Annotated in this window: 46 protein-coding genes (2 of these 46 cut by a window edge); 23 read left to right on the top strand and 23 right to left on the bottom strand. The window is 45.7% G+C overall.

Translation table 11 applies throughout. The features are described from left to right. On the top strand, positions 1 to 410 hold the 3' portion of the coding sequence (locus tag LZG73_RS02285; protein WP_233845877.1) for a HAMP domain-containing sensor histidine kinase. 856 nt of this gene lie to the left of the window's left edge; 410 of the gene's 1,266 nt are visible here — the last part of the coding sequence; its start codon lies off the left edge, out of view; the stop codon is at positions 408 to 410. Positions 411 to 523: 113 nt separating this feature from the next. Here LZG73_RS02285 and LZG73_RS02280 read toward each other — a convergent pair whose 3' ends face one another. Next, entirely contained in the window at positions 524 to 1,756 is a 1,233-nt protein-coding gene (locus LZG73_RS02280) for a PQQ-dependent sugar dehydrogenase (RefSeq protein ID WP_233845876.1), read from the bottom strand. Between the two features lie 230 nt (positions 1,757 to 1,986). Between LZG73_RS02280 and LZG73_RS02275 the strand changes: the two genes are divergently transcribed. From LZG73_RS02275 to LZG73_RS02200, 16 genes are all read left to right on the top strand, one after another. Beyond that, positions 1,987 to 3,171, top strand: coding sequence for a sensor histidine kinase (locus tag LZG73_RS02275; protein WP_409014300.1), 1,185 nt, complete (start codon positions 1,987 to 1,989; stop codon positions 3,169 to 3,171). 10 nt (positions 3,172 to 3,181) lie between these two features. Then, positions 3,182 to 3,925, top strand: a complete 744-nt coding sequence (locus tag LZG73_RS02270) for a LytTR family DNA-binding domain-containing protein (protein ID WP_233845874.1) — start codon at positions 3,182 to 3,184, stop codon at positions 3,923 to 3,925. A 25-nt stretch (positions 3,926 to 3,950) separates the two neighbouring features. Beyond that, a complete protein-coding gene (locus LZG73_RS02265; RefSeq protein ID WP_233845873.1) occupies positions 3,951 to 4,466 on the top strand; it encodes a molybdopterin cofactor-binding domain-containing protein in 516 nt (171 codons plus the stop codon). Next, the gene (locus tag LZG73_RS02260; RefSeq protein ID WP_233845872.1) at positions 4,432 to 5,055 is read left to right on the top strand and encodes a molybdopterin cofactor-binding domain-containing protein; all 624 of its coding nucleotides are present in this window, start codon (positions 4,432 to 4,434) and stop codon (positions 5,053 to 5,055) included. Before LZG73_RS02265 ends, LZG73_RS02260 begins: the two co-directional genes overlap by 35 nt. A 438-nt stretch (positions 5,056 to 5,493) precedes the next feature. Next, entirely contained in the window at positions 5,494 to 6,564 is a 1,071-nt protein-coding gene (locus LZG73_RS02255) for a sterol desaturase family protein (protein WP_233845871.1), read from the top strand. A 128-nt stretch (positions 6,565 to 6,692) separates the two neighbouring features. Beyond that, complete coding sequence (locus LZG73_RS02250) at positions 6,693 to 9,752, top strand: TonB-dependent receptor (RefSeq protein WP_233845870.1); 3,060 nt, start codon at positions 6,693 to 6,695, stop codon at positions 9,750 to 9,752. Positions 9,753 to 9,799: 47 nt separating this feature from the next. Continuing rightward, entirely contained in the window at positions 9,800 to 11,368 is a 1,569-nt protein-coding gene (locus LZG73_RS02245; RefSeq protein WP_233845869.1) for a RagB/SusD family nutrient uptake outer membrane protein, read from the top strand. A 161-nt stretch (positions 11,369 to 11,529) separates the two neighbouring features. Next, positions 11,530 to 13,251: an ATP-binding protein gene (locus tag LZG73_RS02240; RefSeq protein ID WP_233845868.1), complete on the top strand. Its 1,722-nt coding sequence runs from the start codon at positions 11,530 to 11,532 to the stop codon at positions 13,249 to 13,251. Positions 13,252 to 13,347: 96 nt separating this feature from the next. Further along, entirely contained in the window at positions 13,348 to 13,977 is a 630-nt protein-coding gene (locus tag LZG73_RS02235) for a metallophosphoesterase (RefSeq protein WP_233845867.1), read from the top strand. A 121-nt stretch (positions 13,978 to 14,098) separates the two neighbouring features. Then, positions 14,099 to 14,680, top strand: coding sequence for a Crp/Fnr family transcriptional regulator (locus LZG73_RS02230; RefSeq protein ID WP_233845866.1), 582 nt, complete (start codon positions 14,099 to 14,101; stop codon positions 14,678 to 14,680). 115 nt (positions 14,681 to 14,795) lie between these two features. Continuing rightward, positions 14,796 to 15,671 carry an NmrA/HSCARG family protein gene (locus tag LZG73_RS02225; protein WP_233845865.1) on the top strand — a complete coding sequence of 292 codons (876 nt, stop codon included), beginning with the start codon at positions 14,796 to 14,798 and terminating at the stop codon, positions 15,669 to 15,671. A 103-nt stretch (positions 15,672 to 15,774) separates the two neighbouring features. Continuing rightward, positions 15,775 to 19,911, top strand: coding sequence for a two-component regulator propeller domain-containing protein (locus LZG73_RS02220; protein ID WP_233846470.1), 4,137 nt, complete (start codon positions 15,775 to 15,777; stop codon positions 19,909 to 19,911). Between the two features lie 303 nt (positions 19,912 to 20,214). Beyond that, positions 20,215 to 23,433 (top strand): TonB-dependent receptor, encoded by a 3,219-nt coding sequence (locus tag LZG73_RS02215; protein WP_233845864.1) that lies wholly within the window; start codon positions 20,215 to 20,217, stop codon positions 23,431 to 23,433. A gap of 35 nt (positions 23,434 to 23,468) precedes the next feature. Next, complete coding sequence (locus LZG73_RS02210) at positions 23,469 to 25,094, top strand: RagB/SusD family nutrient uptake outer membrane protein (RefSeq protein WP_233845863.1); 1,626 nt, start codon at positions 23,469 to 23,471, stop codon at positions 25,092 to 25,094. Between the two features lie 19 nt (positions 25,095 to 25,113). Continuing rightward, positions 25,114 to 26,280 (top strand): glycan-binding surface protein, encoded by a 1,167-nt coding sequence (locus LZG73_RS02205; protein WP_233845862.1) that lies wholly within the window; start codon positions 25,114 to 25,116, stop codon positions 26,278 to 26,280. Between the two features lie 307 nt (positions 26,281 to 26,587). Next, positions 26,588 to 28,879, top strand: coding sequence for a GEVED domain-containing protein (locus LZG73_RS02200; protein ID WP_233845861.1), 2,292 nt, complete (start codon positions 26,588 to 26,590; stop codon positions 28,877 to 28,879). Positions 28,880 to 28,949: 70 nt separating this feature from the next. On the opposite strand, the gene LZG73_RS02195 is transcribed toward LZG73_RS02200, so the two are convergent. The 15 genes from LZG73_RS02195 to LZG73_RS02125 all read right to left on the bottom strand — a co-directional run bounded on the left by LZG73_RS02195 (position 28,950) and on the right by LZG73_RS02125 (position 46,038). Then, positions 28,950 to 32,804 carry a GEVED domain-containing protein gene (locus LZG73_RS02195; protein WP_233845860.1) on the bottom strand — a complete coding sequence of 1,285 codons (3,855 nt, stop codon included), beginning with the start codon at positions 32,802 to 32,804 and terminating at the stop codon, positions 28,950 to 28,952. Positions 32,805 to 33,065: 261 nt separating this feature from the next. Then, positions 33,066 to 33,893, bottom strand: a complete 828-nt coding sequence (locus tag LZG73_RS02190; protein ID WP_233845859.1) for an SDR family oxidoreductase — start codon at positions 33,891 to 33,893, stop codon at positions 33,066 to 33,068. Between the two features lie 91 nt (positions 33,894 to 33,984). Next, on the bottom strand, positions 33,985 to 34,875 hold the full coding sequence (locus LZG73_RS02185) for an AraC family transcriptional regulator (RefSeq protein ID WP_233845858.1): 891 nt from the start codon (positions 34,873 to 34,875) through the stop codon (positions 33,985 to 33,987). Between the two features lie 138 nt (positions 34,876 to 35,013). Next, the gene (locus LZG73_RS02180; RefSeq protein WP_233845857.1) at positions 35,014 to 37,389 is read right to left on the bottom strand and encodes a protein kinase domain-containing protein; all 2,376 of its coding nucleotides are present in this window, start codon (positions 37,387 to 37,389) and stop codon (positions 35,014 to 35,016) included. A 19-nt stretch (positions 37,390 to 37,408) separates the two neighbouring features. Beyond that, complete coding sequence (locus LZG73_RS02175; RefSeq protein ID WP_233845856.1) at positions 37,409 to 38,569, bottom strand: hypothetical protein; 1,161 nt, start codon at positions 38,567 to 38,569, stop codon at positions 37,409 to 37,411. A 12-nt stretch (positions 38,570 to 38,581) separates the two neighbouring features. After that, the gene (locus LZG73_RS02170) at positions 38,582 to 38,995 is read right to left on the bottom strand and encodes a hypothetical protein (protein ID WP_233845855.1); all 414 of its coding nucleotides are present in this window, start codon (positions 38,993 to 38,995) and stop codon (positions 38,582 to 38,584) included. 632 nt (positions 38,996 to 39,627) lie between these two features. After that, complete coding sequence (locus LZG73_RS02165) at positions 39,628 to 40,821, bottom strand: amino acid ABC transporter substrate-binding protein (protein WP_233845854.1); 1,194 nt, start codon at positions 40,819 to 40,821, stop codon at positions 39,628 to 39,630. A gap of 34 nt (positions 40,822 to 40,855) precedes the next feature. Beyond that, positions 40,856 to 41,173 (bottom strand): MoaF-related domain-containing protein, encoded by a 318-nt coding sequence (locus LZG73_RS02160; RefSeq protein ID WP_233845853.1) that lies wholly within the window; start codon positions 41,171 to 41,173, stop codon positions 40,856 to 40,858. After that, entirely contained in the window at positions 41,163 to 41,555 is a 393-nt protein-coding gene (locus LZG73_RS02155) for a nuclear transport factor 2 family protein (RefSeq protein WP_233845852.1), read from the bottom strand. The genes LZG73_RS02160 and LZG73_RS02155 overlap by 11 nt, the downstream gene beginning before the upstream one ends. A 57-nt stretch (positions 41,556 to 41,612) precedes the next feature. Then, complete coding sequence (locus LZG73_RS02150) at positions 41,613 to 41,972, bottom strand: nuclear transport factor 2 family protein (protein ID WP_233845851.1); 360 nt, start codon at positions 41,970 to 41,972, stop codon at positions 41,613 to 41,615. Between the two features lie 72 nt (positions 41,973 to 42,044). After that, entirely contained in the window at positions 42,045 to 42,698 is a 654-nt protein-coding gene (locus LZG73_RS02145) for a hydrolase (RefSeq protein ID WP_233845850.1), read from the bottom strand. 187 nt (positions 42,699 to 42,885) lie between these two features. Beyond that, positions 42,886 to 43,665 carry an alpha/beta hydrolase gene (locus tag LZG73_RS02140; protein WP_233845849.1) on the bottom strand — a complete coding sequence of 260 codons (780 nt, stop codon included), beginning with the start codon at positions 43,663 to 43,665 and terminating at the stop codon, positions 42,886 to 42,888. 129 nt (positions 43,666 to 43,794) lie between these two features. Continuing rightward, complete coding sequence (locus LZG73_RS02135; RefSeq protein WP_233845848.1) at positions 43,795 to 44,379, bottom strand: Crp/Fnr family transcriptional regulator; 585 nt, start codon at positions 44,377 to 44,379, stop codon at positions 43,795 to 43,797. A gap of 157 nt (positions 44,380 to 44,536) precedes the next feature. Beyond that, positions 44,537 to 45,373 carry an SDR family oxidoreductase gene (locus LZG73_RS02130; RefSeq protein ID WP_233845847.1) on the bottom strand — a complete coding sequence of 279 codons (837 nt, stop codon included), beginning with the start codon at positions 45,371 to 45,373 and terminating at the stop codon, positions 44,537 to 44,539. Positions 45,374 to 45,459: 86 nt separating this feature from the next. Continuing rightward, entirely contained in the window at positions 45,460 to 46,038 is a 579-nt protein-coding gene (locus LZG73_RS02125) for a TetR/AcrR family transcriptional regulator (protein ID WP_233845846.1), read from the bottom strand. 235 nt (positions 46,039 to 46,273) lie between these two features. Here LZG73_RS02125 and LZG73_RS02120 point away from each other — a divergent pair, with 235 nt between their 5' ends. Together LZG73_RS02120 and LZG73_RS02115 are read left to right on the top strand one after the other, a co-directional pair. After that, complete coding sequence (locus LZG73_RS02120; protein WP_233845845.1) at positions 46,274 to 47,152, top strand: SDR family NAD(P)-dependent oxidoreductase; 879 nt, start codon at positions 46,274 to 46,276, stop codon at positions 47,150 to 47,152. A 51-nt stretch (positions 47,153 to 47,203) separates the two neighbouring features. Next, a complete protein-coding gene (locus LZG73_RS02115; protein ID WP_233845844.1) occupies positions 47,204 to 48,007 on the top strand; it encodes an AraC family transcriptional regulator in 804 nt (267 codons plus the stop codon). Positions 48,008 to 48,169: 162 nt separating this feature from the next. On the opposite strand, the gene LZG73_RS02110 is transcribed toward LZG73_RS02115, so the two are convergent. Continuing rightward, complete coding sequence (locus tag LZG73_RS02110; protein WP_233845843.1) at positions 48,170 to 48,913, bottom strand: SDR family oxidoreductase; 744 nt, start codon at positions 48,911 to 48,913, stop codon at positions 48,170 to 48,172. Between the two features lie 90 nt (positions 48,914 to 49,003). On the opposite strand from LZG73_RS02110, the gene LZG73_RS02105 reads away from it, so the two are divergent. Further along, positions 49,004 to 49,432, top strand: coding sequence for a helix-turn-helix domain-containing protein (locus LZG73_RS02105; RefSeq protein WP_233845842.1), 429 nt, complete (start codon positions 49,004 to 49,006; stop codon positions 49,430 to 49,432). Positions 49,433 to 49,548: 116 nt separating this feature from the next. On the opposite strand, the gene LZG73_RS02100 is transcribed toward LZG73_RS02105, so the two are convergent. Next, positions 49,549 to 50,421, bottom strand: a complete 873-nt coding sequence (locus tag LZG73_RS02100; protein WP_233845841.1) for a sialate O-acetylesterase — start codon at positions 50,419 to 50,421, stop codon at positions 49,549 to 49,551. A gap of 116 nt (positions 50,422 to 50,537) precedes the next feature. Between LZG73_RS02100 and LZG73_RS02095 the strand changes: the two genes are divergently transcribed. From LZG73_RS02095 to LZG73_RS02085, 3 genes are all read left to right on the top strand, one after another. Then, positions 50,538 to 50,882 (top strand): AraC family transcriptional regulator, encoded by a 345-nt coding sequence (locus LZG73_RS02095; protein WP_233845840.1) that lies wholly within the window; start codon positions 50,538 to 50,540, stop codon positions 50,880 to 50,882. Positions 50,883 to 50,916: 34 nt separating this feature from the next. Then, entirely contained in the window at positions 50,917 to 51,486 is a 570-nt protein-coding gene (locus tag LZG73_RS02090; protein ID WP_233845839.1) for a Crp/Fnr family transcriptional regulator, read from the top strand. Between the two features lie 78 nt (positions 51,487 to 51,564). After that, on the top strand, positions 51,565 to 52,431 hold the full coding sequence (locus tag LZG73_RS02085; protein WP_233845838.1) for an SDR family oxidoreductase: 867 nt from the start codon (positions 51,565 to 51,567) through the stop codon (positions 52,429 to 52,431). Between the two features lie 160 nt (positions 52,432 to 52,591). Here LZG73_RS02085 and LZG73_RS02080 read toward each other — a convergent pair whose 3' ends face one another. The 5 genes from LZG73_RS02080 to LZG73_RS02060 form a co-directional block, all read right to left on the bottom strand. Next, positions 52,592 to 53,071 carry a VOC family protein gene (locus LZG73_RS02080; RefSeq protein WP_233845837.1) on the bottom strand — a complete coding sequence of 160 codons (480 nt, stop codon included), beginning with the start codon at positions 53,069 to 53,071 and terminating at the stop codon, positions 52,592 to 52,594. A 40-nt stretch (positions 53,072 to 53,111) separates the two neighbouring features. Beyond that, positions 53,112 to 53,996 (bottom strand): pirin family protein, encoded by an 885-nt coding sequence (locus LZG73_RS02075; protein ID WP_233845836.1) that lies wholly within the window; start codon positions 53,994 to 53,996, stop codon positions 53,112 to 53,114. A gap of 63 nt (positions 53,997 to 54,059) precedes the next feature. Beyond that, positions 54,060 to 55,073, bottom strand: coding sequence for an LLM class flavin-dependent oxidoreductase (locus LZG73_RS02070; protein ID WP_233845835.1), 1,014 nt, complete (start codon positions 55,071 to 55,073; stop codon positions 54,060 to 54,062). Between the two features lie 62 nt (positions 55,074 to 55,135). Then, positions 55,136 to 56,050, bottom strand: coding sequence for a pirin family protein (locus LZG73_RS02065; protein WP_233845834.1), 915 nt, complete (start codon positions 56,048 to 56,050; stop codon positions 55,136 to 55,138). Between the two features lie 307 nt (positions 56,051 to 56,357). Next, positions 56,358 to 57,671, bottom strand: partial view of a peptidase M61 gene (locus LZG73_RS02060; protein ID WP_233845833.1) — the 3' portion only. 216 nt of this gene lie beyond the right edge of the window; the window shows 1,314 of its 1,530 coding nt (coding positions 217-1,530); the start codon falls outside the window, past its right edge — the gene reads right to left on this strand; the stop codon is at positions 56,358 to 56,360.

Raw genomic sequence — 57,671 nt, 5'->3', positions numbered from 1 at the left:
TCAAGGTGCAGCGAATTCTCATCAACCTGATTCAAAATGCATTGAAATACACCAGATCAGGCAGCATTTATGTCACCTGGGCGCAAGAAAACCCGCTTCGCTGGACATTAAGCGTTCAGGATACAGGTGCAGGATTTACGCCCGGCAGCCCAAGCGCTTTGCTCGCAGCACAGTTAAAGCCCCCCATTCACACCACCACGAGCCACCAGCAGGCAAAGCTCATGCAGGAACCCCCAGCCCCGCAACCCACGGCCAAAACATATTTTAAAGAAAGCGAAGGACTTGGATTATTTATCGTCAAAAAACTTTGTGAACAAATGAAAGCTTCGATGGATATTGAAAGCGAACGGGGCAAAGGAACATTGGTTAGGATTCGTTTCTTGACAAAACAGGAGCCAAATAAGATGTGAAACCGGCGCGCGTAAATTGCGAGGCGTGAATTCTCAATTGGGCACTAAAAAAACTTGGGACCAGGCACACATTGCCTGATCCCAAGTTAGCTACGAAGTCTATGTCAAATCTATCATTTCTTGTAAATCCGATACAGCCTTCCCTGGTCGGTGACTGCGTATAAGGCGCCGTCTTTGCCTTGGGTAACGTCGCGGAAGCGCTGGCCTTCCTTGGCTAGCAGGCGCTCTTCGCCAACGACTTTATTGTCTTCAATCACAAGTCTGGCAATGTGCATGCTGCTGAGACCGCCGATAAAAAGGTTGTTTTTCCATTCAGGGATGCTGTCGCTGCTGTAAAATGTGATGCCGCTTGGCGAAACCACTGGATCCCAATAGTAAACGGGTTGCTCCATTCCGGCTTTCTGCTGAATAGAATCGCCGATTTTTCTGCCGTCATATTCAATGCCGTAAGTAATGGTTGGCCAGCCGTAATTTTTGCCAGCTTCAATGCGGTTAAGCTCATCGCCGCCTCTCGGGCCAAACTCAACTTCCCACAAATCATTTGTAACCGGGTGAAAAGCAAGTCCCTGCACATTGCGGTGACCATAAGAATACAATTCAGGTTTTGCGCCATCTTTCCCTTCAAATGGATTCCCAGCAACCGGCTTGCCTTCTTTCGTAATCCGGATCACTTTGCCAAGACTCGAATTCAGGTGTTGGGCCTGCGGCCGTGTAACCGTGTCCGAGCGTTCGCCCGTGCTGATAACCAGGTCAGCATTTTTGTCAAAAAGAATGCGTCCGCCGTAATGCAATGTGCCGTTATAAGCAGGAGTTGCGCGATAAATGACTTTTGCACCTTCAATTTTCTTTTCGTCTGCCGAAAGTTTTCCTTTTGCCACAGCGGTCAGGTTGCCAGCCGGAAGGTGTTCCGAAAACACCCAGTAAACCATCCTGTTTTTCTCAAATTCAGGATCAACGCGGACGCCGAGCAAGCCTCCCTGCCCCTCTGAATTTACAGCAGGAATGCCCGTTATCGGCGCGCTTACAACACCTGCAGTGGTGGCAATGCGCATGGTTCCAGCTTTTTCGGTGATGATCAGGCGGCCATCCGGAAGTGAAGTGATGCCCCACGGGTTTTTCAGGTCGCTAAACAACACTTTGCCTTCATATGGAGTCGTGGATTTGACACTTCCGATTCTGGTTTGTCCCTCAAATGAAGGCTTGTAAGCCGTGTTGGCCTTTTGCGTTTCAACAGGCGCCGAAGTGCTGTCAGTCTTAGCAGCCTCCGAACTTTCTGATTTTTTATTTTGGCAGGATGCGAAAGTCAAAGTAGCCCCGGCCAGCATTAGCAAAACACTTTTGGTCATTGTTTTTTTGGTTAATGGTTTAATGTCAAACTTGGTGCCCGCAATTTAAGCATATAGTAAGGTTACACTTCATTTTTAATCAAGCAAAATAATTAGCACACGGGTTGCCGTCTTTTCACTTCGTCAAGTTTTTAGGACCGCTTATATTTTATTGGTAAAAAATAGGGTGAATTTTTCCTAAATTTAATTGCCGCCCTTCTTACGGAAAGCGCTATAAATCAAGGCTAAACGTGACCAAGTTGAAAACGATATCTTCCAATTTTGACTGGTTTTTTAAATTCAGGATTTACCACATTCCATTTTGGTTTGTGTATCATTATCTATGGTGGACTTTTGCAATCGGCAGTCCATGGGATGCAGCACACAATATTCTTTCCTCCGCTTACTCGATCAAATATTGCTTTTACGTCGTCTTACAGGCTGCCGGGGTTTATTTCAACCTGTATTTTCTCATTCCCAGGTTTTTGGAAAAAGGGCGTTATGCGCTTTATATTGGATTTTTAATGTTCACCATTGTTGCAACCGCCGTACTGATCGTGCCGGGTTATTATGTGAGCGCCTGGCTTTCGGTCAAAACGTTTTATGAGCTCTACGAGATTGAGCCAGCCAGATATGAGCATTTTTTTCGGGCCAATACATTTCCCTCCACTGTTACCAGCATGATGCTCGCCATGAGCGTGAAGCTGACCAAAAACTGGGTCCAGTCCAGGCGGCGGGAGCAGGCGCTGGAAACCGAAAAGCATGCATTGGAAAAGGAAAAACTGGAAACCGAGCTAAAATTTTTGAAATCACAATTCAACCCGCATTTTTTGTTCAACACAATCAATTCAATTTTTGTCCTCATTGATAAAGATCCAAACCTAGCATCCGAGTCGCTGGCGAAATTCTCCGACATTCTACGTTATCAATTGTATGAATGCAACGAGCACCAGATTCCACTGCGGCAGGAAATGGGTTATCTTGAAAATTTTATTGAGCTTCAAAAACTGCGTCAGGACCACGGAAATGTGAAAATCAAAACGGAAACTGAACTGACGCAGACGGGCGATCTGGGCATAGCGCCATTTATTTTGACCCCATTTGTAGAAAACGCATTCAAGCACGTCTCGCGCGACAGGCTGGAATCCAATTGGATCCATATCCATGTCACATTGAACGGATTGGAGCTTTGTGCCAACATTGCAAACAGCACTTCTGCGTCCGCTAATTCTTCCTCCGAATTCATCCGCCACAGCGGGATAGGCCTGAAAAACGTGCGCCGCAGGCTGGATTTGCTTTATCCAGACAAATATGCATTGGACATTGCGCGGAATGAAACCAGCTTTCAGGTGATGCTCAAACTCACATTGACAGAAAGAAAAACGATGGAAATGGCTGCGCTGGATGAACATGCAGCGCAAGCCCTAATCAACTAAATGCAAGATTATGATTAAATGCGCCATTATCGACGACGAACCGCTGGCCAGAGAAGGCATTGCCAATCACATCGGGCAAATCGATTTTATGGAACTGGTCGGCACCGGCAGCAACCCTGTGGACCTGACCCGCATTTTGAGCAAACACAACATTGACCTGCTTTTCCTCGACATTGAAATGCCGGTCATCAATGGCATTGAGTTCCTGAAAATGGCCAAAACACCTTATATGGTCATTATTACAACAGCATATCCCAGTTACGCGCTCGAAGGTTTTCAACTCGATGTGCTCGATTATCTGGTCAAACCCATCACATTCTCACGCTTTTTCAAAGCAGCCACCAAATCCAGAGAATATTACGAACTGCGTGCAGGAATTTTGGCCAAAACCGCAAGTGCAGAGCCGGGTTATTTCTTTATTAAATGCGATTACAAATACGAGAAAATACATTTCAGCGACATTTTGTATGTTCAGGCCATGCAGAATTATGTCATTATCCAAACATTGAAAGGCAAGTTCATCACGCTTTTGTATTTGAAAAACATTGAAGAAAAGCTTGATAACAACGCTTTTATCCGCGTTCACAAATCCTACATCGTCTCCGTTTCCAAAATAGAATCCATCGAGAACAATGACATCGCCATCGGCAGTTTTCGCATTCCGATCAGCCGCAATTACCAGGCAGAGGTTTTGGAAAAAGTGGTAAACAACCGGCTTTGGAAAAAGGACACTTCCGGCAAAGGAGTGATCTAGCGTTTCCAGCATAACATTCAGCGCCATGGAAAATGAACAAGATTTTTCAAGAAGGGCCTTTTTGCAGCAGGTCGGCCTGTCCGGGATTGCGCTCACAATCGGTTGCTGCTGGCCTGCGTTAGCCAAAGATTCGGGCAATGTCGTGCGGCTTAATGATGTTGAAAACACGGGCACCGAGCTCCTGGCATGGATTTCCATTGACGCCGCAGGAAAAGTCACCATCTACAATCACCGCTCCGAAATGGGGCAGGGGACCTGGCAGGCGATCCTGCAGATCATCGCTGAGGAGCTGGAAGTGAGCATGGACCATGTAATAATCCCCTCTGCCGCTGCCAATCCCAAAAAATACGGCCCGCAACCACAGGAAGGCAGTTTTTCTATTCGTGGCTGGTATGAAGAATTGTTGCGCATGGGCGCCTCCGCAAGAGAAATGCTCGTCGCCGCCGCTGCTCTCCAATGGAATGTCGCAGCAACGGAATGCCGCGCAGAGAACGGACAGGTTATCCATGTCAAAACAGGAAAAAAGCTCGGTTACTTATGAAGGTGTGGCCATTGTTGCGGATTCGCTATGGTCTGCAATGAAGGCAAGAAAGTTGCTGCAAGTGACCTGGGACGATGAGGGTTTTGAGCACCTGAGTTCGGAGCAGATTTATGCAAGAATGCAGGAAGATCTTACGAAACCTTTGCCATCGGACGTCTTTGAAACAGCTTTAAAAAACACATCCAGCCAGATAGAAGCCATTTACGAGCTGCCATATCAGTCGCACAGCTGCATGGAACCGCTTAATTGCATTGCAGATGTGAAAGTGGATCGTGTTGAAATCTGGGGGCCGATCCAGGAGGCGAACTGGATACAAGCGGACCTGAGCGAGTGGCTGAAAATCCCCATCGAGCATGTGAAAGTTAACATGACATTTCTTGGCGGCGGTTTTGGACGGAAAGCTTTTCCCGATTATCCTATGGAAGCTGCACTCATTGTAACGCAATATTTGATCTCACCGGCAAGCGCATCCGCAAATTGCCCTTTCAGCTGGACCGGTTTTGAGGTAAACTGCCGGAGACATCAGTTGCATTTTTTTGAGTTAAAAAAACACATTTCTAGAAAAATTTTGTTTCGGCTTGCTTCATAATAAATAATAGATTTACTTTGTCTATAAGATAAGTAGACTTATGTTTGATCCACCCGAACATTCGTCGTCCAAGTTCAGTTTGATTTTCGCTCTAAATTTAAAATTTGTCAGCTATGGCATTACGGTGGTACTATTCACGAGGTTCTTCTTCCAATTCGACAACAGCTCGGTTGTGTTGTTGCTGTTGATTCCATAAGGCTGATGCGTGGCTGCATTGCGCCGAATCCTATCTTTCCCGAATTCCAATCAAGATATTTCTATTGAAGTTTCTATTAATAACCATGCATTGCTATGACGTTTTCTGATGTGGTTCTATTGGCAAAAAAAATTGCTGTCGGCATTCTCCTGACGGTGGTTCCATTTGCATTGATCGCCGGAGGAATCTGGCTAGCCCAAAGTCTTCTCAAATAATCCGTAACTCTACTTAACCATTGTATTATGAAAATTGAACAAAATGTTGCGCAGCGGATATGGCGCGATGCTTTTCTCAGTATTCTGCTGTATCTGGCGCCCATTGCGCTGATGTTCGCGACTTTTTATTTTACTGATCATAAACCCTGGGCCATCAGCAATGGTCTGCCTTTCAAAGCGCCCGGTTTTATTGAAGCGATTTTTAATAATCTGAGCTCGTGGGGCTTGCCGGTAATTATTCTGGCGATCGGCGTCATCGAATTCATTGCCGGACTTTACGAAACCAAATGGACAAAAAACGAGCGTATACTCGACATTGCTTGTTTTGTCATTCCCAAAATCATCATTCCGCCTGTTGTAGCTTATTACAGCTTGCAATTTTTGCCTCAATGGCTACCTGGTCTAAAAGATAGCTTCGCATGGATTCCGTTCTGGTGGGCATTTGCCATCATTGCTGTTGCAGACGACCTGACGCAATATTGGTATCACCGCCTGCATCACCAGGTGCCCTGGTTATGGCGCTTTCACCGCACGCACCACAGCGCTCCGTATATGGGCATGGCGATGGCCGGCAGACAAAATTTCATTTACACCGTCTTCTTTTCACAAACTTACCTGACCGTCGCACTTACCTATATGGGCTTGGGTTATGCAGCATTGTTTGTTAAAGTTGTCAAATCGCTGATCGTTACAGGAGCACATTCAAGCATTCCCTGGGACAAGCCATTTTACCAAATCCGAGTGCTTAACCCGATTGCCTGGGTTCTGGAAAGGTTCATTTCTACGCCTGCAACCCATTATGCGCACCATGCGGACACAACCGATGATGGTGTAGGGCATTACAAAGGCAATTTTGGAAACATGTTTTTCCTTTGGGATATCATTTTCGGAACTGGCATCATCACACGCAGATATCCAACTTCTTTCGGTATCAAGCATTATAAGGAAGAGGAATGGTATGCACAGTTGCTCTGGCCGATTTTCAAATCCAAAAAGGAGGGAAGCGAACTTGCCGCCGACGGACCCATGGTAGGAGACGAAGTTCCGGTGCATCCGCTCACCACAGAGCCTCTGCTCGAAGCCAAGGCGGCCAGCTAAATTTCAAAGCTAAAAGATCTGGTTTTTACCGTGCGTATACAGTCAAATGTATGCGCCACTGGAGAGCTATGCCATTTAAGGAACTAAAATTCAACCCAATATTTATTAACAATTTTACACCCCAGAAAATGATTATTAAAAATTTACGCCTCGTTTTTTTACTTGGCGCCCTGGTCTTCACTTCAACTTTTGTACAAGCGCAAGAGTTGATTAGCGGAGTTGTGAAGGATGAAACCGGACAGGGATTGCCTGGCGCCACCATTAATGAAAAAGGAACATCACGGGCTGTCACAACAGACCTGGACGGCAAGTTCAGCATTGCACCAGCAAAAGAATTCCCGTTCACATTGCAGATCAATATGACCGGTTACCAGACTCAGGAAATCGAGATTTATGAGCTGACGGCCGAAGCAGTGGAAATTTCCCTGAAAACAGCGAACCTGCTCGACGAACTGGTGGTGATCGGTTATGGTGAACAAAAACGTAAAGACATTACCGGCTCGGTGGCCTCGGTTCCTATCGAGATCAAAAGCCAGCCAGTGGCTTCGGTTGAACGCCTTCTTCAGGGTTCGGTGGCCGGTGCGGTGGTAACGCAGACTTCCGGTCAGCCGGGTGGTGGCGTCAGCGTGCAGATCCGCGGTAACAACTCCATCACAGCAGGAAGTGATCCATTGTACGTAATCGACGGTTTCCCGATCAACAACGACTACTCACTCGCCGATGCGGGCGTGACGGAAGGTTCGAAAATCAACCCATTGTCGACGCTGAATACGGCCGACATTGAAAACATTGATGTATTAAAAGATGCATCCGCTACGGCGATCTATGGTTCACGGGGCGCAAATGGTGTGGTTATTATTACAACTAAAACCGGCTCTAAAAACAAGTCTTCCATCAACTACGACGCATTTTACGGAACGCAAGAGGTTATCCGGACGCTTCCGCTTCTGAATGGAGCGCAATGGTGGGCATTGCGGAAAGACGCTGCCGCCAACTCTGGCAAAACGGCCTCAATTCCGAATGTTACGGGCTATTCACTGGATACAACCGGCGCAGGAACCGACTGGCAGGATGCAGCTTTCAGAAAAGCGTCCATGCAAAGCCATAACCTATCAATCCTTTCCGGATCAGATAAAACAAAGCTTGCAGTTTCGGGTAACTATTTCAAGCAAAACGGGATCTTGCAAAACACAGATTTTAGAAGGTTGTCAGCGCGGGTTAATGTAGACCACCAGTATAACGACCGCTTCCGCATCCTCGCCAGCTTGAATGCCAGTAATATTAAAGCCAATGTAGCGCCTTCTGCAATCGTTGGAAACTTGCTTCAAACGCCCCCTGCATTGCCTATTTATCAGGATAACGGTTCATTCGTAATCAACAGCCCATTCGAATCGGCGCTGCAAAACCCGATCAACTCGCTTTACAATCAGCTTAACGAAACAATCACAAACCGTTTTCTCGGAAACGTTGCGGGTGAATATACCATCGCGGACGGTTTGAAAGCGAAAGTGCTCATCGGAGCAGACGTTGTAGGCAACAAGCAGAACCGATATCTGCCTAGCACGACCGCAGAAGGACAGGCGCTTAGCGGTAATGCAATCGTCGGCACGGTTTCGACAACCAACTGGCTGAATGAAAACACATTGAGCTACGATAAAGAATTTAATGAAAAGAACCGTGTAAATGCAGTTGTAGGATTTACAGCGCAAACGTCGAAATCCAAAAGCGCGATTGCCGAAGCTGCGGGATTTGCTACGGATGCCTTTTCTTATAACAACCTTTCCACGGGGATCACCAGCATTGCACCCCGCTCAGCGGCCAGTGAATGGTCACTTGCATCCTATCTGGGTCGTATCAACTATGCCTATGACGATCGCTATCTGGTGACTTTCACCCTTCGTGCCGACGGTTCGTCGCGTTTCGGAGAGGGTAACAAATGGGGTTATTTTCCATCCGCAGCATTCGGCTGGAATGTGAGCAGTGAAAAATTCCTGCAGCAATTCAAAAAAATCAGCTTGCTGAAACTGCGTGTAAGCGCCGGAACAACGGGTAACCAGAGCATTCCGCCTTATCAGTCGCTTTCACAGCTGGCTTATTTCCGTTATAACTTCTCAAACACAACTGTTTCCGGTTATGCACCTAATACAGTTCCAAACCCGAACCTTGGCTGGGAAAAAACATTCCAGGTGGATGCAGGATTTGATCTCGGTCTTTTCAAAAACCGTCTGAGCATTATTTTCGATTATTACCATAAAAAAACCAGCGATCTGCTGCTTACCAGAACGGTTGCAGGTTCCTCGGGTCTTTCGGATTTTTACAATGGACAAGCCTCCACCATCTATCAGAACATCGGTGAGGTGAGCAATCAGGGAATCGAGCTTTATGTCAATTCGCAGAACACAACCGGCGCTTTTAAATGGAACACGATTTTTATTTTTGCAAAAAATACAAACAAGATCCTGAGCCTTGGTGACGGAGTCAACCAGATCATCCCAAACATCAGTAACCCGTCCATCGCGAGAGTGGGCTACCCGCTGGGATCATTCATCGTTTACCAGGCCGACGGCGTCATTCAGCAGGGCGATTCTCCTTTGACACCCCAGCAGAACAAAAGCCCGGGTGGACAGAAATACAAGGATTTGAACGGTGATGGTGTGATTACCCAAACCGGCGACCGCATTGTAATTGCCAACCAGCCAGGATTTACAGGCGGGATCACCAACACATTTGGCTACAAAGGATTTGATCTGACCGTGTTTTTCCAGGCTTCGATCGGTGGAAAACTGTATAACCAGAACCGCGCAAACCTTGAACTCGGAACAGGATATGTGAACGCGTCGACGGTAATGCTTGACCGCTGGACGCCAACTAACACAGATACTGACGTGAAAGCAGCATTCCAGGACCCGGCAATCACTAATTCCGACCGGTTTATCGAGGATGCAACTTACTATCGTCTTAAAAACCTGTCACTTGGCTACAATCTGCCTAAATCATTGCTGTCGAAAGTCAACATTGAAAATCTGAGGATTTATGTTTCCGCACAAAATGCGGTTACCTGGACCAAATACACGGGATATGATCCGGAAGTGAGCTTAAATGGTCAGTCGCTGATCAATAAGGGTGTTGACTCTGGGGTTTATCCGAACAACAAATCGTATCAGGTTGGATTGTCACTTTCATTCTAAGCGCAGTCAGGAACTGCCATCCAAAATAGCATTATCAAAACAGAACAATGAGAAATTCGAAATATATCCTGCTCGCAATGTTGGCCCTGGGCTTCACTTCCTGCGAGGAATTCCTGAAAGAAGAGCCTGAATCGTTCCTTTCAGAAGATCAGTATTACAAAACGCAAGCTGATGCGGTCAATGCAGTAAATGCAGTTTACTTTTTCCTGAACTCAGGTGGAAGCAACATTCAGACACCCTATAACACGCTGTTTAACACGGGGATGAACATGGCCGGCGACGACGAGGATCCAGGTCCGGGTGCTACGAATGCCGACGTGCGGTCGCTTTCGGTGCTGGCGCATTCGTCCAGTAACCTGCGGATTTACGAGATATGGCAACAGCATTATGCCGCAATCAAAAAGGCGAATGTTGCTTTGGAAAAAGTGCCTACGATCGAATTTGACGCCGCATTAAAGACAAGGCTGATCGGAGAGACCAAGTTTTTACGTGCGCTTTATTATTTCAATCTGGTGCGCTTGTATGGTGATGTACCATTGATTACCGAATACAACAAGTCCGTGGAGGCGGCAAGTTACGAGGTGGCCAAATCCCCTTCAACCGAAGTTTACGCATTGATCGAGAAAGACCTTACCGAAGCTGCTGCCGCACTTCCTGCGACATATACTTCGCCAAATGTTGGACGCGCAACTGCCGGGGCTGCAAAATCCCTGCTTGCAAAGGTTTATTTGACAAAAGCTTCGCAGCCACTGAACATTGTGGCGCACTATAAGGATGCCGTGGCCAAAGCGGAGGAAGCATTATCACCTGCTGATGGCGGAACTGGAACGTACAACTATGACCTTGTAACCAATTACGCCGAAGTGTTTTTGCCTGCATTCAAAAATAATAAGGAACACATCTTTTCTGCACAGTTCAAGTCGAACTCGCTAAACCAGGGAAATGCCGAATATCCTCGTGCGATCTTATCAGGCGTGCCCGGGTTGACTGGAAACTATGCGCATATGGTGCGGTTTTACACGGTGGGTACGGATAAGTTTTTCAGTATTTACAAACTTTTCAAACCTGGTGATAAGCGACGTGACGTCACATTTGTGAGAAGTTTTACAAGCCCTGCAAACGGTAAAAAATACGGGCTTGCAATCACCAATACAACCATTGCAGGCGATTCTACGCCATTCTGGAACAAATGGCTTGATCCGGCTTCTTCCGCTGTAACCAATCAGGCTGCAACGAATGTGCCGATTATCCGGTATGCTGAGCTGCTGCTCATCCATGCCGAGGCTGAAAACGAGGCAAACGGACCTACGGCGAAGGCTTACAAATCCTTAAACCGCGTTAGAACGCGTGCTGGTCTGCCAAATCTAACTGCCGGTCTGACCAAAGACCAGTTCCGCGATTCGGTTTACCTGGATCGTCGCCTCGAACTGACCTATGAATATCAGCGCTGGTTTGACCTGATCCGTCAAAAAGATGCATCAGGAAAATCAACCTTCGTGGCCAATGAACAGAGAGTTGGGAAAAACAATGCCGCCGAGAAGCACAGACTTTATCCGATCCCGCAATCGGAAATAGATAACAATAAGTTGCTTGTTCAAAACCCAGGTTGGCAATAAGAGGTTAAGAACGAATATTGCGCATGCCCCTGATAGCCAAAGCTGTCAGGGTTTTTTTTTGGCAAAATCAAAAGAGAATGAGCATTTTGTGTGGACAAAGCGCATATCTTCCGACATTGGCCTTCTCATTTTGCGCTGACCAGCAAGCAACCCTTGATTTAATGAAAATAAAGACAAAACTGAGACTCGGGCTCGGGCTCCTGTTTTTGATGATCCTGACATTGGCACTCATAGCGGCCAGGCACGTCTACATCCTGAAAGAAGACACAAAAAACATTCTTGCCGATAATTACAACACACTGGATTATGCACAACAAATGCTCCTCGCAGTCGACGGACTCAATGTCGATTCGGCAGCCAGGAAGATATTTGAGCAAAATTTAATTAAACAAAAAGGCAATGTTACGGAGAAAGGGGAAGCACAGGCGACGCAGCGTGTGGCAGATCATTATGAACTATTAAAAGCCGATCCGCAAGACAGCAAACTGCCTGGAATGATCCGCAAAGATCTCGCCGATTTGACGCAAATCAACATGCGGGCCATTCAAAATAAGAGCGATGTGGCAGTGAATTCGGTTCGGTCGGCCATCATTGGCATTGCGCTAACAGGCACTTTTTGCATTCTCATTGCACTGACATTGCTCGTAAATCTTCCCTCGAACATTGGCAATCCCATTCGCGAGCTGACCGAGAGCATTAAGGGAATTGCTGCGAAAAATTATTCGCAACGCCTTCACTTTTCGGGAAAAAATGAATTTGGCGAATTGGCGAGCTCTTTCAACACCATGGCAGAAAAGCTGGAAGAATACGACAGCAGCAATCTTTCCAAAATTCTGATGGAGAAAAAACGGACCGAGGCACTGATCAACAACATGCATGAACCGGTCATTGGATTGGATGAAAACAAACACATTCTTTTTGCGAATGACGAGGCTGTCCGCATTACGGGGATGGCGCTCAGCGACATTCTAGGCAAATCGGCAGTTGAACTCGCGGTGCATAACGACCTGATTCGCGCTTTGATTCGGGAAGAGCAAGGCATTAGTCCGTTTACGTCGCCTGCACTGAAAATTTACGCCAATGATAAGGAAAGCTATTTTGAAAAAGAGGTTGTCGATATCACCATTGTCCCGACCGGCGAGCGGGTTAAGAAATACATTGGTCAGGTTATTTTGTTGAAAAATATCACTCCGTTTAAAGAGCTTGATTTTGCGAAAACTAATTTTATTGCAACCGTTTCCCACGAGCTGAAAACGCCGATATCCTCCATTAAGATGAGTCTGCAACTCCTGGAAAATCAACGGATTGGTGCCTTGAATCCGGAGCAGCAACAACTTATGGAAGGCATTAGGGAAGACAGTGACCGCCTGCTCAAAATTACCGGAGAGCTGCTGAACATGTCGCAAGTCGAAACCGGAAACATTCAATTGAACATTCAGCCAAGCAGTCCGTATGCCATTTTACAATACGCGCTCGACGCCGTAAAGCTTCCTTTGGAGCAAAAAGGCATTGACCTGACTGTGCAAAACGATCACGATTTGCCCGACGTGAAGGCGGATCTGGAAAAAACGGCCTGGGTGCTGATCAACTTTTTAACAAATGCAATCCGCTATTCGCAGCAGGAAGGCAAAATGTTCATCGCGCTTCAAAACAATGATTATGGCGTCAAATTTTCCGTGCGCGACGAAGGAAAAGGCATTGACAGCCGATATCGCAGCAAGATTTTTGACCGTTATTTTCAAGTGCCCGGCAGTGCCAAAACGGGCACCGGACTTGGGCTGGCCATCAGCAAAGAATTCATCGAAGCGCAAGGTGGCGCAATAGGCGTTACTAGCGAGATCGGGATGGGGAGCAACTTTTATTTTGAACTTACGAGGGCTTAACCGTAGTTTTCAATTGCGGCATATTTATTGAGAGCCGCTTTCGTTAAATTTTACAATTAGAGGCGGAATGCATTTATGCCGCCGAACATTCAACATATGATAGCGTTTAAAAAATTACCTTTTGACGTCAGCCAGGTTTTTCTGACGTCGGACACACATTTTGGACATAAAAATATCTGCGCCGGCGACACAACCTGGGGAAGTCCGCACAACGAAGCTTGCAGGAATTTTACAAATACGGATGCCATGAACGCCGCCATTGTGAACGGAATCAATGCAATGGTGGGGGAAAAAGATCTGCTGATCCACTGCGGCGACTGGTCTTTTGGCGGCAAAGAAAATATCTGGAATTTCAGACAGCGGCTAAACTGCAAAAATGTAATCCTGATGCAGGGAAATCACGATCACAACATTGGAAAAGAGCACGTTAGGGGCGGTTTGTTCACGGAATTTGTTCAAATCGGGTTTTATCAGGTTGAGTCATTGAAGTTTGTCTGCTGCCATTATCCAATTGCGATCTGGCACCAATCGCACCACAACGTCCCGCTGTTTTACGGCCACGTTCACGGATCTTTCACTAATCCAGGCAAGTCACTGGACGTCGGCATCGACAACATTTTCAAAACCACCCAAGTCTACGAGCCCATCGCACTAAAAACCGCATGGAACATATGCCAGAACAAACCAGCATTCCTCGAATCCCATCACGATGAATTTACGAATTAGGGGGATTTTGTAATTGCTGGATTGTAGTTTGCCATCAAAACTCCGTAAATTTCCTTCTTAACTGCCATTAAAATCGGAAGCAAACCTTACTATCCCTATTTCGTTTCAAAGCCCCTATTCAATGCACGAAGCGCTTTTTACATATATTCATCAACATGCGACATTGCCGCTTACGGCGGAGCATAAGGCGTTGATTGAAGCTACTTTTCAGCCTAAGCGATTACGGAAAAAGCAGTATTTTTTGCAGGAAGGCGATATTGGAAAACAGGCTGGCTTTATTGTAAAGGGAGCAATGCGGCAATACAGTGTCGACGACAAAGGCGTGGAGCATATTGTGAACCTGTTTATTGAAAATTGGTGGGCAAGCGACCGAGAAAGTGCAACCATGCACACGCCCTCGAGATACAACATTGACGCATGGGAAGACACCGATCTGCTCGTCGTCACAAGGGCAGAAATGCTGGAACTGATGGAAAAAATCCCGGCGTTTGGGCAAACAACCCGAGTAATGGATGAAAGAAATTTCATTGCTTCGCAACGCAGACTGAATTCTACGATCAGCAACGCAGCGGAAAAACGTTACGAGGAATTTGCTGAAAATCACCCGCAATTCATCGAACGATTTCCGCAGCATTTGATCGCATCATTTTTGGGAATAACCAAGGAAACACTTAGCAGAATCAGAAAACAGGCTATGCGATAAAGCTTTTGGAACAGGAAACCGTTGATATTTATCAACGGTTATTTTTATGATTAATCAACAATTTCAGCGCAGCGGTCACCGGATATTTGTGCATTAAATTTTTACAAAAGATCATATGAACAAGACGATAGTAGTGATTGGAGCCACAGGCTCGCAAGGTAAGGGTGTTGTAAATGCCCTGATAAATGAAGGTTCATTCCATGTTAGGGCTGTGACGCGCGATCCCGCAAAGTATGTTGGCGATGCGCATGAAGCAGTTTTTGCTGATTTAGGGAATCCCGAATCGTTGAAGGAAGCATTCAAAGACGCGTATGGCGTTTTTGTGGTGACGAACTTTTGGGAAGGCGCGGATGAACTTGCACAAGGCAAAAATGCCATTGAAGCCGCCAAAGCGGCAGGCGTAAAACATTTTGTTTGGTCCACGCTGCCGGACGTTGAAGTGATAAGCGGTGCAGACTATGAAGTTCCCCATTTTACTGGCAAGGCCAAAGTGGACGAGCTGGTAAAAAGCGCAGGATTCGAATATGTAACATTTGTGCAGCCACCATTCTATTATCAAAATCTGACCGGGATGATTGCTCCTCAGCCAATGCAAGATGGCTCGACAGGATGGGCATTGCCTATTGACCCGGATAAAAAAGTGATTCACATGTCAGATATCAATGACTTTGGCAAAATCGTGGCAGGGGCATTTCTGCATCCGGAAAAAGCTGGACATGGTGATTATCTTGCGCTGGCAACTGAATTGAACAGTTTTAATGACATCATTGAGGCATTCAAAGCGAATGGCAAAGCGCTCACTTTCACGCAGGTGCCAGCTGATTTGTTTGCCACATTCTTTGAAGGAGCAGACGAACTGGCTGAAATGTTCGGCTATTTTGAAACTTACACTTATATGGGCCCGGACGCGGCATCCCGGATTGCACTGGCCAACGAAATTGCGACGGACAAATTTGTCCCGCTTAAAGAATGGTTGGGCAACAACAGCTAGGTTTTTTGTCAATTGCCGATTGTGGGGAAGGTGTTCGGTCGCGCATGAATTTTGCTTTAAAACAATTTGTACAAATTGAGGCAAAAGTTCGTTTTTTTGTGTGATGCGAAGTTTCTTTTGGTGTTTTTGTTTGATTGTAGCCGGTGTGCTGGGATGGGTAGAGAAGGGCGCGGCTCAATCGAACGAATATCAGTTTGCCCGATATAACACAGAACGCGGGCTGTCCCACAATCAGGTCAATTGTTTTCTCAAAGACAGCCGGGGTTTTGTCTGGATAGGCACGGCGAACGGCCTTAACAGGTTTGATGGCTATTCGTTTCGGGTTTTCAAGCACATTCAGGGCGATTCGACCACGATTTCTGACCGACGCATTAACGCAATCTTCGAAGATCCGCAAGGTTTTATCTGGATCAATACACAGATCGGTTTCGACATTTACGACCCTGTCACTGAGCGCATTGACCACAATGCCGACGCAGCTGCCAAGCGATTAGGATTGCCCGATGCCAATTTCAGCCGCATTATCAAAACCCGCTCCGGCGATTACTGGATTAACCACAACCGACTCGGTTTGCTCAAATTTCTTACCCGTTCTAAAAAACTGGTCAAGGTCAAATTCAGCCCGTCCGAAGATTCCTCCGCTCCCGCGAAACGCCTGATTTCTGATTTTGATGAAGACGCTCAGGGGAATCTCTGGGTGGTTTGTGACGACGGTTTCCTGGCCCGACTGAATGCACACACGCACAATGTTGACATTCAGAGTGAAATGTTGCAAAACCGCAACGTGGGCAACTTATCCAACCACAAAGTGTTCGTGGATGACGACGGGGAGCCTTGGGTTTACATTGTCAAAGCAGCATTAGGCGCTTATTATTTCGATTTTAAAAACAACACTTTACGCGTAGCCAACACCGCAGGGCCCGATTTCAGGCTGAGTAACAACACGGTAAGTTCCATGGTGGCTGGCCCGGATGGGCGCATCTGGCTCGGCACAGACCACGGCGGAATCAATGTGCTCGACAAAAAACGCATGTCAGTCACCACATTGCTTTACAACCCCGGCGACCCGCGGACAATCAGCCAAAACAGCATTCAGGCGTTGTATAAAGACCAGACCGGCATGATATGGGCCGGAACATTCAAGACGGGATTTTGTAGTTATCATAAAAATATCTTCAAATTTTCACTCATTCAACACACTCCCGGAAATCCCCAAAGCCTCCCCTTCGACGACGTAAATATGTTTGTCGAAGATCAAAAAGGCAACCTCTGGCTGGGCATGAATGGTGGCGGATTGATTTACTTCGACCGCAGGAACAATACTTTCCGGCAATACAAAAATATTTCGGGTGACCCCGCCAGTCTGAGTAATAACGTGATTGTCAGCTTGTGTCTGGATAAAAGTAATGTGCTGTGGATCGGCACTTATTTCGGTGGGCTCAACAGTTTTGACGGTAAAAAATTCACACGCTATCTCCACGATCCTGCCGATTCAACGAGTCTGATCGATGACCGGGTTTGGGAGATTTTTGAAGATTCGCAAAAGCGCCTGTGGGTGGGAACGCTTGCCGATGGGCTCGATTTATTTGACCGAAACAAAAAGACATTCCGGCATTACCAGCGGCTGGCGCCAAACTCTGTCAGCTCCGACTATATTTCGGCAATGCTGGAAGATAAGCAAGGCAACTTATGGATTGGAACGGCAAACGGAATTGATGTTTTGATGCGCCAAACGGGCCGTTTTGTGCATTACGCATACAAACCCGCTGACGCGAGAAGTTTAAGCAGTGACGCGGTTACTTCGCTCGCGCAGGACAGTTTTGGCAACATCTGGATCGGCACTTCCGAAGGATTGAACCGTTATGATGCGGTCACCAACACATTCATCGCTTATGGCATGCGCCACGGCCTGCCCGATAATGCAGTCTTGTCGATAGCGATTGACGGCATGCAAAATTTATGGCTCGGCACGCCGAAAGGACTTGTCAATATGCGGGTTACCAAACAAAGCAGGGGCATTCCGACAGCATTCCAAATCCGGACTTATAATGAAGTCGACGGGTTACAGGGCAGGGGATTTAATGAAAATGCCGCTTTGAGGCTTCATTCAGGTGAAATGGCTTTCGGCGGCGCCAATGGTTTTTCCATTTTTGACCCAGAACAGATTACAGACGAGCGCACGGCGACGAAAGTAATGCTCACTGATTTCCAGATTTTTAACAAAAGTGTGCATCCCGGCGAACTGTTTGATGGAGATCCGGTCCTTCAACAATCGGTGTCTTTTATTAATCGCATTGTATTGAAACACAGCCAAAACGTATTCACAATTGAGTTCGCGGCGCTGAATTTTCTTCATCCGGAGAAGAACCATTATTTGTACACATTGGAAGGTTTCAACGAACAATGGTTTGAAGCCGACAACACGCGTAAAGTCACTTACACCAACCTCGATCCGGGCACTTACGTTTTTAAAGTGATGATGAAAGAGGGTGGCGCGTCAACAGAGCGGAGTTTGCGCGTGGTAATCCTTCCGCCATTTTGGCGCACGCCCTGGGCTTATTTCCTGTATTTTCTATTTGTGGCAAGTGCATTGCTGACTGCGCGTTGGATCTTGATCGAGCGGGAGCGCATGAATTTTAAATTGGAACAGGAGCGTCATTATGCCCAACAATTGCATGAGCTGGACATGATGAAAATCAGGTTTTTTACCAATGTAAGCCACGAATTCCGCACGCCGCTGACGCTAATGCTCACGCCTTTGGAAAATTTGCTGAAAAGCATTCGTTCGGATCACGCCGTGCACAGGCAGCTAACCCTCGTGCACCGGAATGCGCAGCGACTGTTTAATCTGGTGACCCAAATGCTGGATTTCAAAAAGCTTGAAGTGGAGGAAACGCAGTTTCGGCCGGAGCGCGGAGACATTATACATTTCCTTCGTCAGATCGCGCAGACCTTTTCGGAACTTTCTGAGCACAAGCACATTCGTTATAGATTTGAAAGTGAGATTACATCCCGCTATGCTGATTTTGACCAGGATAAATTGTCCAAAGTCATGTATAACCTGCTTTCCAATGCATTCAAATTTACACCAGAAAATGGGCAGGTGACGGTTCGTTCGCACATTTTAAATCAGGATGACAATGCATTTTTAGAGATCAGTGTGGCCGATTCGGGGATCGGCATTCCGCCTGAGGCCCAGGCGAAAGTGTTCGACAGATTTTACCAGCATCCTATGCCCGACCACATTGTGAATCAGGGAAGCGGAATCGGGCTCTCCATCGCCTCGGAGTTTGTGAGAATGCATGGCGGGACCATTGAGCTGGAAAGCGCCCTGGGTAAAGGAAGCACGTTCACCGTCACAATGCCGCTGCAAGAGAGCGCCTTGCGGATCAATGCATTGCCTCTGCCCGAAATGTCGCCAGCAGCGGAACCGGACATTGAAATAGATCTTCCGGCAGAGAAACCGGCTAAAAACAAGCCGCTTGTGCTATTTGTGGAAGACAATGATGAATTCAGGGCTTATCTCAAAGAAGTTTTTCAAAAGGAATATGAGATTCTCGAAGCGCCTAACGGGAAAATTGGGCTTGAAAAGACGCTGGAACACATTCCAGACCTGATTGTGAGTGACGTCATGATGCCTGAAATGGACGGGATCGAGCTCTGCCGCACGATCAAAACGGATCGCCGCATTTCGCACATTCCGGTGGTCTTACTCACAGCGCGGGCGGAGGAAGGGCAGCAATTGCAAGGTTACCAAACGGGTGCCGATGCTTATGTGACCAAGCCTTTCCGGCTCGACATTTTACAGGTGAGGATCGCCAACCTGATCCGCCAGCGGGAGCAGTTGCAGCAGCAATTTCAGCAGCATGTGGAAATCCGTCCGACCGAAGTCGCGGTGCGTTCGCTTGACGAGCAATTTGTGAACAGCGCTGTAAAAGTGGTGGAGGCTAACCTGCCCAATGCCGAGTTCACCGTTGAGGAATTGAGCGATGCAATGTCCATGAGCCGCGTTTATCTTTACAAAAAAATCCTTTCGTTAACGGGCAAGACGCCCATTGAATTCATCCGGATTATCCGTATCCGGCGCGGCGCAGGACTGCTTGAAAAGAGCCAGCTGACCATCTCTGAAATCGCTTATCAGATCGGTTTCAACAACCCAAAATACTTCGCCAAACTTTTCAAAGAGGAGTATAAAATGCTTCCCACAGAATATCGCAGGCAGCACGTTGCCCAGGAATAGTGCAAAAGATCGTTCTGATACTGACATATATCGAGGATCTTTCTGGATGCAAATTCGTCACTGAATTTTCGTCCACCGGTTTCTCAAAATGCACTTATGGAGGAAAAAATTGCGCGATAATCTGTCCGTGTTTACAAATGACACCCTAATTGTAAACATTTGACACCCTTCCTGCATGTTTTTTAAAGGCACATTTGTCCAACTATTCATTCGATTTATGCCAAAATCTTATGCTTCACAGTGGAGTATTGGAAAAGTATAAGTCGGAAGTAACCAAATAGTCACTTTATAAAAACAAAAAACATGCAACAAAATTTGTACAAAACTAGGCGGATCAGTCGCAGCTTGCAGTTCCTCGCCGGGTTGCTACGACCGCTTCTTTTGACACTGGGGATGATGGGTGCCGCGACTGGCGCCTTTGCGCAGGGCGATGCCAAAAAAACAGTGACAGGAACAGTCGTTTCTGCGGATCGTGATGAAGCAATTCCAGGCGCGAGCGTGGTTGTGAAAGGGACGTCCAACGGAACGACGACCAACGCAAGAGGAGAGTTTTCGATTGACGCAGCTGCGGGTAACACGCTTGTTATTTCTTTCATCGGATCGGTCACGCAGGAGGTTCCGGTTGGAAACAAAACTAAAATTGACATCAGATTACAGGAAAGCATTGCCGCGCTGGATGAGGTTGTGGTGGTGGGTTACGGCGAAATGAAGAAAACAGACGTTTCGAGCTCGCAGGTGACGGTTTCAGGTAAAGATTTGAGCAAAACAATCAATACATCGCTGGAACAGGGCTTGCAAGGACGCGCGGCTAACGTCATGGTGCAGCAAAATTCTGGTCAGCCGGGAGCAGCACCTTCGGTTTTAATTCGCGGTCTGAGCTCATTGACGGGCACAACGCAACCATTATATGTGATCGATGGTGTGCAGATTAAGCCGGACAATATGAAAGATGATCCGAACAACCGTCCAACGGGCTTTTCGAACATTCTTTCGAGCATTAACCCTGACGATATTGAAACGATCAACGTTTTGCAAGGACCCTCTGCAACAGCCATTTATGGTGCGGTGGGAGCGAACGGCGTAGTGATGATCACGACCAAGCGCGGTAAGGCGGGCGAGGCGAAAATCACATTCAACTCATTGGTAACCGTTCAATCGGAGCCAAAGCACATTGATGTGATGAATCTGCGTGAATACGCGCAATTCCGGAACGAGGCAGCGGCTGTCGGCAGCACAGCTACGGAACCGCAATTTGCAGACCCGTCGGTGTTAGGAAACGGAACAGACTGGCAAGGCGCACTTTTCCGTCCGACGACATTGCAGAAATATTCTGTAGGTTTGAGCGGCGGAACCGATAAATCGACTTATTATCTTTCCGGTGAATATTTTAACCAAAAAGGGATCGTTGAAGGCTCTGGTTTCAAGCGCTATAATGGTCGTTTGAACCTGGAAAATCAGACGCGGAACTGGCTGAAAATTGGTGCCAATCTGAGTGTCGGAATAACTGAGGAAAAGGTTAATACGAACAATGGCGGCATTATTCAGCTTGCATTGGATCAAAACCCAAGTGTGCCTGTAACCAATCCGGACGGCAGCTGGGGCGGACCTGTTTCCACGCAGTTCCAGTTTACAAACCCGGTGATGATCTCCAAGATCTACAACGATTACAACCGCCGTACTTCCATTCTTGGAAGCATTTTCGCGGATGTTAAATTAGCCAAAAACCTTACGTGGCACACCGAAACAAACGGAAGCGCAGAGTTTTTGAAATATTACTCATTCCACCCGGCTTATACAATCGGTGGTTATGTGGTTTCACAGGATGCGGCAACTTCTACGCGTTCGGTTAACACCAACAACTGGTGGAGTTTGCACAGCCGTTTGACTTATGATTTGAAAGTGGGCAGACATGCAGCCAACATTATGGCTGGCCACGAAGCGCAGGCTTTCACATATGAATCGGTTACAGCAACACGTAAGAAGTTCATTACCAATACAATTGAAGAGCTTTCGGGTGGTGATGCTTCTGTAATTTCCAATGTGAGCAATAACAGCGGCAAAGGATCAGGCTCTCGCGAGTCGTATTTTGCACGTGTAAATTACAGTTTTAATGAGCGCTATTTTGTGCAAGGAGCTTACCGGATGGACGGATCTTCGGCATTCCGTCAGGGACGCCGCTGGGGCAACTTCCCGGCTGTTTCGTTGGCATGGCGCGTTTCGGAAGAGCCTTTCCTGAAAAGTGTCAGCGCAGTTAACGACCTGAAACTGAGATTCGAAATTGGACGCTCCGGTAACCAGGGAAGCGGGGGCAATGCGATTTACTCAACATTGCAAACCGTTCCAACAGGCTGGGGAACAGGCTTTTTGGCCTCTAACTTTGCTAACGAATTCCTAACCTGGGAAAAGGATGATGTGATCAACGGAGGTTTGGATCTGCACATGTTCAGCAACCGTGTGGAGCTGATTGTGGATGCTTACATTAAAAACATCACAAGCTTGATCACAGTTAACTCATATCCATTTACTTATGGTGGTGATATTGCTTACTCACCAGGTTATTTGAGCTGGCCGGCTGTGAATGCGGGTTCAATGAAAAACCGCGGAATTGGTCTTACACTGAACACGGTGAACATTGATAAAGGCGGGTTTTATTGGAAAACGGGTGTTAACCTTTCATTCGACCGCAATAAAGTGACTTCGCTGTTAAACCCGATCACACCGATCTGGAATGCAACTTCGGTTGGTTTCAAAACGGAGGTGGGACAACCTGCGAGTATGCTAACGGGATACGTTGCGGAAGGACTTTACCAAGATGCAAACGACATTAAAAACCACGCGATCCAAACTTCAAACGGCGAGCTGACGATCAATCCGCAAACAGGCAGCTGGGTGGGTGATACGAAATTCAAAGACCTGAATGGAGATGGTGTGATCGATGCAGAGGACCGCACGGTAATTGGCAATCCATGGCCGAAGTTTACATTGGGTTTCAATAACAACATGACCTATAAAAACTTTGAGCTGAACGCATTCCTGACCGGAAGTTTCAAAAATGACATTCTGAACTATCCACGTTACCGCGCTGAAGTGCCGGGCAACGGCGGTGTGTTTGGTAACCAGTGGAAATCGGTGGCCAATTACGCTCGTCCTAGCAGTTACGCAGTTGGCGATGCAGAAAGCGTGACATTAACCAATCCAGGCCACGTGATCCCGCGTATCGCACCGGGTGACCCGAATGGCAACAACCGGATGAGCACAAACTTCATTGAGGACGGCAGCTATGTGCGTATGAAGAACATTACGCTGAGTTATAATTTCCCAAAATCAATGTTGAAAGACGTTTTCATCCGCGGATTGAAAGCTTCTGTCGGTGCGCAAAACCTGTTTACGATTACCAAATACAAAGGTTATGACCCGGAAATTGGTATGGTGAGCTATGGCGGAACTGTGATGGCAGGCATTGACACTGGCCGTTATCCGTCGGTTCGCATGTATACTTTCGGCATCCTGGCTGATTTTTAATCGATTCCAATTCAATTTCAAAAGACATTTTTTATATGCAATTCAAAATCAAACTCCTGGCAGCTATCGGCGCATTGACGCTTATGCAGGGTTGCAAAGAGGAATTCCTCGACCGCCCGCCTTTGGACGCACTTACCTCGGGTAATTTTTACAAAACAGACGCAGAAATCCTTGCCGGAACTGCACCACTTTATAACATTGTATGGTTCGATTTCAATGACAAGGCAAATATGTCTTTTCAGGAAGCACGCGCCGGAAACTTGAATTCCAATGACCGCACGGCTTACGTGAAGCACGCGATTCCGTCAACGGATGTAAGCACGCTTTTGCCGGGTTACAAATCTTTTTACAAGATCATTGCGCAAAGCAACAATGCTTACAAAGCGATTAAGGAAGCAACTGGAAGCACAGCTTCTGCCGCTGTAAAAGCGCAGGGATTGGGCGAATGTCGCTTCATGCGCGGAACGGCTTATTATTATCTGGTGACCAACTGGGGAGCGGTGCCGATTGTGTATGATAACGTTGCGCAGCTTAACCTATCACCAGTTCGTAACCGCATTGAAGATGTATGGAAATTGCTTATTCAGGATTATCGTTTTGCAGCTGAAAACCTGCCATTAACTGCTGAGCAAGGCCGTTTGACCAAATATTCTGCGGAAGGCATGCTGGCGAGAATGTATTTGATGCGCGCCGGTTTGAACCAGAATGGAACGCGTAACCAGTCTGACCTGGACAGTGCCAAATATTACGCAGCAGACGTGATCAACAACAGCGGTCGTTCATTGGCGCCTACTTATGCAGAGCTGTTTGAAAGTGCAAACAACAATTCATCTAAAAACAACTCGGAAAGCCTTTTCTCGCTGCAATGGATGCCGGTTAGCAGTCCTTGGGGCGTTAACAACTCTTTCCAGGCATATTTTGCTTACGATGCAAACATTACCACAACCGGCGATGGCTGGGGTGCGGCACAGGGTCTTTCAGCGGATTTGGTAAAATATTTCGTTGAAAATCCGGCGGATTCGCTTCGCAGAAAATCAATCGCAATGTTCGACAGCGATGTTTATCCAAACATTCAGAAAGCAACCGGTGGATTGAAATACAACAGACCAGCGGCGCTTTCAGCGATCAAAAAATACATTGTGGGTTCACCGGCAGACAATGGTGGCTTGGGTGGATTCATGGCTGCAAACATCAATTCCTACATGTTGCGCCTTGCGGAAGTTTACCTGATCTACGCAGATGCGATTTTGGGAAATGCAGCGACAACGTCCGACCCGAAAGCATTGGAATACTTTAATGCAGTGCGTAAAAGGGCTGGTTTGCCAAGCAAAACTTCGCTGACTTTTGAAGATATTTTCAAGGAGAGAAGAATTGAAACGGTATTTGAAGGCAACTCGTGGAATGAAGTGGTGCGCTGGTATTATTTCAATCCGGCCAAGGCAATTGCTTACACAGCGGCTCAACGCAGGGAAAATTACACGATGACATACGTTGCAGGCTCTACAAAGCCGAAAAAATACACGGTGACGTATTCTCCGGCTGAATATTATCCGTTGTCGGCAAACACGCTTTACCTGCCATTTCCTGAGGGAGAACTCGTAAATGCGCCGTCGTTAAAAGATGAGCCAGTTCCTTTCGATTTCAGCAAACTAGTTGACTAACCCTAATTAACGATCAGCAATGAATTTCAAATATGTATTTAAAACAGCACTTGGCGTGTGCATGGCGGCAGGAATGCTGTTATCGTTCCAGAGCTGTAATGATGACGATGTCGACGGTGCGCCGTCAATCACCAATGTCCGTTTGCTTGATCCAACGGCGGCGGACAGTTCACTGAATGCTGCCGAGCCAGGCAGTTTGATCGTGATCCAGGGACAAAACTTGGGGAGTGTGATGAAAGTGTATTTCAATGATTTTGAAGCGACTTTCAATGCGGCACTGGGAAGCAATTCCAATGTGATCGTGACCATTCCAGCAGAGGCTCCGACCAAGGCCGTGAATGCGGGTGTTTCGAACAAGATCAAAGTGCAGACCAAAGGCGGTGAGGCGACTTACGATTTTGTTTTGTCACCGCCAACGCCGGTGCTGGCAGGTTTGTATTCCGAGTTTGTAAAACCAGGCGGCAACCTTGTCATTAACGGCGATTATTTTTACAACATTAAATCTGTAAAAGTTGGCGCAACAAATGTGCCGATTGTCAGCAGTTCTGTAAAACAAATCACGGTTAAAATGCCTGCAACTGCTGTTTCGGACATTGTTACAGTGGAGGGAGAATTTGGAACGGTGAAAACGGGCTATAAGGTTAACAGTTCGGAAGGGAATATGATCAATTTCGATGTGCCTGCAACCACTTGGGGGTCAGATGTTTGCTACGGATCGGCTGCGATCATTCCAGGCACTGACGCCGGCGCGATTTCGGGTAAATATTCAAGGATCAAGCAAACCAAATTGCCTGCAACCGGTTATTCTGACGCGTGGGTTTTCGCAACATGCAGTTTCGACTTCAAGTTAGCCGCAGGACCAGCAACGGAAAGACAGTTTAAATTCGAGCATAACATTGCTGAGCCATGGAAGGCGGGTAAATACGACATTACCATCTCAGCAGGCGGCGCGGACTTCACTTACGCATTCCAGCCATGGAATTCAACAGAATACACCGCAACCGGTTACCAGACCAGTGGCTGGAGAACAGCCGTAATTGAACTTTCAGAATTTAAAAACGCCGCAGGCGCAAGCATTGCGGATGTGTCCAAAATCACTGATCTAAAAGTGTCCTTCGGCACGCCGGACGTCGCGATTGCCTCATTTAATGGCAGCGTTGACAATTTCCGGATTGTGAAAAAGTAAGATCAGACTCTCTCATGTCGCCAGGGTGCTCAGCATTTATTTGCTGGGCGCCCTGTTTTGTTTGGAGGGTTTGGGTAAAAGCCTCTTAACTCTAAGGTTACGGCCATTTCGTTATTTCGAAGGCACTGAAATGAAAAAGCCCGAGTGCTGCATAGCAATTATTTGCTATATCACGCCAGGTTTTGAGGCGGTAAATTTGCGTAGCAGCGACGAGGATGGCATTGCAAAAAATCCGCAAGGCAGGCTGAGATCACGCTGTTTCTTCAAGGCAAATTCCATTCACATTTCCAACCTTTTTTTACTCAATATGAAAACTCTATACTTTGATGGTCGTGTATTATTAATGGTCACAAAACTGATTTTGTTATTGGTTTTGGTCAACATTATTTCCGTTTCTCTCGCTCAGCAACGAATTCCTGGCAGGACAACAAATGAGAATGCCAGGGTGAATGCTGATTTTGGAACAATCATTGTTTCCAAAAAAACACAGCCAGAGATCGCTCCGGGTGTCAACTTTACTTTTTTTACGGAAATTCCGTCCGTCCCGTCATTTGTATTGAATGATGATCCGGCGTTCATTTCCATGCAGGATGTGGGCATGGGCGAGAATAATACAGTGTGGGCAGTTGCTGCTCGGGAATCCGGAGCAGGAAATGGGAACATTTATTACCGACCGAGCGGTTCATCAGCGTGGGTGCAGGTGGATGGCACTGGCACCAGAATCGATGTCACCCTGAATGGCAGATCGGTGCTGGTTAATGACCAGGGTGCTCTTTTTAACTGGAACAGCACTTTAAACACCTTTCAATTGGTGTCGGCCACAATAAACGCTGTGGACGTTGGCGTTTCCGCTGGTACAATCCAAAACGCATATGTGTTGGTGAGAAATTTCGGATGCCATACTTTGGCCCGCAGTACAGGAGGCGGATTTTTTACCGAGTATCCAAATGTTTGTGGCACTCGTCTGGACGTAGCTCCCGATGGCTCCGTATATGTGCTTAGCGAACTTGCCGGAGAGGTTTACCACGTAACATTTTCCGGGAATGTCGCGACGATTGCTCAAACATTTCCGTCCTTGTCATTCAGGGACATTACGGTCGCAGCTGACGGTAGGGTATGGGCTGTCAATTCAACAACGAGCTATTATCTGGAAAACGGCGCATGGGTTGCTGACCTAAACAGCAGTGGCATCGGATTCGGAAGCAATCCATCGGGTTTATCGGCAGGGGCCGACGGCGATACGCCCATTCTGACACTGAATGCCGAAGACGACGTGCCCACCAGTGGTCGCGGACAAATTATTCAACGCCGGGAAAACGGAAGCTGGATGAACAGCCACAAGGTCCGTCAGTCGGGCAATGCCAACAGTATTGTTTTGAATGTTGCGCCGGGCACTTACAGGGTGGAAGAAAATCCTACACAGCCAGCGTGGAAACTGGTTGGCATCAACACATTTGGCGGTTCGGTGGTAACAAACCTTGATAACCGCAATGCAACCATTACGGTGGGGGCAGGGCAAACCGTGCATGTTGAGTTTGTCAATGCAGGATATGATTATGGCGATGCAGCTGCTTCCTATGGAACCAAAGCAGCAGACAATGGTGCGGCTCATCAGGTAAACCCCGATCTTACACTGGGAACAACAATCGATATCGATGCCGATGGCGACACCGGTTCGGCTGCAAGGGGTGATGATAACACAGGCACGGATGATGAGGACGGAATTTCTTCATTCCCAATCGTTTCCGCAGCGGGTAGCGGCATATTTACAAATTACACAGTCAAAGTTTCGGCCCGTAATACGACAGCACTGACTGCCAATCTGTGCGGGTGGATTGATTGGAATAATAACGGCACGTTTGAATCAGGAGAAGGAGTTTGTACAACATTAGCCTCTGGCGGGACAGAAGCAACATTGGTGTGGCCGGTTGTAGCAATGAGCGGATTTGAGAAAAAGGTAGGGACTTTTGTAAGAGTCCGGCTCACGACGGATGTTTTAACAACAGGCGGAATGACGGGCCTGGCCACCAACGGAGAGGTTGAAGATTATTTTTTACCATTTGCAGATGCCCTGCCGGTCACATTGATTTCGTTCGACGCATCTTCCCGAGAACAGCATATAGCGCTTAAATGGGCAACAGCCGAAGAAACAAACGCAGACCGCTTCGAAATTGAGCATAGTATTAATGGCAAAAATTGGAATTTAGTTGGAACGGTGGTTGCAAAAGGTGAAAGCAGCGTTCAGGCAAACTATACATTCGAGCACAGGGCTCCTGTGAAAGGCCGGAATTTTTATCGCCTAAGAATGATTGATCTTGACAAAACCTTTTCCCTGAGCAAAATCATCAGTGTTACTTTTGACGAAACTTCGACGCTTAACGCTTATCCCAACCCGGCGAGCGGTCGGATCATGATCAGCAATGATGAACTGGTGAAAGAAGTTACATTACATGCCGTATCTGGTGCAAAAGTATTTGAAAGTAAGGAAGACTTTCACGACGGAATTGATGTTTCGAAGCTTAATCAAGGCATGTACATCGTGTCAATCATTCATTTGGATGGCACGGTCAGCACACAAAAGGTGCTTATTGCCAGATAATAATATCGCTAGCATTATATTAAAAATGAGCAAAGCGGTTGAATGGAGATTCAACCGCTTTGCTCAAATGCTACTCTTTTACGACTTTCCTGGTTTCGGAAATGATTCCGTTGCCAAACTTCAAAATGTTTAAACCGGGAGACAGCTTGTCTATCGTGATGATATTAGACCCGGGCTGTAAAACCTTGCTCTTATTTGATAGTAATCTTCCTGTTAAATCATAATGTGATATCTTCCAAGTGCCTTTCTGCAATGCATTAATCTCAATGTAAACCTTACCAGTGCCTGGGTTGGGATAAAAACTGCCGACCATGGATTTTTCTGTATCGCCTCCAATTGCAATTATTTTGGAATAGCTGTATTTCGTGTCCAGATCTATCATTTTGAGGCGGTAATATGCTTTTGCAGCAGGCGAATTGGGATCAAGGAAATTGTAAACTTGCAGGTCATTCGATGCCAGCTCGCCTATTTTCTCAAATGTTTTTGCATTCATGCTCCTTTGGATCTCGAAATGACTGAAATTAACTTCCGAGCTGGTTCTCCAAGTCAGCACATTGCTTTTCTCTACGGCTTTACCTGAGAAAGAAATCAATGTAACGGGTAAAGGCTGTTCAACTGATTTCGCTATAAATCCACTGAACCCGGACACAGGGAATGTCACTTCCCAAATGGAATTGATTGAACTCCAAACAAAAGTATAATCTCCTGAATTCCAGGAATTTCCTGTGCTTGGAATATATGCCGGCTGTCCGGAGTAATTCAAGCCTGTGGGACTGGTTCCTGCATATTTAACAATCTGGAAGTTGGCAATGCCTGAGTCATCATTCGGGTCGGTGGGTAAAAGGCCAGCACTTATTGTGGCATTATAGGCGTCAAAATCTGCTTGTGAAAAATACAGGGTTATCGTGCCGGTTGCTGTGCTTGCATTGGTTGCCGGTGTAATTTCATAATGTCGCGGCACATACTTGAAAGGCGGGGTCGTTTCAAGCCAGCTTTTAACAGTGGCATCGGTAAAGCCGTGTGTGGGAACTACTTTGGCTACATATTCACAGCCATTGGTAACCAAAGGCGTTGCGGCCACATTTTGTGTATTGGTTGTTGCGGCTGTGGGGAGAGAGACGTTACCGCTACAAGCCGGAACAATAATGTTCACAAAGTAATCTTCCGTTTCACCCAGGCGATAGGCTCCGCATGCAGAGTTGAGCACATCGCCGTTACCGGATATGACTCTCATGCGCGTTAAGCCGGGTAAGGCACTTTCGGGAATAGAAATGAAACCCGTTAGCGTATAGCTTGGTGCGAAGTTATCTGATGAGGAGTAGACTCTTTCCTGTGGCGCATCGAAAGTTCCATTGTGGTTGAAATCTATCCAAACCGATGTTGAACTGACAAAGAATGCGCTGCAAGAACCCATTTGAACAGAGATTGGAATTGTGTTTCCTGCTGTCAGGTTAGAAGCCGCTACCAGGCTGGTATAATCTGAATACCGGCTGAGTACGGAGCCTGGTCCGCCTGTTTGACCACAAGTTGAGGAGTTATTTAATTCGCCGATCGTTACATTGGTTATGTCCGCAGAATTTGCATCGTCTGAAATTGAAGTACAGGGACAATACAGGTAAGCACCTTGCACAGCCACCGGCGTCGAGACGGTTGTGCTTTGGCCGGTCGAACAGGTTACCTCGCAATAAAAATTGTCAGGACCTGTGATCGTCGCAGTATATGTTTCATTGGTAGCGCCCGCAATAGGACCATCATTATTATACCATTGATAGGTGTTATTAGTAGTGATTATAGAGGGACTGAGCGAAAAAGTAAAACTGATCTCGGGACAAACCGGGTTTTGCGTAGCTATTGTATTCAGTTGCAGCGGGCTGTCGCTGCAAGCAGGAGGTGATACAATGTTGATCAGATAATCTTCGGTTTCTCCCGCACCATAATTTTGGCAGGCAGAATTTAACGGATTCTGGCCAGTGTTCATAACGATCCGCATACGGGTAACCCCTAACGATGCGGTGGTTGGGATCTTAAATGAACCGCTCAAAGTTAATTCTTGAAAACCTTGTTCCTGAGTTATAAATTCACCCGGATCTTCAAAGCTGCCATTTCGGTTATAATCTATCCAAATAGCAGTGTAGAAATAAGAGCCAGTTCCGCCGGAGGTTATTGAAAATGGAATTGTGGCTAATTGATTAAACACAGGCGCATCCACGACGGTTGTAAAGTCGCCATAACTACCCGCCACAGAGCCGGGTCCGCCGGTTTGAGAAGCGCTGGTTGCATTGTTTAACGTTCCTGCTGTTACATTAGAGATATTTGCTCCTGCGGCATTTTCGGCGGCAGAATTGCAATAGCATGTCAAAACTGAAACCGGAATTGATCTTGTTGTTTTTGATCCATTGGAACAGGTTACATCACAATAAAAGTTATCCGGGCTTGTAATGGTTGCCGTATATGTTTCGTCTGTTGCACCCGCAATCGGTCCGGCGTCGTTGTACCATTGATACGTGTTACCCGTAGTAATAATGGCAGGACTAAGTGAAAAGGTAAACCTGGCTTCCGGGCAAACGGGAAGTTGTGTGGCGATTGTTTTGGTTTGTATCGGGTTGCCGCTGCATGCAGGAACTTCCCCAATGTTTACTAAATAATCTTCGGTTTCACCTTCATTATAGTTCTCACAAGCAGAGCCTACCGGATTTTGACCGGCATTTGTTACGACTCTCATTCCTGTAACGCCCGTTGCAGCGCTTAAAGGAATCGTGAAAGAACCGGTAACTGTATGGTTGCCGGAATTTGGCTGCGATGTTTGATATACTCTTTCCCCTGGGCTTTCGAAAATGCCGTTCTGATTGTAATCAATCCAGATGGAAGTGGCGGCGTTACCGCTGTTTTCCGCAACTTGAATCGAAAATGGTATCGTCGCCTGCTGATTAAAGACAGGAGCCGCCACCAGCGTGGTGTAGTTGGAATATCTGTTTAAAATGGATCCAGGACCGCCGGTTTGAGACAGATCAGAGGAGTTGTTTAGGGTTCCTGCTGTTACATTGAAAATGTCCGGACCAGTAGTATTGGCCGCAACAGAAGGGCAATAGCATTCATAAAAGGATTTTACACTAACAGCAATCGGCATTGATTGACCCGTTTGGCCACTTTGGCTGCATGCAACCCTGCAATAAAAGTTGTCTGAGGTTGTAATGGTTGCCGTGTAGATAGGATTGGTAGCACCTGCAATAGGACCTGCATTATTGAACCATTGGTAAGTAAACCCAACAGCGTCAGCACTATTCAATGCGGAAGATGATGAAAATGACAGATCAATGGTTCCATTGACGCAAATCGCTGTTTGACTTGCTAAGGTATTTCCCGGTGCAGGTGCACCATTGCAATTCGGTGGTGATACAATATTTATTGTATAGTCTTCTGTCTCACCACCATTATAACTTCCGCAAGGATCTACAAATCCAACTGCTGCGGTAATAACCCGCATTCGGGTCGGACCCAACAATGCACTTCCCGGAATAGTGATTGTACCCGTTACGGTGTGATTAGGTTCGAAAACTGACCCCGAGCGATACGCAAGTTCACCATCACCGAAATTACCATCATGGTTAAAGTCGATCCAAATTGAACTTGTGACTGATTGATAGCCAGTGCAATAAGCGACGCCGATCGAAAAAGGAACAGTTTTGAATTGCATGAGATCCGGGGCAGCAAGTTCGGTGTAATTCGAATAACTGCCCGGCAAAGAACCAGCGCCAGCCGTTTGATTACAAGATGATGAATTGTTTAATGTGCCGATCGTCACATTTACGATATCCTGGGCACCGCCACCCGTGGAGGCGCAATAAGTTTGTGCGTTAGTGACGCCGCCACTGGCAAGACACAAGAGGATGAATAGAAATGTTGAGTAGAATTTTATGTTTTTCATACGAACGTAGTTAAGGGATTTTTGAGATTTGTCTTATCAGGCGAGTCCTTACAGCAGTCAATTGGCTTTTGCTTCCAAGAAGTATTTCTGGACTATGGGCTGTAAGTTGTGATACAAAAAACAGAAAACGATACAGATTGCACAATAGCAAATAATTGCTATCTCGGTGTGTTCTAAATAGCTGTTTGTGACGAATGTAAATGCAAAAAGAGGCTGTCTCTTTCGAAACAGCCCCTCTCCCGGCGATTCATGTTTTACAAATCAATCCTGCATTTCACTTGCCATTGCAGTCGCTTTTTGATTATCAAGCGCTTCCAGGCGGCTGACGAGCGCAGCCCGCATATCCCGGTATGCGTCGCCGCCCAATGCCAGTCTCAGCGGCGCAGGTGATGTTTCGACACATTCGATTATGGACTGAACAGTTCTGTCTACGTCATTTTTGATGGGGAATGTGCCGGATTGCATTGCCCTTCGTATGTCGCCCGCCGGCGTTTTATCATAAGCTTCCATGACGGGTGCGGTGGCCAGGGCGGCACCAAATGCCGTATGATGCGCGCCGGGTTCAACAATCGTTACTCCGATATTTAAAGGTGCCACTTCTTTGGCCAATGTATCACAAAAGCCTTCCATTGCCCATTTGGTGAGATGATAATAGCTGAAATTGGGATAGGTTGTCTGGCCGCCGGCTGATGAAAGTTGAAGGATACGGCCACCGCGTTGTTCACGCAGAAAAGGAAGTGCGGCCCGAATTACCTGAACTGAGCCAAGAATGTTTGTATCGATCTGCTGCCGGATCTGCTCATCGCTTGCCTCTTCGGCAGCACAAAAAAGAGCATAACCCGCATTGTTAACGATTACATCAATCTGGCCTAATTCATCAAAAGCCTTTTTAACAACGTCTTTAATCTGTGCACTATCTGTAACGTCCAGTCTGGCGACCCAAAGCTGATTTCCATATTGTCCTTTCAGATCGTCCAATGCATCCGGCTTGCGTAATGTTGCTGCCACGCGTTGACCTTGCTGCAATAACTTCTCTGTTAATATTCTTCCTAAGCCGGTCGAAGTGCCGGTTATAAACCACGTTTTCATATTTTGTTTCATTAAAATTTAACGAAACAAAATTACCGTAGAACAACCGGCCGCGTTAGCCCTATTCAAACCGTTTAAGACCAAAATCAAACTATTGCCGAAACGCAGACGGCGTTTTCCCTGTGTGCTGCCGAAAAGCTCGCGCGAAATGCGTTGCTTCTTCAAAGCCAAGACTGTTGCCTATCTGACTGATTGTCCAGTTAGAATGTAACATTAACGTCCGCGCTTCCTGCATGATCCGTTCATTTATTAACTGCGTTGTGGTTCTGCCGGTCACCTCTTTAAGTGCCCGGTTCAGGTGATTGGTGTGAACAGCCAGACGGTCTGCATAATCCTGCGGCGTTCGCAAAGTGACCTGTTGATTGGGGTAAGCCAGAGGAAACTGTCCTGCCAGTAAATTTTTAAATGCACTGGTTAGCCGAGTAGCAGCCGTTTGGCTACGCGATCCTGCCCCAGCGTCAAACTTTTGCGCGCCATGGATGCATTCTTGTACATATAAAAAAAGCAGGTCAAACTTGTGAGCATATGCAGAATCCTGCTCATCGAGCATTTTTAAAAATAGTCCTTCAAAGAAGATTTTGTCTTTCCCGGTTAATTTAAATACGGATGGAGCATTCCCGTTGAAAACCGCCCAGTCTGATGGCCGGATATGCACGGGCAATGGTAAAAAGTCTTCTGTAAACATGCAGGCATAGCCATTACAGGTCCCTTCGTGAACTTCCCAGCGGTAGGGCACTTCCCGATTCGTAAATACGAGCGCCCAGTCATCTTTGTCAAACAGATATTCCTGATCCTGATAAAAATAGGAGGCATGACCGTTGATCAGCGAGATCTTGTAAAAATCCTTTCGACTGTAAACCGCTGTTGCTGCAAGGCTAGCCGCAGAAAACTCTTCCAATCGTACTGCCACAAAATACCCTCCTGCGTTGTTATGCTGCCCATTAAGTTGTGGCGCGTAAGTTTCAATCGAATGTTGATCCATCAGAAATAAAGATAAAACTATTTATCTGAACTGCTAATTCCTCTTTTGAAAGTGAAATTCAGCGGCCTCTTTATTCTTTGGTCTAAGTTAATTTAGCTTGCTAGTATCATTGCGTAAAATTGTCCGATTGTTAACCTTTTATTCAAATAACGGCATCCGGGCGAATTCGGGGCGATCAAGTTCCTCGAACAGCACTGCGGCGCCTATGTTCCCTTTGTACAGACTGTGGTTTTTCATTTGCACGCAATAGATGTGCGGCAGCATTTGTTTGGCCAGCCTTTTGGCCTCGGTCAGGTAAAAATTATCTCTGGTGGCATTGTAAACACTCAAAAGCGCGTAACATTCACCCGATCTGCCGCAACACAAGCTGCCATTCACAACTTGTTGGGCCGCGTTAGGTTGGGCCGCACCCGGCTGGGCATTCAAAATGTGACCGGCCGTTTTTTTTGCTAGATCAAGGTAATGTGCATCGAATGTGAAATGAAATAAGGCCGTCCATAGAAAGGTATAACCCGCTGATCCGTGGCACCAGCCTGTCCAGGAAGTCTGCTCCGTTTCGGAGATTTCCCAGCGCATCATTCCGTTTTCTTCGATACCCAGTTTGACAAGCTGATCTACGCGTCTAAGAAAATGGACAGGCAAATTTTGTCGGGATGTTTTGCACCATTTTAAAGTAGCATACAAAATTCCCGCCCAGCCGTGGGCAATTCCTCTGTAATTGATCGGGTTTTTCTCACCGATCGCTGCATACGAATCAACGATTGACCAGATCTCCTCCATGACATTCTTGCCAAATGCGAGCAGATCTTTTTTGACAAATTTATCATACGAAGGCATGTTTTCCAGAATCAGCGAGCTGCCGATCAGCGCGGCGGACTTACCTAATGTAAGGTCCAGATTTTCGCAGGGTTGGGAAGCATGGTTCAGAAAATTGCGGACCGCATTGTAGTAGCCGGCATAATCGCCCGACGACTGGCTGACCAACGCCTGGACCAGATCCACGCCGCTCGAAGTGTGATATATCGACGAAACCCCAACAATGGACGAACTGAGATCCATTTCTTTGGAATAAAACCCATGGTCATGGTCATGAACATAACTTGCTGCACGGTCGCTCCATACATCTGCCAGGGCCAGCGTTTTGGCGTCTGAATGCACTAACGCTCGGCGCAGAAAGAGATAGGCAATGCCTGCCGCGCCAAAATTGACCGAGCTTTTCGGGGCCATTTGGAGCCCGTTTTTCAGAAGTTCACTTTTAAAACCGTAATCTTTCAGGATGGAATCCCGGAAGACTTGCACCGACAATTTCTTGTCTTCTGCAAGTCGATCCGGGAAACCTTCCTGCACTTTGATCATGGCCAAATAGAAATCTTCAATGTTGTCAAAACGGTTTTCGTTTTGTTTTTCAAGCGCTTTGAAAATCGTTTTTTCGATATTATTGTCAATAATAATGTCCAGATTTCTGAATGGGACGGGCATTTCGTTGACGATCTGCGTGTACAATGTTTTCCTGTCGTATGAAAAATTAAGATATTGCTTTCCTGTAAATAGCTGATAAATCAAAGCGCCCAATGCATACTGTTCGCCTGCGAATGTCGAGGACGGTTCAGGTTTGCCGTTAAGAACTGACTGCGCATATTCGGGTTCAAAGAAAAAATTCTGTCCGCCGCGCGCCGGTAATTGTTCCTTTGAAACCATTCTAGAAAGTCCGAAATCAATAATCTTCACTTCACCCGATTCGGACACGATCATGTTGGCCGGATGCACATCCGAATGTATAATTCCCTGGCTGTGCAAATGCCTGTACGCATTGAGAATACGGCAGGAAATATTCAGCAATGCAAGCACATTGGATTGATCATGAAGATTCTGATATTTCTCGGCCGCCTGCAAACACGTTTCCCCGTCGACCCAATCCATGATCAGAAAATGATCTTCTTCATACTCGCCATATTCGGTCAGCGACGGATTGATGACGTCATCCAATGCATTCAGTATGTCGATCTCGTTGTAGAAATTTGCAAGCAGCTGCGGTGTTTTCTTTTTGGTTTTTAACAATTTGAGCGCAAATAACTGGCCATTTTTTTTGATCTTATAAATCTCCGTATCAGCCACGCCGTCCAGTTTTGACACGATTTCATACTCTTTAAACCGCTCGCCTGGTCTGAAAAATAGCTTTTCTTTCCCGAATGTATCATCGTAAGAAACCAGGAAACCTTCACTGCGAAGGCGCGTCAGAAAAGTGTAGGAGCCTTCAAGTATCTTTTGCGCGTCCAGATTATTGAGCAACGCATACGTAAGCACGCCCTCGGGCAGGGATTTTGGTTTACGAAATTCCTGCAAAAGCGACGCAGACGAAGCGTCTATGATTTTGCTGGTATTTCGTGCGTGTGTATAAGTAATGATGAAGTCGTCAGTCTCGTACTCGAATTTGGCGCGTGCCTGTTGCGGTAATTTTTCTACCGGCAACACCTGAACGTCTTCCGGCAAGATGTATAATTGATTAGAAGCCATAGGATTAAAGTTTGAATTTTTATAAAACAGCCGTCCAGGTCAATGGATTGACACCTTCCAGCACCATTTTTTTTAATACAAAATCGACGCGTTCCTCTCGGCTTAGCTTTTCTGTTTTGGCCAAAGAAATGGATGCAGCCAGCTTTTCGGTCACTTTGGCGCGCCAGCTTTTTCTTTCTACATGCTGCAAATTTTCATCTGTTGCACTGTCCATTCCCCACGATAACATTCCCGAGGCATCCAGCGGGGCGGTGAATGGGACACCTTGTGCACTGTGATCTTTCAAAACAGCATGGAGCCGGTCGGCTGCGGCTGACAAATGATCGAATTCCGTGAAATAGGCTACGAATTTGTCAGGCCGGAGCAGTCCTTCACGGTTCATGCCGATTTTGAAATGGAATGCGTTTGACTCTGTCAGTGCCCGGACAGCCCTATCAAATACATCCGGCAGCTCTTCCAGAACAGGGCTAATGTAGATTTTATAGGTTGAGCTCAAACGGGCATTATGGCTTTTGTTCTGCTTCCGACTCCACGATATCCATCTGAACTTCTGGTCTGGTTCATGTTTGTTCCAATTTTTAAGCAGCTCGCGCGTTAATGGATCATTTTTACCAATTTTTAGAAACGCTTCCACTTCCTTGAATGTATCCAGCTCATTGGCAGGCGTACCAAACAGGGGCGTCGTATTGTAGCCGTAAAGTTTGCTGGTTAGCGAAATGGTGTCTGCTTCATTCAGTTGAATGGCATATTGGATAGCCGCGGAAGACATTCGGGACAACGGATGCCGGCGATCCCAAACTTGCTCAGTGGATTCATAAATGAAATCCTGGGCCGCAAAGCCTGAGTAAAAGCAATTTTCGATCTCAATTTCAAAAATCCCTTCTATTACGAGTCTGGCCAATGTAAGATTAGTTTCGTCGTCATATTCAGACTTGAAATAATGAGGCAATGGTCCAGCATTTTGCAAAAAATAAAACAGTAGCGCGACTTCTTTGTAAGCTAGTTTTGCACTGTCTGCGGTTGCGGCGTCTTTCCGCCTGAAGACGCCAAAAAACTCGGGGTCTTTGCTTAAATCAGCAAGAGCATGAAGTTCCTGCTGATTTAAATTTCCCTGCTCAATCAGTTCAAATGCCGGATTCGACCGGAATGTTGAATGCAAAAGAAATTTGACTTTGATCATCAGATTGTCGTTTTATTGTTTTCCCCTTTGCGCACGAACTTCCTCGATGGCTTCATTCAATTTTCTTTCAAGCATATCGAGCTCATTCGGCGCTTCCTGGATCTTCACATCGACGTACTTTTGAAGTTCGGCCAGATTGTTCTTAAACTCAGTTAGCTCCGATACATCGAAGTCATCAACAACCTGCTGGACAGGCGTTGTGTTTTTCCAGTCCGTGATTTCAATTGGGTCGTGCGTAAAGCTGTATACAATACTGCAAGCTTTGTGGCAGACAGTTATGGGAATTGAAAAATGGTAGCAAGTATGGAAGCGACACAACTCAATCTCGTCTTTTAGGCGAGATGCATATCGAATGAAACAATACACCGGTTTGTCCTGGTTAATATCCACGGTGACGGCAAGGTCCTTGAATTTGAAAGTTTTCATTTTTTTATTTTTTTAATGATGGCTAATGATTGTACTCCCGACTTTTTTGTCCGGAAAAAATCAGTTGAAAACGGTTTCTCAAATTTTTTCGATTATCTCATGTCGCACCTCCTTTCATCGAACATGACCCTTTCGGTTAATCACAAGCAGGAGTCGCGTAGCGCTGTTTTACGCCATCCCGGTTGTGCGCGTTCTTTAATTTGTCATTTTTTAACTAGACGAAATTATATCTGAAACAAGCCGTTTTTGAACGCCAAACTACCCGATTTAAAATTCAGGTAGTTAGGCGTAACCAGGTAAAAACACGTTTTGGGAAATGGGTATTTTGCGGCGGGGGAAACGATGTGCACACAGAGCGCATGCTAATGTGACTTGAAATTAGATTGCAGCGGGTCGTAGGTTAATACGTTCAAGTGTAATAATAAAGAGCAGCGCCCTTGCTTATCACTCCGATCGCAGCGATTGCGATGGATTGATGTATGCAGCTTTGATAGCCTGAAAGACTCCCGGCTGCCAATAATGTGGTCTTTGTATTCATTTTGACGACCTTACTGCGGTTTTGCAACGTGAAACCATGCGCTGCAACCTTAATGCTCTTTTCCGCCTCGATATCCTAAAAGCAGATTGTGTCACTACTTTGAAGGATTATAAGGGTATATCAACTTCCCTGACGCGTAAGCTTCCGGCGACACCACGACCTGCACTTTGCTATCTTTGAAGGTGCTGATATTCCCGTCCTGAACATTCTGGAACTGTATTTGAATTACCTGGGGTTCAACCCACTCGCCACCTTTACCAAAGCGGATTGTTCCCATAACAGTCTGAAATGAATTGTTCCGGCAGTATTCAGATAGCAATACGTTATCAAGGGTCCCGGTCGCTTTTATCGCCTGCTCCAAAACCTGCATTTGTGCATAGGCTAATGGCACGACGTAGAACCCGAGTTGATCCACCTTCTCTTCGTCAGCTCTTTGCTGATATCTTTGAAGTAGGTCTGTAACTCCTGGAAAATTCATTTTAGGAACGGGCATCCAGTATTCATAATTAACAAAGCCGTTTAAAAGTGGGCCAAGCTCCGTTTTAACAGAAGCGCTTTGTGGCCCGATCATCGCACCGCCGACCATTTTAGGCCGGTAATCACTTGCATGTATTGCGCGGACCAGGCCTTTTGAATCATTCAAATACGAGCAAAGGAACAAAATATCGGCATTGATTTCTTTTAGCTGATCGATGATCGGATTAAAATCTGTCGTTGTCAGCGGATAGGTTTGCTCGTGTACGATCTGCATCCCATACTTTGCAGCATTTTCCCTAGCACCAATTACCGGATTGCGGGAAAATTCGGCATCGGCGGTAAGTAATGCAACTGTTGAAGGTTTTGGACTTTGAGCAGCGGCCAGTTCGAAAAAACCTTCGGTAAGTGCAGCATTCGGACTTGGCCCGGTAGGAATCATTGCGAAATAGTTTTCATATTGCAGATCGCCGTTAACACCCAGACCCATCAAGCCAATCAAAATGCGTTTCCGTTCCATAACCAGAGGTAAGGAAGGTTTGATGGTGTTTGTACCATAGCCTCCAATCAGCAGGTCCACTTTTTCTTCGTCTAAAAGCCTTTTGTATATGCCGGCTACCTGGGCAGCATCGCCCTGATCATCGATGCAGACAAGCTCGACTTCCTTTCCCAAAAGCCCGCCGTTGCTATTAATGTCTTCTTCCCAAAGTTGATGGGCAAGCCTTGCCGATTTCGTATTCTCAGCCACCGGCCCTGAAAGCGACAGGCTATATCCAATGCGGACGTTTGTTGATTTATTCAATGCTGTATTCATTATCGATCAAAAATTTTCTTTTTCGGAGTGATGCTTATTTTATTGGGCGTATGGTGCCCTTCATGGGATAAAAGCTGCCGTCTGCCAGGGTTGCGTTACTGTAGAGGATTCCGTTTTCGTGGTCTTCAATATGTGTCACCGTCGCACCTGTGGCTTCTTTCCACGCCACCATGTACACCTGCGGCCGCACCTCTGCCATCACAATCTGAACTTTTTCAGTATGGCCTGGTTCTCCCGGACCGCCTCCTTCGACGATTTTGAAGGTCAATGAATCACTGGATTCGAAAAGCAGTTCTGCCTTGAACGATCCCAGATCAGCCAGGAATCTGTTGCCTATTAAATTACTTTGCATCTGGGTTTTGATAGTTGAATGATGTCATTGCGTTTCCGCTTGCGGTTTTAGAGGCCGATACTTCTTCCTGCACCACGTCCCAGTGCTCTGCAATCTTTCCGTTCTCAAACCTGAAAATATCGACCACAATCAGTGGCGCTGGGCCCCAGCCGTGCACCTGGCTATGTGCTAAAACAATGTCATTTACTTCTATGAAAATACCGGGTGTCCACTGGAATCCTGGTTCAATGAATTGCAGAATATCTCTCAAACCCTGATGACCATTGATCATTGATGGATTATGCTGCACATACGACTCATGCCAATAGCGTTCGATGGCTGTATGGTCTCTGTCAACGAAAAACGCTTTCATTGCCTTGACTACGGTTTCTTTATTTGTCATTCTATTTTTGCTTGAATACTTATTCTGATTTGTTTAACTTCTAATACAAGAAGCTTTTTAGCTATCAAGAAAAACATAAAGTGACTTAATTTTCCCATTCTCGAAATGGGCGATATCCATTCCGGTCGCGACAGGAGACTCACCTCTGGGGCCTGCTCCCCAGATCAGCCTGCCGATGCTGTTATTGATCACCACGGGTTTAAGTTTGGTAAATACAAAGTCTGCTGGCAAATGTTTCAATGTGGATGTGACGCTGTTGTTGATCGCATCAAAACCTGTAACATGGTCTCCCACGTGATATAGATTTGCTGCGGAATCGTAAATTTTCTCGATGGCCTTCAACCTGGCGTCCGAATCTCTTTCATTCCAAACCTGGCTGAGATTATTTTCCATCATTATGGCTGCTTGATCGCTCATGTTTTTTGATTTTTATGGTTAAAAAAATCAAAAGCAACACCTTGAATAGATCAAGATGTTGCTTTCTCATTGTCACTGATTTTCTGGTACAGGAGTTGCTAAAAGCTGCAATTCCCAGGCAAGCGATACTCCGCTTCCTCCGCCATGTTCCAATAGCACAGCGGATAATGGACGTGCTGTTTCCATCACGGCCCAGTCACGTTGCCATTCAGCAGCAACGGCCATCCAGTTGATCGGCACCACTCCGGCCTGAACCATTCGGCGTACAGCCATATCATGTGCTTCTGCTGTAACGCTTCCGCAAGCGTCTGTAACCACAAATACATCATAGCCTTCGCTCAAAGCCTGTATAGCTGGCATTGCAACGCACACTTCTGTCCACAAGCCGCATAGGATCAGTTGCTTACGGCCGCTTTCTTTTACAATGTCCGTCACTTTTGGATCTTGCCATGTATTGATAAATGTGCGGTTGATCGGTTTTTGCTCAGGGAAAACGTCCTGGATCTGTTTGATGATGTAGCCGCCGCGTTCTTCAATAACCGTAGTCAGAATGGTGGGAACATTAAACACTTTGGCTGCCTTAGAGAGACCTGTAACATTGTTAATAATGATGGTTGGCTCGTGGCTGTTCAGGTTGGTGAACTGGTAAGGCTGGTGATCGATTAGGACAAGAAAGCTGTCCTCAGGACGAAGCAATGCTTCAAGGCCTGTTTTTACATTTTGCATGGAACTTTGTTTTTAATTTACAAAGGCAAAGTTCCGATACAGCGTAAAGGTAAAAGATGATCTAAGTCGAAAAATACAGTAGACTAATGTCTACTGATTCAATAAAAAAAGCCGAGAATTACTATCCCCGGCTTGCACTTCAAATGGCTAATAGATCTGTATAAAATCAGGTAATTTCAGTTTTTGGCTACTTTCCTGTTGCAGCTGAAATGATCACATTGGCCACGGCAACTGGTTCTGAGACAAATAGCGCATGGCTGCCTTTGATCTCGGTGATCTTCGTTTTAGAGCGGTTGTACATGTTCCGCTGCACTTCCGGACGAATACTTTTATCCTGAGTGGCAATGATCCCATAAGCGGGTTGGGTTCGCCAGGCAGCCTGGGTAAGCGGTGTGGCAAAGCTCTTGGCGGCGATTGGTCCCTGGGAGGCAAACATGAACGCCGCTTCTTCTTGCGAAACATCTGCACAGAAACCGGCATGGAATTTCGCCTTGTCATAATAAACAAAGCCTTTATCATCTGGGGGCAGTATCCCGTATTCCGGCAGATTTGGCATAGATGTGGCCCATTTTAAGGTCGTTTCCCCCTTGTCGGGCTGATAGGCTGCCACATAAACCAGTGCGGCTACATTCTTGTGCAGGCCTGCCTGCGAAATGACCACACCTCCCCAGGAGTGGCCAACGAGGATGACCGGTCCGTCTTGTTTATCCAGGATTCTATTAGTCGCATCAACATCATCCTGCAAGGAAGTAAGCGGATTTTGTACAACGGTTACCTGATAACCTTTTTCGGATAATATATTGAATACATTTTTCCACCCGGAACCGTCCGCAAATGCACCATGGACGATGACCACATTTCTGGCCGGTTTGACTTGGGAGAACGAAGGCAAACTGCATAATAGCACATAAACGAAAGCGGCGCATAACTTCGCGGTATTACGGAGGCAACTAGAGGGTGTTTTCATTGTCGTTGGTTTATTTTGCTAAAACTTTTGGTTGCAAAGTTGTGCAATTGGCAAAGGGAGGAAGATGACCTTTGTCAAAAAAAAAAGTAGACTAATGTCTACTTTCAAGGTGAAGGAGCTAAATGGACTTTATTCTTGTAATAGCTGACGCCTAATGCGGCTTAGCGTATCTTTTGTGATACCCAGGTAAGACGCGATGATGTGCTGCGGAAATCGTTGTAGCAGTTCAGGATAACAGTCGATAAATTCAGTATAGCGTTTTTGTGCATTAGAACTTATGGTTGAAGTCAGCCTGCGTTGATTAGCAATATTATTTTTCTCGTCAAGCTGCTGGATCATATCACGAAATGGAGCTATCGTCTTTATTAATTCTAAGGTGTTGGCTCTATTAATCAAAAGCATTTCGGTGTCCTCCCAAGCATCGATATTATAAATGCTTGCAGTGAGCATAACCCAGCTTTCGCGGTCTCCCATCCACCAGTCTTCAACCCCTAACCTGACAATATGTTCAGTGCCTTTTTCATCCACTGAATATTGCCGCATTGCTCCTTTTACTATAAACGCAAAGTTTTTGCACTGGTCGCCAGCTTGTAGGAAATATTGTCTTTTCCGTAATTTGGCTGGAATCAACGCTTTTTTAAGCAAAACCTTCTCATCTTCTGAAACGGGTTCAGAACTAAATTTTTCCAGATAGTTAAAAAAAGCTTCGTACATCGAATTGAGATTATGTTAAAAGCATTTCAATGCGTCAAAGTAGACACAATGTTACGATATAATCAAATTTTGAAAACGAGACATAGTGGAGTGTTTCCTCAATTTGTTAAACGGACAGGATTAGTTTTGCCAGACTTACAAAGCGGGTTTGACCAATTTAGACGACAGGAAAGTTCCCGCCATCGATTGCATAGTTGGCTCCGGTTATGTAGGAAGCCCGTGGCGATACGAGGAAATTTACCAGCTCGGCAGTTTCCGAAGGTTCAGCCATTCTTCCTAAGGGAACACCGCCAACACGTTCCAAGAGCTTTTGCGTCATCTCCTCAATACTAACTCCCGCGCTGGCCGCGAGGCCCTCCAAAAAGTTACTCATTGCGCCTGTCTTGTTTAAGCCTGGCGATACGGTTATCACTCGTACACCTTGCGGGGATACTTCGGATGCAAGCGCCTTGCTGTAAGCATTCAGTGCGGCCTTTGCTGAACTATAAGCCATCGTGGTCTCCCAAAGCGGAAACATTCCACTGGTTGATGATATGTGAATAATTACGCCGCTCTTCCGGGCAATCATCCCTGGTAAAAATGACCGGTCCAGACGCACGGACGAAAGTAAGTTAACCTGAAAGGCCTGCTCCCAATGCGCATCAGTAAGCACCCCGAAGCCGCCCGCCGGCGCCAGATTAGCCCCAAGGTTATTGATAAGGATATCAATAACGCCGAATTGTTGATGGATCTGCTCTGCTACCCTCACGGTGTCATCTGCATTTGCCAGATCACCCGCAATAAAGTGTTGACCTTCGGCGGGTTGTAAAGCATTGTTCCTTGCGGTAATGATTACCCGGGCGCCCGATTGAGTCAGCCGGTCGGCGATGGCTTTGCCAATCCCTTTTGTCCCGCCCGTTACCAGGGCCACTTTTCCTTCAAGCTCTTCGTCAAGCTTTTGTTTTTTTTCCATTGAAATGTAATTGGAAATGGTTGTTTCAGAATTGGTTTGCATTTTGAATTTGATTGATTATAAGTTGTGGGATTGTAAGTGTTTAAAAACTAGTTTCTGAAATGAGCGTTTCAGAAAAGTCCAAAAAATTATTTTAGCAGCTGTTTGGCCATAAAGTCGGCTAGCTTTTTTATTTGAATAGGGTTTCGGTAAAGCAGAAATAACTCGTACCAACCTGTGTAGGTGCTGATTATGTAGTCTGCCAGCATATCAGCATCATTGGCGTCGGTCATTTCACCATCTTTGATTGCCTTTTTTATGAGTGTGCACAGGAAAGTATGAGTGAAGTCATTATCTTCTTTAAGCAATCCCTGTATACCGTGGTCATTTGGGGATACCTCAAAAGCAGTTTTAATAGCAAAACAGCCATGGGCGTCTTTGATAACAACGGCTGCCACGTCATTGAAGAATTGCTCTAGCGCCTTGACCGCAGATGCTGCGCCTGCCGCGCGCTGCTCCAAAAATATTCTTCTTTTTTGCGTATAATGCTTAATACATTCTGTAAATAACTGGTGTTTATCGCCGATCGTGTTATATAGGCTACTACTGTTGATCTGCATCGCATCAGTCAAATCCCGCATTGATGCGCCATTGTAACCTTTTTTCCAGAAAACATCGAGTGCCTTCTCTATCGCGTTATGCTGGTCAAATTCAACTGTCCTTGCCATGGGGATTCTAATTTTTAACAAAGATAACATTATTCTGAAACAATCGATTCAGAAAGGCGGCTAAATAATTTGTTTGCTTGGTCCAGCTGGATAACATTCTGTTTGGACAAGGGAGTATTTTCCGGATTTCCTAAACAAGATTGGCCGTTTGAACAAAGTGATTTACGACTTTTGAACAAAGTCGGGCAATGATAGGCTGGGTACATTTGTATCATGATCTTAAAACAATAAGAAAATGAACAAATTAAGAAATGTATTGATCACCGGAGCGGCGGGTGGTTTTGGAAGTGTTATAATCGAAGATTTATTGGCAGAGGGTTTTACTGTGACGGGTGCCATGCGCGATGCCGCGGGTAGAAACAAACAGGCGGCTAAAAACTTAAAGAATAAAGGCGTAATAGTCGTTGAAATAGATGTTGCCAATGATCAAAGCGTGATAACAGGTGTTAATCAAGCTGCGGCACAAATGGGCAGCATCGATATTTTGATTAACAATGCGGGATTAGGGGCCGGAGGAATTCAGGAAGGATTTACCGCCGATGACTGGAAAAAAGTATTTGATGTCAACGTTTTCGGTGTGCAGCGCATGACGAGGGCGGTTTTACCTTTTATGAAAAAACAGCAACATGGGCTTTTAATGCTTATTTCTAGCCTGAGTGCAAGGCTTTCAGTGCCTTTTCAAGGACCTTATAGTCCTTCCAAGTGGGCGGCGGAAGCATTAGCCGAAAGCTATCGAATGGAAGTGTCAAATCTCGGCATTGAAAGCTGCATTGTTGAGCCGGGGGCGTTTCCCACGCATTTTATCGGCTCTTTACTCCAACCAAGTGAAAAGGAGCGGTCGCTGGATTATGGCGCAATCAAGGACCTGCCGGCTGCCTTGTTGGCATCGATAGAAAGTGTATTTGAAGCCAATCCTGATCAGAAACCTGACTTGGTTTCCAAAGCCATCATTGAACTTATCAAAATGCCCCACGGAACGCGTCCGATGCGGACCGAAGTTGATCGAATGTTTATGGCAGATCTGGTTGCGCCGTTGAATCAGCAACTGGCGACGGCTAATGAAAAACTATACGAGGCCTTCCAAATGGCTCATTTAGCAAAAGTCAAAAATTAAAATCAGGATGGTAACCTGGTTATTTCTTCTCGATTTTCGTAAATTTAGTTAATGGAAAAAAGATTGCAGAACACTTCTGCCGAGGTTGTAATGTCTTGCTTATCGGAGCGATATTTAAGGAACGAAGTCATGCTCGACGACCATTGCTTCGTGAGAATTATTTCGGGTCAGGTGAAAATCATCCAATCGAATACGATTAGGCTGTTCGGCCCCGGAGATACGATCCTTTTTCCGCGGCGCCAGTTGTCGACCATCATTCAATATCCGAAGGACAACCAGGCTTACAAGTGTGTTTTGATTATGTTCAAAAGTGACCGCTTAAAAAATTACTACGCTGGGAGTCCCGCTTTCAAATCCGCAGAACGCACATCAGAAGTCAAATCATACGAGAAGCATCCGCTTTTAGAAAGCTACTTTGCTTCACTATTGCCTTATTTCGATTTGCAGGACGAATTACCTGAAAAGCTTTTGACTTTGAAGATTGAAGAGGCGCTCACTATTTTAAGGACTATTGATGAAAGTGTTGATTCATTTTTAGCAGATTTTACAGAACCTGGCAAAATTGATCTGGCCGGTTTTATGGAACACAATTATATGTTCAACATGCCGCTGGACAAATTCAGCTATCTCACAGGAAGAAGCCTCACCACCTTCAAACGTGATTTTAACAAGATTTATGGGGCCACTCCGCAACGTTGGCTCACAAAGACACGCCTCAAATTGGCCCATCATCTGCTTTCAGAAAGTAAACAGAAACCGGTCGACGTGTATAGGGAAGTTGGGTTTGAGAATTTGTCGCATTTCTCTTATGCCTTTAAAAAAGAGTTCGGCTACGCCCCTAAGGAAATAATTTGAAATATACGGAATGGGCAGCATTTTGGCAAAAGCAAAAGCGCTGCCAGCGCTTTTGCTTTTACACTACGACGACGATAAATTCAATGTTCAGAATGCTTTTCGAAATCTGTCAGCGATAGATTACCACCTTTTTAAGTGCGATAAGCTGAACATCTTACCGTTTTATTTTAATGCGTAACTATGGTAACCACCATCAACGGTAACCTCTGTTCCCGAAATAAAGCTTGCAGCGTCAGAAGCTAGAAACAATACTGTTTTTGCAATTTCATCGGGATGGCCAAGTCTTTGCAATGCGGTCGCCCCAGCCAAAAACGCTTGTGCGTCCACAGGCACTACACTATCTAAACCTGGTGTCGCAATTGGCCCCGGACTAATGATGTTTACGCGAATTTTTCTTGGAGCCAGCTCGTTAGCAGCAATTTGAGCTATTTTATTGAGCGCACCCTTGGTTGCAGAATATACGCTTGCTCCCAAATTTGCGGCAGATGCGGCCGATGAAGACGTGAACACTACGGATGATCCATCTGCCAGATGGGGAAGCAACTTTTGTAGTGTGAAAAAATGCCCTTTTACATTGGTGTTGAACTGTGCGTCAAAATTTGCTTCGGTGACGCTTTCTATTGGCTCAAATGCCCCAATTGCTGCATTTAGGAAAAGAACATCCAGTTTGTTTCCGTTTTTGGAAAATGCTTGTTCAAGAATTGAAATGTCTGATAGTTTGGAAGTATCCGAGACGACAGTAGTCAGTCTTGGGTTGTTAATTTCCGTGCTGGCTTTTTGCAGATTATCTGCATTTCTTCCTGTAATCCAAACATTTGCCCCCGCGCTGATAAAAGCTTTTGCTGTCGCTAGCCCTATTCCACTTGTTCCACCGGTGATAACGACGTTTTTGTTTGTAAAGTCCATAATTAAATTCTAGTTACTTTTGTGATCTGTTTCCTGAACTACAAATCCGTAAAAGTGGTTCAAAAAACAGATTACTTTTATTTTAGAATTATGAGAACAATCGAGAGAAGATCAACTTGCCCCATCAATTATTCGGTGGAAATATTAGGTGATAAATGGATGCTTTTACTCTTGCGGGATATCATGTTTAACGGCAAAAATTCTTTCCTCGAATTTCGGGCCTCAGATGAGAAAATATCCTCAGCCGCACTTACTGAAAAGCTGAACTTACTTGTCGACGAAGGGATTCTTTCCAAAGTCATCTCGCCTAAAAATGCTTCAAAGTTTCTTTACCTGATCACCGACAAGGGCATCGAGTTGGTGCCAGTCATGGTGGAAATCCTTACTTGGGGATCTAAGTACAACCCCGACGGCGGCCCGAAAACGTGGCTTGACCGGATCAAACAGAATAAAAAGAAAGCGATTGCGGAATTACAGGATGAATTAAGAAGCCAGTTGCATTCCCATGGATTAAATTGAAAGCGAGGATTGATATGTAATTGATCCCGTTATTCACGAAAACAGCCTCTGACTTGTCGTGTGAGTCCTGAAACGCCAAAATGGCGAATATTCGAAGTCGGGTTTTTGCCTTTGATTTACGACGACATTGAATTCAATGTTGATAACTGGTTCTCAAAGTCTGCCAGCGATAGATCCCCACGGGCAAAACTAATTTCCAGCAAGGCTGCCTTTTCAGTCCTGGTCAAAGGTTTGTCCTGAATCCTGTCGATAAGCTTGTTTTCATCATCAAGTGGACCAAGCACATTTTTTTTGCAATTAAAAGCTTCAAAATATCTGACACCAAGCTTCCGCTGTGAAATGGCGTCGAAGTGGAGCCCGTCCGCATTGGCTGTCAGGTCAGATGCAGCCACAAAATAACTGTTCTCCGTTGTGTCGGCATACTGACGGAGCGCATCGTTAACGGAATTATATTCTGTGAAATACTTCCCATATCTGCCGCTGCTCAAAAAATCACCCAAACCTCCTGCAATGAAGGGAACATCCGGTGCCTGCAATTCCTTGCGAAATGCGGCAATCAGACTGGTCAATTTATCAAAATAATTGCTGGATCGGCCCCCAAAGCTATCGTTCTCTCCCTGGTGCCATAAAAAACCGCTGAGCAAACTAGTCCGTTGTGCCAGTTTCGCTTGAAATACGGCATTATCAAAAAGTGGCCCTCCCACTTCCCAGTCATCCAGGCTAGTGCCACCATCTGCGCTGGGAATCAGCCCTATCTGCAAATTTTCATTTTTCATACGCCAGGCACCAGCAAATGACGCAGCAAGACCAATCCCCGAAGTGGGCCGGTCATAATTGATTGGCTCAGTCATCGTTTGCCATCTCCCATTTACCAGCATTTTGATATGCTCGTCGTAAATAGGTTTTACATCTTTGACATAACCACGGCCCGCCATATTGGACTGGCCTATCATTAAAAATGAATGCAAGGTGTTTTCTTTTCTATCCATACATAAAATTACAAAACATGACCACATCAATTTAGACACAACAAACCGTTCTGTAAACGAAGCCCTGCATCTTTCAGAGCGAGAAGAAAACGACATAATAGCGATTTTCAAAAAAATTGAAGAAGAATATCAGCATATCGACCAACATACACAGGTATTTCAATGCTGAGTCAGGTTTAAAACATGCTGTTCTTACAGTTGAGTATCTGGCGCGCCAACTTAACCTATCTTCTAATTATTTGAGCGATGCGCTGCGTTCTCTCACCAGACAAGGTGCACAGCAACATATCCAGGAAAAATTGATTGAAAAAGCGAAGGAATATTTAACGGCAATTAATTTATCGGTTTCCGAAATTGCCTATAACTTAGGCTTCGAGCGCCCGCAATCGTTCAATAAACTTTTTAAAAACAAAATCGAAATGTCGCCGCTGGAATTTCTGACTTTTTTTACCAAATGGTAAATGAACTCTCCGTAATAAATACGAAATTTAATCAATGGAAGAATTCGTAAATTACATATTACAGTTTGGGAATCTGAACAAGCAGCAAACAGATTTTATTGTAAGCAAAGCCAAAACGCTGGAACTTCACAAGGAGGATTACTTTTCCGAAGCCGGAAAAATCCCCAAGCAAGTTGGATTTCTTCTCGAAGGGGTCGTTCGTTTCTGCTATTACAATAACAAAGGCGAAGAGATTACTCAATATTTCATTGATGAAAATAATTTTGTTTCAGACCAGCAAAGGTTTGAAGCACAAGTAGTTGCATCCGAGTATATTCAAGCTGTTACCGATAGCAAATTGCTTGTTTTTTCAAAAAAAGACTGGGACGAAATTGGAAATACCATTGTTGGCTGGGACGCAATTACAGGCCTGATATTAAAAAATTGTTTATTAAAAACGATCGAAAGAAGGAGCCCCTTGGTTTCAGAAGATGCAACCACCCGCTATTTATCATTCATAGAACATTTCCCTGGCCTCGTCAATTGTATTCCGCTTTCCCATATCGCTTCCTACATTGGGATAACACAACAATCATTGAGTAGAATACGGAAAAATATTCGTTGAGATTGCTTTTTACCATTTGTTAAATACTTTCCTTTTTTAGATACCGACATTTGTATCATTAATTTAAAGTATAAAACAATGAGCAAAAAAGTCGTATTGATAACAGGAACAAATAGTGGTTTTGGATGGCTTACTGCCAATAGTTTAGCCGCTTTAGGGCATAAAGTTTACGCAACCATGAGGGATATTAACGGAAAGAATGCTGAAAAAGCGAAGGCATTAACCCTGGTGGAAAATATCACCGTTTTAGATGTAAGTTTAACAGACGAGACCAGCGTGAAAGCTGCTATTGACACCATTATCGCCAATGAGGGAACCATTGATGTATTGGTAAACAATGCTGGAATTGGAATGATGGGCGTTGCAGAAAGTTATTCAGTGGCAGATGTGGAGGAAATGTTTGACGTGAACGTAATTGCCCCTTTTAGATTGATAAAATTGGCATTGCCATACATGCGTAAAAAATCAGAAGGACTGATCATTAATGTCACAAGTGGTTTCGGAAGGGTCAGTTTTCCTTTTTCAGTGGTTTATAGTGCTTCGAAATTTGGTTTGGAGGGGTTAAGCGAAGGATTGCATTATGAAGTGAGGCCGTTGGGAATTGATGTAGCCATTATAGAACCAGGTGCATTTCCTACCGAAATGAGTCAAAAAGCCAGACTTGCTTCGGATGTGGCAACCACCAATGGTTACGAAGAATTGTTAGCCGTTTACCCAAATAAAATGGTCGCCGCTATTGGCCAACTATTTGAAACTTTTAAACCGAATCCGCAAGATGTCGCAGATGCAATAGTAGATCTGATCAATTTGCCAAAAGGAGAAAGGCCATTAAGAACAGTAGTTGATCCCACGACAGGCGAATTTATAAAAAAAGCCAACGACGCTGTCAGTGTTGAATATGCAAAAGCTTTGAAGGCATTTGGGATGGAAAGTCTTTTAGCATAAACTTTCATCGTTATTAAAATCAGCCCGAGGATCATTGAATCCCCGGGCTGATTTGTTGTAATAATAAACCAAAGCCGCTGGTTTTCTCGATCAGCGCCAGTTCATATACGGAGTGTGTAATTGCAGATCATTAACTCTCTGTCCCGTGAATATGATATTATCAAAGCGCTAGCAAACCTTCCACATCCAAGTGTTTGGTGAACATGGTTATTCTTCCATTTTCAACAATCCATTCCGCTTGTGGTCGGTCCCAATAAAGTTCAACGCCGTTTTTATCCGGGTCATCAAGATATATTGCTTCAGATACGCCATGGTCTGATGCGCCTGTTATTGGATATTTTGCCTGTATCAGCCTTCGTAAAGCTGCCGCAAGATCTTTTCTTTCCGGATATAGAATGGCCGTGTGATATAGGCCGGGCGCGCGTTCAGGGGCCGGACCGCTATCTTTACTGTGCCAGGTGTTCAAACCTATATGATGGTGATACCCGCCGGCTGATATAAAGGCGGCCTGATCACCATAGGTATTCGTCAGTTGAAAGCCCAATAAACCACAGTAAAAATCAAGTGAGCGTTGCAGATCACTTACTTTTAAATGTACATGACCTATGCGGGTCTGAGCAGGTATCACATAATTGTCCATAAGATATGATTTGGTAGTGTTTGTAATGATAATGAAACTGTTACTGACTTTTCGACTTTTGTTTCTCATAATCGATCTTGCCATATTCGCCATTATAAAAATCCCGGTAAGCAATGGCTATGTCCAGCTTCGAGTTCATCACGAACGGTCCCTCAGCGAAGATTGGCTCCGGATACGCTTCTCCACCGAATAATATAAAATCGCATGCTTTCTGGCATTCGTTTTTCAGCTCGATACTACCTTGTTTTCTGTCAAACTCGATAAATTCGCCGACATTGAATATTTCATCATTGATGATGGCTGGCACTTCGGGAAGGTAGGCTGCGACCTCTATTTCGTCTGCAAATTCGATCGAGAAAAGGGCGCCAGCCTCAAGATGGATATGATAAAGGAATTGCTCAGAATAATTGGGTATCACCGAACTTATATCCTCAAATGTCCCCACGATAACTTTGACCCAACTTTTGCCATCCGGCAGGTCTTTGCGCGGCACTTCACTTCCTTCAATGGCTAAATAAGCTGGTTTTTCAGCCTTGATTTCTGAGGGCAGATTGATCCAAAACTGGAAAGCGTGTACAAGTTGCGAATCACTTTGCGAATCATAATTCAACGTTTCATCATGAATGATCCCGTTACCGGCATTCATCCATTGGACCCCTCCGGAATGTACCTTGGCATAGTTCCCGGCACTGTCAAAATGCTCGTCTTCGCCATTTAATATGTAGCTCAATGTGGCAATGCCCCGGTGCGGGTGCGCACCGGTCCCCTCTTTATTAATCTTGCTCTGGATCCTTGGCACGATGTGGTCAAGAAATACGAACGGCCCCACCGCGTCGGCATATCGGTTGGGTAGCATTCGGGATATTTCCAGGTAACCAATATCTGCCCTTTGCCCCTGGGTTGAAAAGCTGCTTTTCTTCTTCATAAAAAAATGACCGTGAACGAATAGAATTTCGGTAAAGATTTGGATGGTGATAGCCCTATGGCTCTATTTAACCAATGGGATCACCCGGCTGCCGATCAATTCGATAGACCGCGTTAACTGCTGGTGTGTCAGGCCCGCAATGTCCATTTGGAATGTGAACAGGTCGATGCCGCCGAGTGCTTCGCTATGCCTTTTGAGCTTTTCGGCGACCGTTTCCGGTCCGCCAACCATCAACACACCTTTTGCAGAGGCACCAGCATCGAATTGCGCTTTTGTAACCGGCCCCCAGCCACGCTCCCGGCCTATTTTAGACCATGACTCTATGTACCCGGGAGCATAATCCGTGCTCGCGGACTGGTCCGTTTCGCCCACATATCCCGGCGAATGCAGTCCGACTTTAAGCTCCTCTGGCTTGAAACCAGCTTCTTTACCAGCCTTTCTGTATAGATCGACCAGCGGCCTGAAGCTCTCTGTTTGTCCGCCGATGACGGCCACCATCAGCGGAAGCCCCAGCTTACCGGCACGCACAAACGATTGCGCTGTACCGCCAACGCCCACCCAAACGGGTAATTGCTGCTGTACAGGGCGAGGATAGACCGGCTGATTATGCAGAGCGGGTCTGAACTTGCCCGACCAGGTAACAAATTCCTCATCCCTGAGCTGAAGCAATAATTTTAGTTTCTCACTGAACAGGGCGTCATAATCATCAAGCTTATAACCGAACAGCGGAAACGCTTCTGTGGCAGAACCCCGGCCGGCAATGATCTCCGCACGTCCCTTGGAAATGATATCCAGTGTAGCGAATTGCTGAAACACCCACACTGGATCCGAAGTGCTCAGCACGGTCACCGCACTCATCAGCCTGATCCTTTTGGTGCGGGCAGCAGCAGCGGCAAGTATCACCGCCGGAACTGAATCTAGAAATTCTTTTTTATGATGTTCTCCAATTCCGAAAACATCGAGCCCAGCCTCGTCTGCCGCCACAATCCTGTCTAATAGTTGCTCCATTGCATCAACACTACTCAGTTCATTACTTCCGTACATGGCCGATGCGAAACTATCTATTCCTATTTCCATATTTCTTTTTATGTTTTTCAGTTTGTATTTATTGTTATCCGTTTTCGGTTACAAAGTCATTATCAAGACAAAGTATTGGGTGGTGGCCCGCCGGCTGGCCGTGAGTTTGTTGCTGGTAAGGGGATGAATTCGGCGTTATCGGCAGGCGGTAACAGAATGCGACCCTGCTTCCAGTCTTCTTTGGCCTGTTCTATCCTTTCCCTGCGACTCGATACAAAGTTCCACCAGATGTATCGTTCTCCCAGATGCTCACCGCCGAGCATCATCAATGTGGTATGCTCGGCAGCGACGATCACGGGATCGACCCCATTACTAAATACCAAAAGTTGTCCGGCCTGGTAACGCGTCCCGCTTACTGTGATACTTCCGTGGACAATGTAAACACCTCTTTCACGATGCCCCGTGGGAATGCCAAACCGGGCACCTTCTTCAAGGACAACATGGAGATAAAATAACGGCGATGTGCTTTTTACACCGCTTTTCAGGCCAAAGGCATCTCCGGCGATTAGCCGCATCCAGACTCCGGTATCTGTAAATACCGGTAACTGATCCGGTTTATAGTTATGAAAGCTCGGGTCGGCTTCTTCATCTTTTTCGGGCAATGCCACCCAGGTTTGTATCATTTCCAGATTCCCACCGGCCCTGATGGCTGGATCTTCAAAACGTTCGCTGTGCGCAATTCCCTTACCGGCGGTCATCCAGTTTACTTCGCCTGGTTTAATGGCCTGCTCAACACCAAGAGAATCCCGGTGCATGATCTTGCCGCTAAACAAATAACTGACAGTAGATAAACCAATATGAGGATGCGGCAGCACATCCAGATTACTATGAATAGCGGTTGGTATACTGACTGGTCCACCATGGTCCATAAAAATAAAAGGCCCGACCATTCGCCTGAGTTGGTAGGGTAAGAGACGCTTAACGACGAAACCGGGTATGATTTCCGCCTGACGTGATGAAATTACGATATCCAGCATATTTTGATCTTGATAAGTAATGACTGTAGAATTAGATGATATAAATGATCCCACCGGCTTAATGAATTTCGTCTATGAATCTGGCCCAGTATTCATAATTGCACACTTGATGTAAATGGTGCAATTTTAATGATACTATTAGACTGAAAAGATGATATATGTTTTATAAACTCGTAGATATTTGTCTATAAAACGCCCTTATGGCGACGATGGAATTGAAACTGTTTATTATAATGGTCATGTAAACGCACTAAGCTTACCAAAGCACCGGTCGCTGATGCCTGAGAACATCATCTGAAATGAAATTCTATTGATTAATCCACGCTTTACGCAAGGAAAGTTGACTTTTTGAAGGGTTATCAGTAGCAGTAATCACTTTTGATGTCTGGTCGTAAGCAAGTCCGGCCTTCTGTAAACTTTCTTTAAGAGGGATCGGCTCACCTTGCTCCACGTAATCTTTAAAAAACTGACGGATCTCTGGAAACGTCATCGCCGTAATTTCATCAAATAATTCTTCGTCTTTGAAAGCCTTTTCTGACCCGAATTTCTTCATAAGCTTTTGCATTAAATCTTGCGTGCCTATCTTACCCCCGGAAAGTTCTCTTAGCCGTATATCAAGGCATAAACCGATCAATGCTCCTTTCTGGTAAAAATTCATATATTGATCCTGTCGTTCGATCGCTTTCGTACTCATCTCAGTCATGGAAAGATGATTGTCGAACTGTTCCATTCCCTTTATTTTTCCCTCAATCACTTTGGCAAAATCCGGCAGGCTTATCATTCGTTGCTTGACAGGCATATGGATGGTAGCATATTCGGTCATTCCTTCATAGAGCCACAGATGTTTGGATAGCACTGGATTGAGGAAGTTGAATTCCTGTATTTCTCCGGAGTGGATATTGAGTGGGGTTAAAATATGAAAAAATTCATGTGAGGCTACGCCCATTAATGCTTCGGGAAGTTTATCCAAGGTCGGTGAAGCGTACAAGCAAACTGTTGAGTTGCTGTGTTCCAGGCCGTCGCCCAATAGTCCTCTCGGCATTTCTTCGTGATAAATTAGAAATGCATATTCATTTACGGGTAGCTTTCCACCAAGATATGTCTGCTGGTTAGTCAAAATTGTTTCCAGCTTTGTTGCGAGGTTTTTTGAAAAAGAATTATGCTCGCTGGAAAAAAAAGAAACCAGGACATTCGTGTTACCGACTTTTAACCAGGTGGTATCCGGCACACAGTAAAAGACCGGGGAGTCGACAAGATGCCGATAATCTTTTGCCGACGTAACATCGGTTGTGTCATTTTTAGGAATATATTTCAGAGCGGATGAAGGATAGAATTTGGTATTTTTCTTGACTGTGATATCATAGCCAGCAGTTGTAATTTCATCAAAATACCCGACAAGCGAATTATAATTGATAATAAATAAACTGTCCTTTTTGAACATGCTGGCAGGAGATTTCGCGCCTCCGGTTTGCTGCGTAAGGTGTTCCCATCCATCGGATACCAGGTAACTTATCTTAGCAGCGTTTTTCAGGTCTGCAACCATCCAAGTGTTCACATCCAGCTTTTTAACCTCAATTGGTTTTCCTTTATGATCAACTGCCTTAAAATCTGATATATATTG

Source organism: Dyadobacter sp. CY326 (assembly GCF_021390515.1).
Taxonomy (GTDB): Bacteria; Bacteroidota; Bacteroidia; order Cytophagales; family Spirosomataceae; genus Dyadobacter.
The sequence above is the reverse complement of the archived record's forward strand: the minus strand, read 5'-3'. Positions and strand labels throughout refer to the sequence as shown.

Bases quoted from the DNA above. Each gene is read 5' to 3' on its own strand.
- LZG73_RS02280 (WP_233845876.1), bottom strand. From the start codon at position 1,756: ATGACCAAAAGTGTTTTGCTAATGCTGGCCGGGGCTACTTTGACTTTC.
- LZG73_RS02270 (WP_233845874.1), top strand. From the start codon at position 3,182: ATGATTAAATGCGCCATTATCGACGACGAACCGCTGGCCAGAGAAGGC.
- LZG73_RS02265 (WP_233845873.1), top strand. From the start codon at position 3,951: ATGGAAAATGAACAAGATTTTTCAAGAAGGGCCTTTTTGCAGCAGGTC.
- LZG73_RS02260 (WP_233845872.1), top strand. From the start codon at position 4,432: ATGTCAAAACAGGAAAAAAGCTCGGTTACTTATGAAGGTGTGGCCATT.
- LZG73_RS02255 (WP_233845871.1), top strand. From the start codon at position 5,494: ATGAAAATTGAACAAAATGTTGCGCAGCGGATATGGCGCGATGCTTTT.
- LZG73_RS02250 (WP_233845870.1), top strand. From the start codon at position 6,693: ATGATTATTAAAAATTTACGCCTCGTTTTTTTACTTGGCGCCCTGGTC.
- LZG73_RS02245 (WP_233845869.1), top strand. From the start codon at position 9,800: ATGAGAAATTCGAAATATATCCTGCTCGCAATGTTGGCCCTGGGCTTC.
- LZG73_RS02240 (WP_233845868.1), top strand. From the start codon at position 11,530: ATGAAAATAAAGACAAAACTGAGACTCGGGCTCGGGCTCCTGTTTTTG.
- LZG73_RS02235 (WP_233845867.1), top strand. From the start codon at position 13,348: ATGATAGCGTTTAAAAAATTACCTTTTGACGTCAGCCAGGTTTTTCTG.
- LZG73_RS02230 (WP_233845866.1), top strand. From the start codon at position 14,099: ATGCACGAAGCGCTTTTTACATATATTCATCAACATGCGACATTGCCG.
- LZG73_RS02225 (WP_233845865.1), top strand. From the start codon at position 14,796: ATGAACAAGACGATAGTAGTGATTGGAGCCACAGGCTCGCAAGGTAAG.
- LZG73_RS02220 (WP_233846470.1), top strand. From the start codon at position 15,775: ATGCGAAGTTTCTTTTGGTGTTTTTGTTTGATTGTAGCCGGTGTGCTG.
- LZG73_RS02215 (WP_233845864.1), top strand. From the start codon at position 20,215: ATGCAACAAAATTTGTACAAAACTAGGCGGATCAGTCGCAGCTTGCAG.
- LZG73_RS02210 (WP_233845863.1), top strand. From the start codon at position 23,469: ATGCAATTCAAAATCAAACTCCTGGCAGCTATCGGCGCATTGACGCTT.
- LZG73_RS02205 (WP_233845862.1), top strand. From the start codon at position 25,114: ATGAATTTCAAATATGTATTTAAAACAGCACTTGGCGTGTGCATGGCG.
- LZG73_RS02200 (WP_233845861.1), top strand. From the start codon at position 26,588: ATGAAAACTCTATACTTTGATGGTCGTGTATTATTAATGGTCACAAAA.
- LZG73_RS02195 (WP_233845860.1), bottom strand. From the start codon at position 32,804: ATGAAAAACATAAAATTCTACTCAACATTTCTATTCATCCTCTTGTGT.
- LZG73_RS02190 (WP_233845859.1), bottom strand. From the start codon at position 33,893: ATGAAAACGTGGTTTATAACCGGCACTTCGACCGGCTTAGGAAGAATA.
- LZG73_RS02185 (WP_233845858.1), bottom strand. From the start codon at position 34,875: ATGGATCAACATTCGATTGAAACTTACGCGCCACAACTTAATGGGCAG.
- LZG73_RS02180 (WP_233845857.1), bottom strand. From the start codon at position 37,389: ATGGCTTCTAATCAATTATACATCTTGCCGGAAGACGTTCAGGTGTTG.
- LZG73_RS02175 (WP_233845856.1), bottom strand. From the start codon at position 38,569: ATGATCAAAGTCAAATTTCTTTTGCATTCAACATTCCGGTCGAATCCG.
- LZG73_RS02170 (WP_233845855.1), bottom strand. From the start codon at position 38,995: ATGAAAACTTTCAAATTCAAGGACCTTGCCGTCACCGTGGATATTAAC.
- LZG73_RS02165 (WP_233845854.1), bottom strand. From the start codon at position 40,821: ATGAATACAGCATTGAATAAATCAACAAACGTCCGCATTGGATATAGC.
- LZG73_RS02160 (WP_233845853.1), bottom strand. From the start codon at position 41,173: ATGCAAAGTAATTTAATAGGCAACAGATTCCTGGCTGATCTGGGATCG.
- LZG73_RS02155 (WP_233845852.1), bottom strand. From the start codon at position 41,555: ATGACAAATAAAGAAACCGTAGTCAAGGCAATGAAAGCGTTTTTCGTT.
- LZG73_RS02150 (WP_233845851.1), bottom strand. From the start codon at position 41,972: ATGAGCGATCAAGCAGCCATAATGATGGAAAATAATCTCAGCCAGGTT.
- LZG73_RS02145 (WP_233845850.1), bottom strand. From the start codon at position 42,698: ATGCAAAATGTAAAAACAGGCCTTGAAGCATTGCTTCGTCCTGAGGAC.
- LZG73_RS02140 (WP_233845849.1), bottom strand. From the start codon at position 43,665: ATGAAAACACCCTCTAGTTGCCTCCGTAATACCGCGAAGTTATGCGCC.
- LZG73_RS02135 (WP_233845848.1), bottom strand. From the start codon at position 44,379: ATGTACGAAGCTTTTTTTAACTATCTGGAAAAATTTAGTTCTGAACCC.
- LZG73_RS02130 (WP_233845847.1), bottom strand. From the start codon at position 45,373: ATGCAAACCAATTCTGAAACAACCATTTCCAATTACATTTCAATGGAA.
- LZG73_RS02125 (WP_233845846.1), bottom strand. From the start codon at position 46,038: ATGGCAAGGACAGTTGAATTTGACCAGCATAACGCGATAGAGAAGGCA.
- LZG73_RS02120 (WP_233845845.1), top strand. From the start codon at position 46,274: ATGAACAAATTAAGAAATGTATTGATCACCGGAGCGGCGGGTGGTTTT.
- LZG73_RS02115 (WP_233845844.1), top strand. From the start codon at position 47,204: ATGGAAAAAAGATTGCAGAACACTTCTGCCGAGGTTGTAATGTCTTGC.
- LZG73_RS02110 (WP_233845843.1), bottom strand. From the start codon at position 48,913: ATGGACTTTACAAACAAAAACGTCGTTATCACCGGTGGAACAAGTGGA.
- LZG73_RS02105 (WP_233845842.1), top strand. From the start codon at position 49,004: ATGAGAACAATCGAGAGAAGATCAACTTGCCCCATCAATTATTCGGTG.
- LZG73_RS02100 (WP_233845841.1), bottom strand. From the start codon at position 50,421: ATGGATAGAAAAGAAAACACCTTGCATTCATTTTTAATGATAGGCCAG.
- LZG73_RS02090 (WP_233845839.1), top strand. From the start codon at position 50,917: ATGGAAGAATTCGTAAATTACATATTACAGTTTGGGAATCTGAACAAG.
- LZG73_RS02085 (WP_233845838.1), top strand. From the start codon at position 51,565: ATGAGCAAAAAAGTCGTATTGATAACAGGAACAAATAGTGGTTTTGGA.
- LZG73_RS02080 (WP_233845837.1), bottom strand. From the start codon at position 53,071: ATGGACAATTATGTGATACCTGCTCAGACCCGCATAGGTCATGTACAT.
- LZG73_RS02075 (WP_233845836.1), bottom strand. From the start codon at position 53,996: ATGAAGAAGAAAAGCAGCTTTTCAACCCAGGGGCAAAGGGCAGATATT.
- LZG73_RS02070 (WP_233845835.1), bottom strand. From the start codon at position 55,073: ATGGAAATAGGAATAGATAGTTTCGCATCGGCCATGTACGGAAGTAAT.
- LZG73_RS02065 (WP_233845834.1), bottom strand. From the start codon at position 56,050: ATGCTGGATATCGTAATTTCATCACGTCAGGCGGAAATCATACCCGGT.